This window comes from Actinosynnema sp. ALI-1.44, from assembly GCF_001984155.1.
Lineage (GTDB): Bacteria > Actinomycetota > Actinomycetes > Mycobacteriales > Pseudonocardiaceae > Kibdelosporangium.
In genome coordinates this window covers 55,404-111,993 of sequence record NZ_MTQO01000035.1, presented here as the reverse complement: position 1 = coordinate 111,993, position 56,590 = coordinate 55,404, and the positions used below count along the sequence as shown (strand labels likewise).

Annotated in this window: 55 protein-coding genes, 1 pseudogene and 2 riboswitches (2 of these 58 only partly in view); of the genes and pseudogenes, 34 read left to right on the top strand and 22 right to left on the bottom strand. The window is 68.7% G+C overall.

All coding sequences use genetic code 11. The features are described 5' to 3' along the window. On the top strand, positions 1-18 hold the end of the coding sequence (locus tag ALI144C_RS08970; RefSeq protein WP_076986551.1) for a sugar phosphate isomerase/epimerase family protein. Its footprint begins 831 nt before the window's first position; only the last 18 of its 849 coding nucleotides appear in the window; its start codon lies off the left edge, out of view; the stop codon is at positions 16-18. A gap of 60 nt (positions 19-78) precedes the next feature. On the opposite strand, the gene ALI144C_RS08965 is transcribed toward ALI144C_RS08970, so the two are convergent. Continuing rightward, positions 79-579 (bottom strand): carboxymuconolactone decarboxylase family protein, encoded by a 501-nt coding sequence (locus ALI144C_RS08965; protein WP_076986550.1) that lies wholly within the window; start codon positions 577-579, stop codon positions 79-81. Between the two features lie 122 nt (positions 580-701). Between ALI144C_RS08965 and sigJ the strand changes: the two genes are divergently transcribed. Next, positions 702-1,553, top strand: a complete 852-nt coding sequence (sigJ, locus tag ALI144C_RS08960; protein WP_076986549.1) for an RNA polymerase sigma factor SigJ — start codon at positions 702-704, stop codon at positions 1,551-1,553. Here the strand turns inward: sigJ and ALI144C_RS08955 are convergent. Both ALI144C_RS08955 and ALI144C_RS08950 read right to left on the bottom strand, forming a co-directional pair. Further along, positions 1,534-1,980 (bottom strand): SRPBCC family protein, encoded by a 447-nt coding sequence (locus ALI144C_RS08955; RefSeq protein WP_143230520.1) that lies wholly within the window; start codon positions 1,978-1,980, stop codon positions 1,534-1,536. The genes sigJ and ALI144C_RS08955 overlap by 20 nt on opposite strands. A 59-nt stretch (positions 1,981-2,039) precedes the next feature. Continuing rightward, the gene (locus ALI144C_RS08950) at positions 2,040-5,756 is read right to left on the bottom strand and encodes a patatin-like protein (protein WP_076986547.1); all 3,717 of its coding nucleotides are present in this window, start codon (positions 5,754-5,756) and stop codon (positions 2,040-2,042) included. A 134-nt stretch (positions 5,757-5,890) separates the two neighbouring features. Here ALI144C_RS08950 and pip point away from each other — a divergent pair, with 134 nt between their 5' ends. Next, positions 5,891-6,838, top strand: coding sequence for a prolyl aminopeptidase (gene pip, locus ALI144C_RS08945; RefSeq protein ID WP_083752874.1), 948 nt, complete (start codon positions 5,891-5,893; stop codon positions 6,836-6,838). A gap of 4 nt (positions 6,839-6,842) precedes the next feature. On the opposite strand, the gene ALI144C_RS55375 is transcribed toward pip, so the two are convergent. Beyond that, positions 6,843-7,010, bottom strand: coding sequence for a hypothetical protein (locus ALI144C_RS55375; RefSeq protein WP_168211209.1), 168 nt, complete (start codon positions 7,008-7,010; stop codon positions 6,843-6,845). A gap of 199 nt (positions 7,011-7,209) precedes the next feature. Between ALI144C_RS55375 and ALI144C_RS08940 the strand changes: the two genes are divergently transcribed. Together ALI144C_RS08940 and ALI144C_RS08935 are read left to right on the top strand one after the other, a co-directional pair. Then, positions 7,210-8,034 (top strand): crotonase/enoyl-CoA hydratase family protein, encoded by an 825-nt coding sequence (locus ALI144C_RS08940; protein WP_076986546.1) that lies wholly within the window; start codon positions 7,210-7,212, stop codon positions 8,032-8,034. Between the two features lie 8 nt (positions 8,035-8,042). Next, positions 8,043-9,722 carry an AMP-binding protein gene (locus ALI144C_RS08935; protein ID WP_237774054.1) on the top strand — a complete coding sequence of 560 codons (1,680 nt, stop codon included), beginning with the start codon at positions 8,043-8,045 and terminating at the stop codon, positions 9,720-9,722. On the opposite strand, the gene ALI144C_RS08930 is transcribed toward ALI144C_RS08935, so the two are convergent. Next, positions 9,712-10,302 (bottom strand): DsbA family oxidoreductase, encoded by a 591-nt coding sequence (locus tag ALI144C_RS08930; RefSeq protein ID WP_076986544.1) that lies wholly within the window; start codon positions 10,300-10,302, stop codon positions 9,712-9,714. The two genes, ALI144C_RS08935 and ALI144C_RS08930, sit on opposite strands and share 11 nt — an antisense overlap. Positions 10,303-10,506: 204 nt before the next feature. Here ALI144C_RS08930 and ALI144C_RS08925 point away from each other — a divergent pair, with 204 nt between their 5' ends. The 9 genes from ALI144C_RS08925 to gcvP all read left to right on the top strand — a co-directional run bounded on the left by ALI144C_RS08925 (position 10,507) and on the right by gcvP (position 19,772). Beyond that, positions 10,507-12,294: an MFS transporter gene (locus ALI144C_RS08925; RefSeq protein WP_076986543.1), complete on the top strand. Its 1,788-nt coding sequence runs from the start codon at positions 10,507-10,509 to the stop codon at positions 12,292-12,294. 174 nt (positions 12,295-12,468) lie between these two features. Beyond that, a complete protein-coding gene (locus ALI144C_RS08920; RefSeq protein WP_237774053.1) occupies positions 12,469-12,702 on the top strand; it encodes a hypothetical protein in 234 nt (77 codons plus the stop codon). A 112-nt stretch (positions 12,703-12,814) separates the two neighbouring features. Then, positions 12,815-13,390, top strand: coding sequence for a CDP-alcohol phosphatidyltransferase family protein (locus ALI144C_RS08915; RefSeq protein ID WP_076986541.1), 576 nt, complete (start codon positions 12,815-12,817; stop codon positions 13,388-13,390). A gap of 66 nt (positions 13,391-13,456) precedes the next feature. Next, positions 13,457-13,840, top strand: a complete 384-nt coding sequence (gene gcvH / locus ALI144C_RS08910) for a glycine cleavage system protein GcvH (protein ID WP_076986540.1) — start codon at positions 13,457-13,459, stop codon at positions 13,838-13,840. 122 nt (positions 13,841-13,962) lie between these two features. After that, positions 13,963-14,412, top strand: coding sequence for a glycogen accumulation regulator GarA (gene garA / locus ALI144C_RS08905; RefSeq protein WP_076986539.1), 450 nt, complete (start codon positions 13,963-13,965; stop codon positions 14,410-14,412). Between the two features lie 32 nt (positions 14,413-14,444). After that, positions 14,445-15,107: a transcriptional regulator FtsR gene (ftsR, locus tag ALI144C_RS08900; RefSeq protein WP_076986663.1), complete on the top strand. Its 663-nt coding sequence runs from the start codon at positions 14,445-14,447 to the stop codon at positions 15,105-15,107. A 167-nt stretch (positions 15,108-15,274) separates the two neighbouring features. Beyond that, complete coding sequence (locus tag ALI144C_RS08895; protein ID WP_037260078.1) at positions 15,275-15,748, top strand: bifunctional nuclease family protein; 474 nt, start codon at positions 15,275-15,277, stop codon at positions 15,746-15,748. 267 nt (positions 15,749-16,015) lie between these two features. Beyond that, positions 16,016-16,588, top strand: coding sequence for a MerR family transcriptional regulator (locus ALI144C_RS08890; protein ID WP_076986538.1), 573 nt, complete (start codon positions 16,016-16,018; stop codon positions 16,586-16,588). Between the two features lie 64 nt (positions 16,589-16,652). Further along, positions 16,653-16,751, top strand: a riboswitch (glycine riboswitch). Next, a riboswitch (glycine riboswitch) is annotated at positions 16,752-16,856 on the top strand. It begins immediately after the preceding riboswitch. A gap of 42 nt (positions 16,857-16,898) precedes the next feature. Continuing rightward, positions 16,899-19,772 (top strand): aminomethyl-transferring glycine dehydrogenase, encoded by a 2,874-nt coding sequence (gcvP, locus tag ALI144C_RS08885; protein ID WP_076986537.1) that lies wholly within the window; start codon positions 16,899-16,901, stop codon positions 19,770-19,772. A gap of 135 nt (positions 19,773-19,907) precedes the next feature. On the opposite strand, the pseudogene ALI144C_RS58980 reads toward gcvP, so the two are convergent. After that, positions 19,908-20,090: pseudogene (locus ALI144C_RS58980) on the bottom strand (adenylyltransferase/cytidyltransferase family protein); the annotation flags it as partial. A 24-nt stretch (positions 20,091-20,114) separates the two neighbouring features. After that, a complete protein-coding gene (locus ALI144C_RS08875) occupies positions 20,115-20,735 on the bottom strand; it encodes a hypothetical protein (RefSeq protein WP_076986536.1) in 621 nt (206 codons plus the stop codon). A gap of 30 nt (positions 20,736-20,765) precedes the next feature. On the opposite strand from ALI144C_RS08875, the gene ALI144C_RS08870 reads away from it, so the two are divergent. Further along, entirely contained in the window at positions 20,766-21,395 is a 630-nt protein-coding gene (locus ALI144C_RS08870) for a TetR/AcrR family transcriptional regulator (RefSeq protein WP_076986535.1), read from the top strand. On the opposite strand, the gene ALI144C_RS08865 is transcribed toward ALI144C_RS08870, so the two are convergent. After that, the gene (locus ALI144C_RS08865; RefSeq protein ID WP_202818894.1) at positions 21,366-21,572 is read right to left on the bottom strand and encodes a hypothetical protein; all 207 of its coding nucleotides are present in this window, start codon (positions 21,570-21,572) and stop codon (positions 21,366-21,368) included. The genes ALI144C_RS08870 and ALI144C_RS08865 overlap by 30 nt on opposite strands. 167 nt (positions 21,573-21,739) lie before the next feature. Then, positions 21,740-22,651 carry a LysR family transcriptional regulator gene (locus ALI144C_RS08860; RefSeq protein ID WP_076986534.1) on the bottom strand — a complete coding sequence of 304 codons (912 nt, stop codon included), beginning with the start codon at positions 22,649-22,651 and terminating at the stop codon, positions 21,740-21,742. Positions 22,652-22,701: 50 nt separating this feature from the next. Between ALI144C_RS08860 and ALI144C_RS08855 the strand changes: the two genes are divergently transcribed. The 7 genes from ALI144C_RS08855 to ALI144C_RS08825 all read left to right on the top strand — a co-directional run bounded on the left by ALI144C_RS08855 (position 22,702) and on the right by ALI144C_RS08825 (position 29,748). After that, the gene (locus tag ALI144C_RS08855) at positions 22,702-23,634 is read left to right on the top strand and encodes a Gfo/Idh/MocA family protein (RefSeq protein WP_202818893.1); all 933 of its coding nucleotides are present in this window, start codon (positions 22,702-22,704) and stop codon (positions 23,632-23,634) included. Between the two features lie 56 nt (positions 23,635-23,690). Beyond that, positions 23,691-24,710, top strand: coding sequence for a GlxA family transcriptional regulator (locus ALI144C_RS08850; protein WP_237774052.1), 1,020 nt, complete (start codon positions 23,691-23,693; stop codon positions 24,708-24,710). Positions 24,711-24,774: 64 nt separating this feature from the next. Beyond that, a complete protein-coding gene (locus tag ALI144C_RS08845) occupies positions 24,775-25,926 on the top strand; it encodes an epoxide hydrolase family protein (protein WP_076986532.1) in 1,152 nt (383 codons plus the stop codon). A gap of 5 nt (positions 25,927-25,931) precedes the next feature. Further along, positions 25,932-26,891 carry an alpha/beta fold hydrolase gene (locus tag ALI144C_RS08840; protein ID WP_076986660.1) on the top strand — a complete coding sequence of 320 codons (960 nt, stop codon included), beginning with the start codon at positions 25,932-25,934 and terminating at the stop codon, positions 26,889-26,891. Positions 26,892-26,896: 5 nt separating this feature from the next. Next, positions 26,897-27,388, top strand: a complete 492-nt coding sequence (locus ALI144C_RS08835; protein ID WP_076986531.1) for a hypothetical protein — start codon at positions 26,897-26,899, stop codon at positions 27,386-27,388. A 52-nt stretch (positions 27,389-27,440) separates the two neighbouring features. Continuing rightward, positions 27,441-28,265 carry an aldo/keto reductase gene (locus ALI144C_RS08830; RefSeq protein ID WP_076986659.1) on the top strand — a complete coding sequence of 275 codons (825 nt, stop codon included), beginning with the start codon at positions 27,441-27,443 and terminating at the stop codon, positions 28,263-28,265. Positions 28,266-28,776: 511 nt separating this feature from the next. Next, positions 28,777-29,748 (top strand): ABC transporter substrate-binding protein, encoded by a 972-nt coding sequence (locus ALI144C_RS08825; protein ID WP_076986530.1) that lies wholly within the window; start codon positions 28,777-28,779, stop codon positions 29,746-29,748. A 5-nt stretch (positions 29,749-29,753) separates the two neighbouring features. Here ALI144C_RS08825 and ALI144C_RS08820 read toward each other — a convergent pair whose 3' ends face one another. Next, the gene (locus ALI144C_RS08820; protein ID WP_076986658.1) at positions 29,754-31,256 is read right to left on the bottom strand and encodes a peptide deformylase; all 1,503 of its coding nucleotides are present in this window, start codon (positions 31,254-31,256) and stop codon (positions 29,754-29,756) included. A 198-nt stretch (positions 31,257-31,454) separates the two neighbouring features. On the opposite strand from ALI144C_RS08820, the gene ALI144C_RS08815 reads away from it, so the two are divergent. Then, the gene (locus tag ALI144C_RS08815) at positions 31,455-31,691 is read left to right on the top strand and encodes a hypothetical protein (RefSeq protein WP_054292938.1); all 237 of its coding nucleotides are present in this window, start codon (positions 31,455-31,457) and stop codon (positions 31,689-31,691) included. Between the two features lie 161 nt (positions 31,692-31,852). Here ALI144C_RS08815 and ALI144C_RS08810 read toward each other — a convergent pair whose 3' ends face one another. Both ALI144C_RS08810 and ALI144C_RS08805 read right to left on the bottom strand, forming a co-directional pair. After that, positions 31,853-32,419 carry a GyrI-like domain-containing protein gene (locus ALI144C_RS08810; RefSeq protein WP_076986529.1) on the bottom strand — a complete coding sequence of 189 codons (567 nt, stop codon included), beginning with the start codon at positions 32,417-32,419 and terminating at the stop codon, positions 31,853-31,855. After that, on the bottom strand, positions 32,412-33,170 hold the full coding sequence (locus ALI144C_RS08805; protein ID WP_076986528.1) for a MerR family transcriptional regulator: 759 nt from the start codon (positions 33,168-33,170) through the stop codon (positions 32,412-32,414). Before ALI144C_RS08805 ends, ALI144C_RS08810 begins: the two co-directional genes overlap by 8 nt. A 58-nt stretch (positions 33,171-33,228) precedes the next feature. Here ALI144C_RS08805 and ALI144C_RS08800 point away from each other — a divergent pair, with 58 nt between their 5' ends. Further along, positions 33,229-33,993, top strand: coding sequence for an SGNH/GDSL hydrolase family protein (locus ALI144C_RS08800; RefSeq protein ID WP_076986527.1), 765 nt, complete (start codon positions 33,229-33,231; stop codon positions 33,991-33,993). Between the two features lies 1 nt (position 33,994). Here the strand turns inward: ALI144C_RS08800 and ALI144C_RS08795 are convergent, their stop codons facing one another. Then, positions 33,995-35,770 (bottom strand): substrate-binding domain-containing protein, encoded by a 1,776-nt coding sequence (locus ALI144C_RS08795; RefSeq protein ID WP_076986526.1) that lies wholly within the window; start codon positions 35,768-35,770, stop codon positions 33,995-33,997. 124 nt (positions 35,771-35,894) lie between these two features. Beyond that, positions 35,895-36,131, bottom strand: coding sequence for a hypothetical protein (locus tag ALI144C_RS08790; protein ID WP_076986525.1), 237 nt, complete (start codon positions 36,129-36,131; stop codon positions 35,895-35,897). Positions 36,132-36,422: 291 nt separating this feature from the next. Here ALI144C_RS08790 and ALI144C_RS08785 point away from each other — a divergent pair, with 291 nt between their 5' ends. Then, the gene (locus tag ALI144C_RS08785; RefSeq protein WP_143230516.1) at positions 36,423-36,848 is read left to right on the top strand and encodes a hypothetical protein; all 426 of its coding nucleotides are present in this window, start codon (positions 36,423-36,425) and stop codon (positions 36,846-36,848) included. Here the strand turns inward: ALI144C_RS08785 and ALI144C_RS08780 are convergent. From ALI144C_RS08780 to ALI144C_RS08760, 5 genes are all read right to left on the bottom strand, one after another. Beyond that, a complete protein-coding gene (locus ALI144C_RS08780) occupies positions 36,845-37,714 on the bottom strand; it encodes a 3-methyladenine DNA glycosylase (protein ID WP_076986523.1) in 870 nt (289 codons plus the stop codon). The two genes, ALI144C_RS08785 and ALI144C_RS08780, sit on opposite strands and share 4 nt — an antisense overlap. Beyond that, a complete protein-coding gene (locus ALI144C_RS08775) occupies positions 37,714-38,754 on the bottom strand; it encodes a hemolysin family protein (protein ID WP_076986522.1) in 1,041 nt (346 codons plus the stop codon). The genes ALI144C_RS08780 and ALI144C_RS08775 overlap by 1 nt, the downstream gene beginning before the upstream one ends. Then, complete coding sequence (locus ALI144C_RS08770; protein ID WP_076986521.1) at positions 38,751-40,094, bottom strand: hemolysin family protein; 1,344 nt, start codon at positions 40,092-40,094, stop codon at positions 38,751-38,753. The genes ALI144C_RS08775 and ALI144C_RS08770 overlap by 4 nt, the downstream gene beginning before the upstream one ends. 141 nt (positions 40,095-40,235) lie before the next feature. Then, positions 40,236-40,799, bottom strand: coding sequence for a TIGR03086 family metal-binding protein (locus tag ALI144C_RS08765; protein WP_076986520.1), 564 nt, complete (start codon positions 40,797-40,799; stop codon positions 40,236-40,238). A gap of 51 nt (positions 40,800-40,850) precedes the next feature. Continuing rightward, on the bottom strand, positions 40,851-41,228 hold the full coding sequence (locus tag ALI144C_RS08760) for a cupin domain-containing protein (RefSeq protein ID WP_076986519.1): 378 nt from the start codon (positions 41,226-41,228) through the stop codon (positions 40,851-40,853). 243 nt (positions 41,229-41,471) lie between these two features. On the opposite strand from ALI144C_RS08760, the gene ALI144C_RS08755 reads away from it, so the two are divergent. The 5 genes from ALI144C_RS08755 to ALI144C_RS08735 all read left to right on the top strand — a co-directional run bounded on the left by ALI144C_RS08755 (position 41,472) and on the right by ALI144C_RS08735 (position 50,358). Further along, positions 41,472-41,951, top strand: a complete 480-nt coding sequence (locus tag ALI144C_RS08755; RefSeq protein ID WP_237774051.1) for a MarR family winged helix-turn-helix transcriptional regulator — start codon at positions 41,472-41,474, stop codon at positions 41,949-41,951. A gap of 71 nt (positions 41,952-42,022) precedes the next feature. Beyond that, positions 42,023-42,559 carry a DUF1707 SHOCT-like domain-containing protein gene (locus ALI144C_RS08750; RefSeq protein ID WP_076986518.1) on the top strand — a complete coding sequence of 179 codons (537 nt, stop codon included), beginning with the start codon at positions 42,023-42,025 and terminating at the stop codon, positions 42,557-42,559. 75 nt (positions 42,560-42,634) lie between these two features. Then, positions 42,635-44,848 carry a molybdopterin-dependent oxidoreductase gene (locus ALI144C_RS08745; protein WP_076986517.1) on the top strand — a complete coding sequence of 738 codons (2,214 nt, stop codon included), beginning with the start codon at positions 42,635-42,637 and terminating at the stop codon, positions 44,846-44,848. An 18-nt stretch (positions 44,849-44,866) separates the two neighbouring features. Further along, positions 44,867-47,608, top strand: a complete 2,742-nt coding sequence (locus ALI144C_RS08740; RefSeq protein WP_076986516.1) for an AAA family ATPase — start codon at positions 44,867-44,869, stop codon at positions 47,606-47,608. An 11-nt stretch (positions 47,609-47,619) separates the two neighbouring features. After that, entirely contained in the window at positions 47,620-50,358 is a 2,739-nt protein-coding gene (locus tag ALI144C_RS08735) for an ATP-binding protein (RefSeq protein ID WP_076986515.1), read from the top strand. A gap of 16 nt (positions 50,359-50,374) precedes the next feature. Here ALI144C_RS08735 and ALI144C_RS08730 read toward each other — a convergent pair whose 3' ends face one another. The 3 genes from ALI144C_RS08730 to ALI144C_RS08720 form a co-directional block, all read right to left on the bottom strand. Further along, the gene (locus ALI144C_RS08730; protein ID WP_237774050.1) at positions 50,375-51,331 is read right to left on the bottom strand and encodes a cyclase family protein; all 957 of its coding nucleotides are present in this window, start codon (positions 51,329-51,331) and stop codon (positions 50,375-50,377) included. Between the two features lie 157 nt (positions 51,332-51,488). After that, positions 51,489-52,241 (bottom strand): SDR family NAD(P)-dependent oxidoreductase, encoded by a 753-nt coding sequence (locus ALI144C_RS08725; protein WP_076986513.1) that lies wholly within the window; start codon positions 52,239-52,241, stop codon positions 51,489-51,491. Between the two features lie 52 nt (positions 52,242-52,293). Further along, positions 52,294-53,184: an RNA polymerase subunit sigma-70 gene (locus ALI144C_RS08720; protein ID WP_076986512.1), complete on the bottom strand. Its 891-nt coding sequence runs from the start codon at positions 53,182-53,184 to the stop codon at positions 52,294-52,296. Positions 53,185-53,208: 24 nt separating this feature from the next. Here ALI144C_RS08720 and ALI144C_RS08715 point away from each other — a divergent pair, with 24 nt between their 5' ends. From ALI144C_RS08715 to ALI144C_RS08700, 4 genes are all read left to right on the top strand, one after another. Continuing rightward, complete coding sequence (locus ALI144C_RS08715) at positions 53,209-53,661, top strand: SMI1/KNR4 family protein (RefSeq protein WP_076986511.1); 453 nt, start codon at positions 53,209-53,211, stop codon at positions 53,659-53,661. 131 nt (positions 53,662-53,792) lie between these two features. After that, positions 53,793-54,170 (top strand): hypothetical protein, encoded by a 378-nt coding sequence (locus ALI144C_RS08710; RefSeq protein WP_076986510.1) that lies wholly within the window; start codon positions 53,793-53,795, stop codon positions 54,168-54,170. Between the two features lie 8 nt (positions 54,171-54,178). After that, the gene (locus ALI144C_RS08705; protein WP_143230515.1) at positions 54,179-55,240 is read left to right on the top strand and encodes a hypothetical protein; all 1,062 of its coding nucleotides are present in this window, start codon (positions 54,179-54,181) and stop codon (positions 55,238-55,240) included. Positions 55,241-55,467: 227 nt separating this feature from the next. After that, positions 55,468-56,590, top strand: the 5' portion of a protein-coding gene (locus tag ALI144C_RS08700; protein ID WP_083752857.1) for an amidohydrolase family protein. Its footprint extends 374 nt past the window's final position; the window shows 1,123 of its 1,497 coding nt (coding positions 1-1,123); its start codon is at positions 55,468-55,470; its stop codon lies off the right edge, out of view.

Sequence of the window (56,590 nt, the reverse complement as noted above, 5' to 3'; positions counted from 1 at the left end):
GCCAACCTCAGGTTCTGACGCGTTCGACGAGAGGAAGCCGCCTTGGGCATCCCCGCACCCAAGGCGGCTTCCCGCTTGTCAGGAGCTGTAGTTCTGCCCCAGCGGCTTGCCGGGGATGGGCCGGGCGATCAGGCCGATCGGGATGAAGAAGCAGATCTGCGAGATCGCCATGGTCAGCGCCCAGAGCTCCTTGTCGTCGTAGTGCGCCGAAGCCTTGGCGTACACCTCGTCGGGTACCCGCTCGCCGAGGGGGTTCCCGACGAGGACGGCCTCGACGAGCTCCAGCGCGGCCCGCTCCGGCTCGGTGAAGTAGGGCGAGTCCCGCCATGACACCACCGTGGCGATGCGTTCCTCCGACTCCCCAGCGGTGCGCATGAGCTTGGTCTGGAACATGACGTGGTACGTGCTGCCGACGATCTGCCCGGCCCGCAACTGCACGAGCGTGATGGTGCTCGCCGGGATCACTCCGTTGCGGACGGTCTTGTTGATCGCCGCCGCCGTCGCGGTCAAGTCCGGGTAGAACTGGGCGGGGTCGGGCAGCCTCGACTGGACGGTGTCCTGCTCGGTTGTCGCGGTCATGTGATTGTCTCCTCCATGTCGGATGTGCTTGCGGTAGTCCGACGACGCGGCCCCGTGAAATGTGAGGCTCACATTTCGGGGCGCTGTCTCGTCATAGGGAGGTGACTGGCTTGGAAGAGATCATGAGCGAGCGGCGACAGCTGATCAACCTCTCCTACCGGCTCCTCGGTTCCCTCACCGACGCGGAGGACGTCGTGCAGGAGACCTACGCCCGCTGGTACGCCATGCCGCCGGACGAGCAGCGAACGATCGACACGCCCGGTGCCTGGCTGACCACGGTCGCCAGCCGCATCTGCCTCGACCAGCTCCGCTCGGCCCGCGCCCGGCGGGAGCGTTACGTGGGCGAGTGGCTGCCGGAACCGCTGCCGGAGCACACGGACACGCCCGACGACCCAGCCGACCGCGTCACACTCGACGAGTCCATCACCATGGCGTTCCTGGTGGTGCTCGACTCGATGACGCCGGCCGAGCGCGTCGCGTTCGTCCTGCACGACGTCTTCCGGTACCCGTTCGCCGAAGTGGCCGAGATCGTGGGCCGCGCACCGACAGCCTGCCGGCAGCTGGCCTCCTCGGCCCGTCGCCGTGTCCGTGCCGCCCAGAGCGCCCCGACTCCCTCAGCCGAGCACGCGGAGGTCGTGCGCGCCTTCAAGCTGGCATGGGAAGCCAAGGACATCGAGGCCCTCGTCGGCCTGCTCGACCCGAACGCCACGGCGATCGGCGACGGCGGCGGCCTGGTCTCGGCCGCGCCGCACCCGATCGAGGGCAGCGAGCGGATCGCGCAGGGCCTCATCGACATCGCCAACGGCGTGCCGGACCTGAAGGTGCTGGAACGCCTGGTCAACGGTCAGCCGGGCCTGATCGGCCAGTGGAACGGCGAGACCGTCTTGGTGGCGGCGTTCGACATCGTCGACGGCCGCATCCGGCACATCTGGGGCGTGCGCAACCCCGAGAAACTCAGGCCTTGGACCAGGTAGCGGCGTGCGAAGCGAGGCCGTCCACCATCTGCTGCATGACGCGGCCCATGACGCCGCGCATCACCAAGCCCATTCCCCAGCGGGTCCCGTAGGTGCCGTGCCAGCGGATGATCGTGCCGCCGTCGGCGGTCGGGGTGAGCTCGATGGTCGCGTCGTAGTCGCGGATGGCCTTGTTGAACGCGTCCTCGTACGTCATCCGCTTCTCCTCGACGAGCCCGGTCAACCGCTCGCCGGTCACGGTTTTCCCGGTGCGGAACGCACGGACCGCGCCGACGGGGTCCCGGCCGTTCGGGTCGAGCCCGCTGGAGCGTTCGACGACGAGTTCGTCCACGGCGGACCAGACGGGCCACGTCCGCGCGTCGAGGAGCAGGCGCCAGACCACCGCCGGGGACGCCGTCGAGGTCGCGGTCACATCGTAGTTCTGCACCATCCGAAACTACGGGCGGTCACGGCCACAGCGACATGCGCGGGATTGCCGGGGATCGATCAGTTCTTGCTTTCCGCCGTCCTCAGCTTCCGCTGGATCCGGGTGGCGAGGCGGTTGCCAGCCGGGGTCAGCAGGAACGTGTCGTCGGTGTCCGGTTTGCGGGCCAGGCCACGGCAGATCACGCCGTGCGCCTCGATGCGGGAGCAGAGGCGATCGGTGATCTCCCGGATCGACGTCTCGGTGTAGAGCGTGGGCAGTGCCTCGTCGTAGAGCTTCTTGTACAAGGCCGCGCGGGCCCGCCACGGCACGTACCACGGCACGACGAGCAACAGCAGCGTGGCGAACGTGATCGCCGTGGCCATTCCCGCTCTCGCCCACCACGGCGCCGCCGACCACCAGGGCGCGGCGAACGGAGTTCCCGGCGCGGTGAAGGACAAGGCGATGGCGAACAGCACGTACATGGCCCCGTACACCACGGCCCACCCCGCCGCCGCTGCCGACGGGTCACGGGTGGCGGGGTCCGTCCAGCCCTTCTCCGGGTGCCGGTGCCACAACCGCAGACCACGCCCGCCGAAGTAGCTCAACACCGCCGCCACCGCCACCATCGCTGCCGTCACGATCAGCACGAGCGCCGCGTTCTCGTCCAGGACACCGAAGATCCCGCTGAGCCAGATCAACGCGCCGACGCCGACCACACCCAGTGCCACCAGCGGCCCCACCCAGCCGCCGGACTTCAGCCACACCGGGAAGCCCGTGATCAGCTTGCCCGCGCTGCCCATCGGCGTCAGGCTCGTGCCCGGCAGGCTGCCGAGCAACAACAACGCCGCGACGACAGCGACGAAACCGATCAACCCCGTGAGCCCGTGGCGTGTCTGCGCCGACTGCGTTTCCGACAGGCCGTACGCCACCAGGGGAACGACGGGGGAGAGCAGGACAAGACCGTGCAACAGACTGCTGGTGCGCACAGCGCTGTACCCGAACGCCGCCAGGATCGCCCCGCCGCCGAAGGACGCCGCCGGTGCCTCCGCCCATTCCGGCAGCGCGCCGAACATCGCCAGCACCAGCAGCAGGCCACCCGCGGCAAGGCCGAACTGGCCGAGGAACCTGGCCAGCTTGCCGCCCTTGGTCAGCCCGAAGATCGCCCAGTACGGCAACAGCACCAGCCCGCGCAGCGAGCGCGTCACCGGACGGGCGGCCTTCACCCCGAGCTGCGGGCTGTCGGCGAGCGTCACGGCGGTCGCCGCCGCGGTGGCCACCGTACGGATCATCTGGTCGCTGGCGGCCTCGTCGCCCAGTGGCTCACGGCCGATTCCGGCGCGGTCGAACGCGTCAAGCGCCCGGATCCCCATGTCGACCGCGTCCGGGGTCAACGGCTGTCCCGCCGGCCGCCGTTCGAGCTCGTCGAGCAAACCCGCGTACTGCTTGACGAACCGCTCGCCGTGCGAGCGGACGTTCGCGCCGTCGACGCCGTCCGCGGCGATCGCCCGCCGCAGCTCCGGCAGTTCCTCGATGATGATCTGGATGTGCAACGCCCACGCCACGAGGTCGGCGAGCGACGTACACGTGGCGGGCAGGGCGGACCCCGCTTCGGCGTTCAGCGCGTGCGCGAGCTCGGCGACAGCTTCGTCACGGCACTGCTGGATCCGTTGGTCCGTCGGTGTTCCCCCGAACAGGCGCTTGACCAGGTCGTCGACGATCGTGGCCGCGTCCGCCGAGCCCAGTTGGCCGGACAGGTCCGCCGCCCGCCGGATCCGCGCGGGGTCCAGCATCACCCGGCAGAGCATGCTCGCCGCGTCCATCCGGCCCCAGATCCAGTCGTTCGCGCGCCACGACCGTTTCAGGAACCCGGAGAACCGCGACAACGAGTAGCCACCGGCCTTGTCGTCGGGCGTCAGGCTCAGCCGGGCGAACGAGTTCGCCGTCTGCAGGCTGATCTGCGCCAGTTCGACCTGCTGCTCCTCCGGCGCGTCGGAGTCGTCGGCCAGGCAGGTGGTCGCGATCTCCAAGGCGAGCAACCGCGACAACCACCGGTAGCCCGGCGGCAGTGACGCGTCCTGGTCGTCGTCCGACAACCGCGCGAAGTCCCGCCACGCCACCAGATCGGGGTCACGCACGACCAGCGTGTCGTCCGAGGCGAGGATCTGGACACCGGTGCCGAACGCCTCCGCGACGCGCAGCACCAACTGCCGGACCGCCGTGCCTTCCTCGCCGGTCATCCGCGTGTTGTACGCGACGAGCCGGTTCGCCCAGCACTCGCCGTCCGGTGACTCGACCGGCTCGTCCTCCCACGCCTTGTGCATCGCCACGCGCATCCGCCGCAGCTTCGCGCGGGTGGCGTGCACGGTGGCCCGTGCCGCGTGGATCTCGCCGATCGCGGAGTCCTTCGGCATCACCCAGACCAGGCGCTTGAGCATGTCCAAAGCGGACGCCGCGATCCGCTCGCCGGTCGTGATGTCCCACGGCCACCCCGATTCGCCGAGCTCCCTGATGCTCACCGGCGGCTCGGCCGACGGCACGTACGGCAGCGAGCCGTTGTCCTTCAACCACTTGCGGTGCGCGACCTCGACCGCGTCCTTGATCCGCTCGAACGACCACGCCTCGCCGCTCGGGTCACCAGTACTGGCACGGGCGACCATCTGGCGCTCGGCCAGCTTCCACGCCGCCCGCCGCAGCCGGATGTCGCGGTAGTGCGGGTGCAGCGTGCTGACGAGCGAGTACAGCTGCCCGGCGACCGGTCCATCTGATGTGGACAGACGGGTCAGCAGTGCGTTCCGGCCGCCGCGCCTGGCGCCCGCGCCGCGGTTGTACTTCTCGATCTCGTCGACGAACGTCCGGTTGCTCTGGCTGGACTGCGCCCGCATGATCGACCGGACCGCGCCGACCACGCTGGGCTGCTCGGACCGGGCCTGCGGCGGCTTCTCCGGCCCGGCCGCGGCCGCGTGCGGGAACACCAGCAGCATCACCCGCCGGGTCGGTCCCTCCGCGGGCATCTGGTCGATGGCCTCCAGCGCCTCACGGGTCGGCGTGTTCACCAACGCGCCGCCGTCGACCACGTACTGCGAACGGTCCCACGACGCGACGTCGCGCATCGGTGAGCCCTCGTCCAGCGGGATGTAGGACGGCTCGAACGCGACCGGGAACGACGCCGACGAGCGCGCCGCCAGCGCGAGCTGGTGCGTCAGGTCGCCGGGCAGGCGGCCGTCGTCGGAGAAGTGGTCCAGTTCGTCGTCGCGCCGGAACCGGAAGCTGCCCTGGTGGATGGTCTGGGTGAGGCGTTGGCCGAGCGCGTCCGTCGTGGTCTTCGTGACGCCCTGCAACAGGGTCGTGGTGATCCGCAGGTCCATCGGCCGGGCCTGGACGTCACGCGGCTCGTAGCGCGTGGTCAGCCTGCGCATCGCGTCATCGAGGCGGGGCAGGAAGAACTCGTCGCCCTTGAGCAGCGACACCGGTGAACCCTTGAACGGCGTGCGCAGCAACAGGTCCATCCGCCCCTGCTCAGCCCACAGCTCCCGCAGGCTGTTGAGGTCCGCGCCCGGGTTGACCTGCGCGAGCGCCAGGGCGGCACCGTTGATGCCGCCCGCGGACGTCCCGCTGATCACGTCGGCCCGCGCGGTGGCGCCGACCAGTCTCAGCAGGTCCGCGTAGCCGCCCGCGGTGCGCGTGAGCCGGTCCAGTTCCAGCACCACGCCGCCCATCCAGACCGCGAGGCTGACACCGCCGTTGAGCACGACGGCGAACCGGACTTCCTCCCACGTCGGGTCCTGATCTTCGGTCATGGCGGCGACTCCCCATCGGCGACATCCGACCATCGGCCAGTCGGCGCAGGCGGTTACGCCTTGTCACCCATTCGTGATGCGCCGTGGCGGGAAACGACCCTATCGAACTGCCCGACTACGCGATCATGCCCGGTATGACGAGCGCATCGAGTGAGCCACACGAGTCGGGCATGGTGGAGGTCGGCGACGGTCATTCGCTGTACTGGGAGGTGTCGGGCAACCCCGACGGCAAGCCGGCTGTCGCGCTGCACGGCGGTCCCGGGTCGGGGAGCTCGCCGAGAACACGCGGCCTGTTCGACCCCGACCGCTACCGCGTGGTCCAGTTCGACCAGCGCAACGCCGGGCGGAGCACACCTTCCGCGACCGACCCGGTCGTCGACCTGTCGGCGAACACCACCCAGCACCTCATCGCGGACATCGAGGCGTTGCGGGTCCACCTGGGAATCGAGCGTTGGTTGGTGTGGGGTGGCTCGTGGGGCGTCACTCTCGCTCTCGCCTACGCGCAGGCATACCCGCAGCGGGTGACCGAACTGGTACTCGCGGCCGTGACCAGCGGCGACCGTAGCGAGACCGACTGGATCACCCGGGACATGGGCCGTGTTTTCCCGCGCGAATGGGAAAAGTTCCGCGACGGCGTCCCCGCCGCCGAACGCGACGGCGACCTGTCGGCCGCCTACAGCCGCCTGCTCCACGATCCCGACCCCGAGGTCCGTGCGAAGGCCGCGCACATGTGGTGCGAGTGGGAGGACACGCACATGTCGCTGGCCCCCGACGCCGAACCTTCCCTGTCGGTCGCCGACCCGGCGTTCCAGCTGGCTTTCGCCCGCCTCGTGACCCACTATTGGTCCAACGGCTGCTTCCTGGAAGACGGACAGCTGCTGCGTGACGTCGAGCGGCTGCACGGGATTCCCGCCGTGTTGATCCACGGGCGCTACGACGTCAGCGGTCCACTCGGCACAGCCTGGGCGTTGCACCGGGCCTGGCCGGGGAGCGAGCTCGTGGTGCTCGAGGACACCGGTCACAGGGGCGGCAGCATGAGCTCGGCGATCGTGGCCGCCACCGACCGCTTCGCCCGCGAGTGACCGGTCACTCGGCTCTGTGGCGGTGCGGGGCCTGCGCGGCTGGCGCGCCCTGGGCCGCTGCCGCGGGTTCGGTCTCCTCGGGCTGGGTGGCCCGCAGCTCGTCCATCCGGCTGGTGAACTCGCGCAATAGCTCGTCGAAGATCGGCGTGGACATCGGACGCGGTGGGGTCATGTCGTGCCGCTCCTCTCGTCTGGACGTACGCGGGTAGTGGTGAACTCACGGTCTCACGCAGTGATCGGACACGACTGGGCGATCCGGGCATGTCGGTGACATGTACCCAAAGTGGTGATTTCCGGATCCGGTGCGTGGGGAATCACCACTCCGAATGGGGTATTCGCGGTGTTACCGGTCGGTAGGCAATGATGGGGGCATGGCTGACAACCTCGTATCGCTCCAGGTGAAGCAGTCCGGACACGTCACCGAGGTGACGATGCTCGGACCGGGCAAGGGCAACGCGATGGGCCCGGACTTCTGGCGTGAGCTGCCGATCGTGTTCCGCGAGCTGGACGCGGACCCCGAGGTTCGCGCGGTCGTGCTCACCGGCAGCGGCAAGCACTTCTCCTACGGCCTCGACCTGCCCGCGATGATGGGCGACTGGGGCGAGATGCTCGGCGGCACCGCACTCGCCGGACCGCGCACGGCGTTCCTCGACAAGGTCCGGACCATGCAGGACTCGGTCACGGCGGTCGCGGACTGCCGCAAGCCGGTGATCGCCGCGGTGTCCGGCTGGTGCATCGGCGGCGGCGTCGACCTGATCTCGGCCGCCGACATCCGGCTGGCCTCGGCGGACGCGAAGTTCAGCGTGCGCGAGGTGAAGGTCGCCATCGTGGCGGACATCGGCAGCCTGCAGCGGCTCAGCGGCATCATCGGCGAGGGCCACCTGCGCGAGCTGGCGTACACCGGCAAGGACGTCGACGCGGCCCGTGCCGAGAAGATCGGCCTGGTCAACGACGTGTACGCCGACCAGGACGCGCTGCTGGCCGCCGCGCGCGAGCTGGCCGCCGGGATCGCGAAGAACCCGCCTCTGGTCGTGCAGGGCACCAAGGACGTGCTCGACCACCACAGGGCGCCCCGCGTCGCCGACGGGCTGCGGTACGTCTCGACGTGGAACGCGGCGTTCCTGCCGAGCAAGGACCTGGGTGAGGCCGTGCAGGCGTTCGTCGAACGTCGCGATCCGGAGTTCTCCGGTGAATAATCGCCGCCGTGACCTTCTCGACTGCGCGTGACTTCCTGCTGGCCCACCGGGACGACTACGGCACCGCGTACCGGGAGTTCCGATGGCCCGAGCCCGAGTGGTTCAACTGGGCACTGGACTGGTTCGACGCGCTGCCCGCCGACCAGCTGGGCCTGTGGATCGTCGAGGAGGACGGCTCGGAGCGGAAGTGGACGTTCGGCGAGCTGTCGGCCCGGTCCACCCTGATCGCCAACTGGCTGCGGTCGGTCGGCGTGCGGCGCGGCGACCGGCTGATCCTGATGCTGGGCAACCAGGGTGAGCTGTGGGAGACGATCCTCGCTGCGATGAAGCTGGGCGCGGTGATCATCCCGGCGTCCACTCTGCTCGGCGCGGAGGACCTGCGCGACAGGGTGGAACGCGGCCAGGTCAAGCACGTGGTGGCCCGCTCGGACGACGCGGACAAGTTCGACAAGGTGCCTGGTGACTACACGCGCATCGCGGTAGGCGAGCCGGTCGACGGCTGGCTGCCGTACGCCTCGGCACAAGGCGCGGACACGTTCGAACCCGACAGCCCGACGGCGGCGTCGGACACGTTGTTGCTGTACTTCACCTCCGGCACGACCGCGAAACCGAAGCTGGTGCGGCACACGCACGCCAGCTACCCGATCGGTCACCTGTCCACGATGTACTGGATCGGCCTCGAACCCGGCGACGTGCACATGAACATCTCGTCGCCGGGATGGGCGAAACACGCGTGGAGCAACGTGTTCGCACCGTGGAACGCGGGTGCGTGCGTGTTCATCTACAACTACACGCGCTTCGACGCGACCGCCTTGATGGCACAGATGGACCGCTGTGGCGTGACGTCCTTCTGCGCGCCGCCGACGGTCTGGCGAATGCTGATCCAGGCCGACCTGACGCAACTGCGCACCCCGCCGACGAAGGTGGTCGGCGCGGGCGAGCCGCTCAACCCGGAGGTGATCGAGCAGGTCAGGCGGGCGTGGGGGGTGACGATCCGGGACGGCTTCGGCCAGACCGAGACCAGCGTCCAGGTGGCCAACACCCCGGGGCAGGAGGTCAAACCGGGCGCGATGGGCCGGGCACTGCCCGGGTTCGAGGTCGCCCTCGTCGACCCGGTGTCGGGAGAGGAAGCCGACGAGGGCGAGATCTGCCTGAAGCTCGACCCCCGCCCGGTGGGCCTGATGACGGGCTACGCCGACGACGAGGAACGCACGGCGGAAGTCATGCGTGACGGCTACTACCACACAGGAGACGTAGGAGCCCGCGACGCGGACGGCTACATCACCTACGTCGGCCGTGCGGACGACGTGTTCAAAGCGTCGGACTACAAGATCTCCCCGTTCGAGCTGGAGAGCGTCCTGATCGAGCACCCAGCGGTCGCCGAGGCGGCGGTGGTGCCGTCACCGGATCCGTTGCGGCTGGCGGTACCGAAGGCGTACGTGGTGCTGGCGGCGGGGTTCTCGCCGTCAGCGGAGACCGCCCGCGACATCCTGGCGTTCGCCCGCGAACACCTGGCGCCGTACAAGCGGATCCGTCGCCTGGAGTTCGCCGACCTGCCCAAGACGATCTCCGGCAAGATCCGCCGGGTGGAACTGCGCGGCAGGGAGAACGACCTGCACGGTGACAACTCCGGGGACCCCGTGGCGGAGGTCCCCGGCGAGTTCACCGACGAGGACCTCAAAGGCTGAGCAGCAGCCGCCGCAGCTCATCGACGGGCAGAACCCCGGAGAACGGCGTGCCGTCGCCGACAACCAGCGACGGCACGCCGTTCACCCCCAGTTCGACGGCCCGCTGCTGATCGGCTTCAACCGCGCGGGCGTAAGCATCCCCGTTGAGCACGTCGTGCACTTCGTCTTCGGGCAGACCCGCGAGCCGCACAAGCGTGTCCCGGTCGGCGATGTTCTCGCCGTCGGTGTGGAAACCACGCAGCAGCCGTTCCCACGTCTGGTCCTGGAGGCCGTGCTCTGCGGCAAGGTGCAGCACGCGGTGTGCGTCGAAGGTGTTGACCGGACGCGCGGTGTGCAGGTTGAGTTCGAGGCCGTCGCCCGCCCCGACCGCCTTGATCTGCGCGACCCGTTGCGCCGCCCGGTCAGCCCACCACTGGGCCATCAGCACGTCCGCCGTGTCACCGGGGACCGTCGACGCCCCGGGATCGAGCTGGAAGCTGCGCCACACCACCTCGGCGTGGTCGCCGATGGCCGCACTGAGACGACGTTTGCCGATGTAGCACCAAGGACAGATAACGTCCGCGAAGATCTCGACCCGCATGGCGAAAGCCTGCAACCTCAACCAGACCTGAGGTCAACAAGCCCACCGAGACCCAGGATCCCGAGCACGCGCCGAACCCGGCGATCACTGACTCCTACCTCACACCGCTACATAGTTGCTGAATGCAACCATATTGGTTAGCGTTACTAAGTAAGCGAACGTGCGGTGAGGGAGGAAGCTGTGGCCAGGCGGGGTGCCGGGCAGATGTCGTTGAGTGAGCTGGGGCCGCGCTACAAGTGGATCGCGCTGTCCAACACCACTCTCGGCCTGCTCATCGCGACGATCAACTCGTCGATCGTGCTGATCGCGTTGCCGGACATCTTCAAGGGCATCGGGATCAACCCGTTGGACGCGGGCAACACCAGTTATCTGCTCTGGTTGATGATGGGCTTCCTGGTGGTGACGGCTGTCCTCGTGGTCACCTTCGGGCGCCTGGGGGACATGTACGGCCGGGCCAGGATGTACAACCTCGGCTTCCTCATCTTCACGATCTCGTCGATCATGCTCGCCGTCACGTGGATGAGCGGTGACGCCGCCGCGCTGTGGCTCATCGCGTGGCGGATCGTGCAGGGCATCGGCGGCGCGTTCCTGATGGCCAACTCCAGCGCCATCCTCACCGACGCCTTCCCGGCCAACCAGCGCGGTCTCGCGCTCGGCATCAACGGCATCGCGGCCATCGCGGGCAGCTTCCTCGGCCTGATCATCGGCGGTGTCCTCGCGCCGATCCACTGGCACTGGGTCTTCCTCGTCTCCGTCCCGTTCGGCCTGGTCGGCACGGTGTGGGCGTACCTCAAGCTGCACGACACCGGCGTGCGCCAGGCGGCCAAGATGGACTGGGGCGGCAACATCACCTTCGCCGTCGGCCTCATCGCCGTCCTCGTCGCGATCACGTACGGCATCCAGCCCTACGGCGGTCACTCCATGGGGTGGACGAACCCGTGGGTGCTCGGCGCGCTCATCGGCGGTGTGCTCGTGTTGGCGTGGTTCGTCGCCATCGAGCGCAGGTCGGCGAATCCGCTGTTCAACCTCGGGCTCTTCCGGATCAAGACCTTCACGTGGGGCAACATCGCCAACCTGATGGCCTCGCTCGGCCGCGGCGGCCTGCAGTTCATCCTGATCATCTGGCTGCAGGGGATCTGGCTGCCGCAGCACGGCTACTCGTTCGAGCAGACCCCGCTCTGGGCAGGCATCTACATGGTGCCGATGACCATCGGCTTCCTCGTCGCCGCGCCGCTTTCGGGCGTTCTGTCCGACCGGATCGGCGCTCGCGGCCTCGCCACGGGTGGGATGATCATCACAGCGGCCACGTTCTTCGCGCTCACCGTCCTGCCGGTCGACTTCGACTACACCGTCTTCGCCGCGATCCTGGTCGTCAACGGCATCGGAATGGGCATGTTCTCGTCACCCAACCGGGCCGCCGTGATGAGCAGCCTGCCGGGCAACGCGCGTGGCGTCGGCGCCGGGATGACCGCCACGTTCCAGAACGCCGCCATGGTCCTGTCGATCGGCATCTTCTTCAGCCTGATCATCGCCGGTCTGTCCACGAGCCTGCCCGGCGCGCTGACCACGGGCCTGACCGCGCACGGCGTGCCCGCGTCCGAAGCGGGCCAGATCGCGCAGTTGCCCGCCGTCGCCGTGCTGTTCGCCGCGTTCCTCGGCTACAACCCCGTCCAGCAGCTGCTCGGGCCCACGCTCGGCCAGCTACCCGCCGACCAGGCGGGGTTCCTGACCGGCCGGAGCTTCTTCCCGAGCCTGATCACCGATCCGTTCGCCGACGGCCTGCACGTCGCCTTCTGGTTCGCCATCGTCGCCTGCCTGGTCGCCGCCGTCGCGTCGTGGCTCGCGGGCAGCGGCACCGGGCACGCACCGGAGAGCGTCGGCGAGGAGCTCGCGGCCACCGCGTCGGAAGCCGGAACGATCCCCGCTGACCTGGTGGATGTCAGCCGGGCTGATGACGGGGCGACCGCTGGGCGCTCGGTGACCGGCGGCTGACGACTCCCGTCCGATCGTGCCGGATAACGATCTTCGACCGATCGGCGCCCTGGACGCGCCGATCGGCGCCATACACGCGTGAAATGTCAAGGGCAACGTAATCCGTGACGCATCATCGTTATGTGGCTAACGGAGCGGCTCCGTCAGCCGACACCCCATATGGAGGTGGGGGACATGACTGACACTGGTGTGGCGGAACCCGAAATCGAATCCAAGCCCAAGGCCAAGGCCAAGCACAGGTTGCCGACGGTGCCGTGCAGCGTCGTATGGAGCCGGGGCCACGCGTACGTCCTCGAGACCGGCCTTTCCCGGGCTCGCTGGGTCGGCTGCGACGACCGCGGCCGCCCGATGGAGCTCACCAACGCCGAGATCGAGCGCAGGGGCTGGACCCTGACCCGCGCCAGCTGAGCCGCACACTAGAGTTTCCCCTGGTCAATCCTCGTGAGTGAAAGCCGGTGAGCACCGGCGTAACCACTCACGAGGGCTGACCAGGGGTTTTTCGTGTTCGGAGGGTGGCAGGGTGGCTGAGGGCGGCAATCAGGTGTGGACGGTGCCGAACGCGCTGAGCGTGCTGCGGCTGGCCGGGGTGCCCCTTTTCCTCTGGCTGCTGCTCGGGCCGCAGGAGGACGGCTGGGCGATCGTCGTGTTCGTCGTCAGCGGGATCACCGACTGGCTGGACGGCAAGGTGGCCCGCTGGCTCGACCAGATGAGCAAGTTCGGCGCCATGCTCGACCCGCTCGCCGACCGGCTGTACACGCTCGCCGCGATGATCGCGTTCGTCGTGCGCGACATCGTGCCGCTGTGGGTCGTGATCGTTCTCGTCGCCCGTGACCTGGCCGTACTGGTCTGCCTGCCGCTGCTGCGCCGCGCCGGTTACGGCCCGCCTGAGGTGCTCTACCTCGGCAAGGGCGCCACGTTCGTGCTGCTGTACGCCTTCCCGTTCCTGCTCTTCGCCCAGATCGACACACCACTCGCCGACGTGGCCAGGCCGATCGCCTACGCGTTCACCGCGTGGGGTGTCGTGCTGTATGTCTGGTCGGGGCTGATCTACATCTTGCAGGCGGTCACCGCGATCCGGCGACCGCGGCCACTCTGAGTGGTCGTGACCACTAAGCTCTGCGCGAACCAGCGCAGTCGGTGATCGGAAAGAGGAGACGGGGACGTGAGCACGCCGGAAAACTTGAAGTACACGCCTGACCACGAGTGGATCGCGGTGAACGGCGACACCGCGCGGGTCGGCATCACCGACTTCGCCCAGGAGCAGTTGGGAGACGTGGTCTTCGTGCAGCTGCCGGAGGTCGGCGGCACGGTGTCGGCCAAGGACTCGATCGGCGAGGTGGAGTCGACCAAGAGCGTGTCGGAGATCTACGCGCCGCTCGGCGGCGAGGTGATCGCCGTCAACGAGGAGCTCAACGACACCCCCGAGCTGATCAACTCGGACGCGTTCGGCGAGGGCTGGATGTTCGAGCTGAAGATCACCAACGAGGCCGAGCTCGGCGAGTTGCTCGACGCGGACGCCTACCGCGCACTCACCGGTCAGGCATGAGAAGGATCTTGGGCTGGTTCCGCAGGCGCCGTGGTGCGTCAGGGGGACCAGCCGATTCGCCATCCGACCCGCACGGTACGTTTGGCGGAACAAGCGAATCCAGTAGCAGGAGGAGAGCTCAGGTGAGCACGAACGACGGACCCGGCGTTCCGCCGGAGCAGTCTCCGGAGCGGACCTCCGTCTTCCGGGCCGACTTCCTCGCCGACGCCGAGGCGCAGCACGCGCCGCAGCCCGACCCCCAGGTGGCCGGCATCGACGCGCTGCCCGCGGGTTCGGCTCTGCTCGTCGTCAAGCGCGGTCCGAACGCGGGATCGCGGTTCCTGCTTGACCGCGACACCACGAGCGCGGGCAGGCACCCGGACAGCGACATCTTCCTCGACGATGTCACGGTTTCCCGGCGGCACGCGGAGTTCCGGCGGGAGGGCGGGGACTTCGTGGTGATCGACGTCGGCAGCCTGAACGGCACGTACGTCAACCGCGAACCGGTGGACCAGGCCGTCCTCGCCGGCGGCGACGAGGTGCAGATCGGCAAGTTCCGCCTGGTGTTCCTCACCGGTCCAGGGGGCCAGTGACGGCGTCGGCCGGACGGCCGCTGCCTGACGGGATGAGCATCGGCACGGTGCTGGGTCAGCTGCGTGCCGAGTTCCCGGACGTGACGGTTTCCAAGATCCGGTTCCTGGAGTCGGAAGGTCTGGTGCTGCCGGGCCGGACACCGTCCGGCTACCGGCAGTTCACCGCGGCGGACGTGGAACGACTGAGGTACGTGCTGCGCGCGCAACGCGACCAGTACCTGCCGCTGAAGGTCATCAAGCAACAGCTCGCCGCCGCGGACCGGGGTGAAAGCCCCGGTCCGCGTGGTGTGTCCGGTCACCGGCCCCAGCCCGCCGACGACGGGCCGCGCTCGCTGACCAGGGACGAGTTGCTGGCGGCGACCGGTCTCACTCCGGCGACGCTCACCGAGCTGGAAGAGTTCGGGCTGGTCAAACCGGGTGACGACGGGACGTACGACCCGGTGGACGCCGAACTGGGCATGGTGGTCAGGGCGATGGCGAGGTTCGGCATCGAGCCGCGGCACCTGCGGGCGTACCGCGCGGCGGCCGACCGGGAAGTCGGCCTTCTTGAGCAGATCGTGACACCGTTGTACCGGCAACGCGACACGCGCGCCCGGGACCGGGCTGACCAGGCGTTGCGCGAGCTGGCGTCGCTTTCTGTTGCGCTGCACACACTTTTGGTGAAGATGGGGTTGCGGCGGGTGACAGGCGGCTAGAACAGGCCATCATACGAGGTGGACGCGGTCACATCGTGATCGATATGCAAGCCTGGGAAGTCGAGCGTGGGGCCCGGATGGCGGGTAGCGTCATTGTTGACGATGCGCGATCCTCTTGGCAGCAGGGGGTCGTCGCGGTTGAGCGTTGCTGAGGGAGGCGATGGCCGATGAGCGAGATGCGCGTCGTTGGCGTGCGGGTCGAATTGCCCGCCAACCAGCCGATCTTGTTGCTCCGCGAAACCGAGGGCGAACGCTACCTGCCGATCTGGATCGGCTCGGTCGAGGCCACTGCGATAGCACTCGAGCAACAGGGCGTGCGGCCCGCGCGGCCGCTGACCCACGACCTGCTCAAGGACGTGATCGCGGCGCTCGGCCGTGAGCTGGAGCAGGTGCGGATCACCGACCTGCGGGAAGGCACGTTCTTCGCCGAGCTCGTCTTCGACGGCGACATCAGGGTGTCGGCCAGGCCGAGCGACTCGGTCGCGCTGGCCCTGCGGATCGGTGTCCCGATCCACGCGGAGGACTCGGTGCTCGCCGAGGCAGGCCTGATCATCCCGGACGAGCAGGAAGACGAAGTGGAGAAGTTCCGCGAGTTCCTGGATTCGGTCTCGCCGGAGGATTTTAGGGGTGCGGACACCTGAGCCGAGGCCGCGCAAGCGGCCATTCGGGTGTCCGCGTACCCGCTGCGCTGCCCATTCACCAGCCGGATCAAACCTTCGAGTGGTGTGAACCACTTCTCTCGATTGTCGCCGCACCGCGCGTCGCGTTGACCGGGATGCTCAGCCGTCCTACCGTCGGATGCGAGCCCATGACGACGGCGTGACCACCACAGGCGCCGCCGTCGAACGCTCATGACCGGCGTTTCCTGTTCCTGGGGGCGGGCGCCGGGGACGATGGGAGGCAGTGTGATGGAGCAACGGCCTGACAGTCCGCTCGTCGGCGTGGACGCCGGTGAACAGGGCGAACTGTTCCCGGACGCTTCACTGCCCGACGAGCTGGTCGGCTACCGCGGTCCGGCCGCCTGTGAGATCGCGGGGATAACGTACCGGCAACTGGACTACTGGGCGCGCACCGGGTTGGTCGCCCCGTCCATCCGGACAGCGCACGGATCGGGCAGCCAGCGGCTGTACTCGTTCAAGGACATCCTGGTGTTGAAGGTGGTCAAGCGGCTGCTGGACACCGGAGTCTCGCTGCAGAACATCCGGGTGGCCGTCGACCACCTGCGCCGCAGGGGCGTGCGCGACCTGGCGAAAATCACCCTGTTCAGCGACGGTACGACGGTCTACGAGTGCTCGTCGCCGGAGGAAGTCGTCGACCTGCTGCAGGGCGGCCAGGGCGTGTTCGGCATCGCGGTCAGCGGCGCCATGCGGGAGATCAGCGGAACCATCCACGAGTTCCCGGCCGAGCGGGCCGACGGAGCCGAGTTGATCCAGCATGACGACGAGTTGTCCGCAAGGCGACGCGCACGCAACGTCGGGTGACAAGATTCAAGTAAGAGTGGATCGGGCGATGATCTGCCACAAGGTATCCTTGGCAAGCAGTCGCCGACGTCGTGCGGGAGAGACCGGGTTGCGCTAGGGGCCCGGCACCGAAGGAGCAATTCCTCCCCGGAACCTCTCAGGTACCCAGGACCGCACGAAGAAGACGCCTCTGGAAAGTGGGCCGCACGGCCCCGCCGACGGTGAAAGCCCGCACTAGCCGCGGGTGAAGCTCTCAGGCGCCCATCCGGGTATGGACAGAGGGGGAGGGCTTGCCGGAGCACGCCCGACTCCCCATGCCGGAGGCACCACGATGACCCAGGACCGTATCTCACTGGCAGACCTCGAGCACGGGACTCCGTTCGCCGACCGGCACATCGGTCCCCGGCCCGGCGAGCTCGCCCGGATCCTCGAGCTGGTCGGTGTCGGCTCGCTCGACAAGCTGGCCGAGCGCGCGGTGCCGGACTCCATCCGCGAGGACGACCTGGTGATGGACCTGCCGCCCGCCGCGACCGAGGCGGAGGCCCTGGCCGAGCTGCGGGCGCTGGCCGCGCGCAACCGCCCGATCACGCAGATGATCGGCCTCGGCTACTACGGCACGCTCACGCCGCCGGTGATCCTGCGCAACGTGCTGGAGAGCCCGGCCTGGTACACCGCGTACACGCCGTACCAGCCGGAGATCTCGCAGGGCAGGCTCGAGGCGCTGCTGAACTTCCAGACCATGGTCGCCGACCTGACCGGGGTGCCGGTGGCCAACGCGTCGATGCTGGACGAGGGCACGGCCGCGGCCGAGGCGATGACGCTGGTGCGGCGCGGCGGCAAGGCGAAGTCGGCCCGCTTCCTGGTCGACGCCGACACGTTCCCGCAGACCATCGCCGTGATCGAGACCCGCGCCGAGCCGCTCGGCATCGAGGTCGAGGTGGCGGATCTGACCAGGGGACTGCCCGACGGCGAGTTCTTCGGCGTGCTGCTGTCGTACCCGGGCGGCAGCGGTGTCGTACGGGACCACTCGGCGCTGATCGAGGAGGCGCACGGGCGGGGTGCCCAGGTCGTCGTGGCGGCGGACCTGCTGTCGTTGACGCTGCTGCGCCCACCGGGTGAGATCGGCGTGGACGTGGTGGTCGGCACGACCCAGCGCTTCGGTGTGCCGATGGGCTTCGGTGGCCCGCACGCCGGGTACATGGCCGTCCGCAAGGGCCTTGAGCGCCAACTGCCGGGCCGTCTGGTCGGTGTGAGCGTCGACGCCGACGGCTCGATGGCCTACCGCTTGGCGTTGCAGACCCGTGAGCAGCACATCCGCCGCGAGAAGGCGACCAGCAACATCTGCACCGCGCAGGTGCTGCTCGCGGTCGTCGCCTCGATGTACGCCGTCTACCACGGCCCGGCGGGCCTGAAGTCGATCGCGCTGCGGGCGCACCGGATGGCGACTGTGCTGGCCGCCGGGCTGCGTGCCGGTGGTGTCGACGTGGTGCACTCGGAGTTCTTCGACACGATCCGGGTCCGCGTGCCCGGTCGTGCTTCCGACATCGTGCGCTCCGCCCGTGAGCGTGACGTCAACCTGTGGCTGGTCGACGCCGACCACGTGGCGATCTCGTGCGACGAGACCACCACGCGTGCGCACCTCGCCGCTGTCTGGGATGCCTTCGGTGTCGCCGGTGACGCCGACGCGCTCGACGCGTCCACTTCGGACGTCATCCCGGCCGGGCTGCTGCGGACTTCGGAGTACCTGACGCACCCGGTCTTCCACACGCACCGCTCGGAGACGGCGCTGCTGCGCTACCTGCGTGGCCTGTCGGACAAGGACATCGCGCTCGACCGCAGCATGATCCCGCTGGGGTCGTGCACGATGAAGCTGAACGCGACAGCGGAGATGGAGCCGATCACCTGGCCGGAGTTCGCCACGCTGCACCCGTTCGCGCCCGCGGAGGACGCGGCCGGGCTGCTGGAGATCATCGCCGACCTGGAGAACTGGCTGGCCCAGATCACCGGCTACCACGCGGTGTCGTTGCAGCCCAACGCGGGCAGCCAGGGCGAGTTCGCCGGTCTGCTGGCGATCCGCGCGTACCACCGCGACCGCGGCGAGACCGGTCGTGACGTCTGCCTGATCCCGGCGAGCGCGCACGGCACCAACGCGGCGTCCGCGGTGATGGCGGGCATGCGGGTCGCGGTGGTGAAGTGCGACGAGAACGGCAACATCGACATGGACCACCTGCGTTCGTCGGTGCAGGAGCACAAGGACGACCTGGCCGCGATCATGATCACGTACCCGTCGACCCACGGCGTGTACGAGGACACCGTGCGCGAGGTCTGCGCACTGGTGCACGACGCGGGCGGCCAGGTGTACGTGGACGGCGCGAACCTGAACGCGCTGATCGGCCTGGCGCAGTACGGCAGGTTCGGCTCGGACGTGTCGCACCTGAACCTGCACAAGACGTTCTGCATCCCGCACGGCGGCGGAGGCCCGGGCGTCGGCCCGATCGGTGTGCGCGAGCACCTGGCCCCGTTCCTGCCCAACCACCCCCTGCAGCCGCAGGCGGGCCCGAAGACCGGCGTCGGCCCGATCAGCGCGGCACCATGGGGCAGTGCGTCGATCCTGCCGATCTCGTGGGCCTACGTCCGCATGATGGGCGCGGACGGCCTGCGCAACGCGACCCTGACAGCAGTGGCGGCAGCGAACTACGTGGCCAGGCGGCTGGACGAGCACTACCCGGTGCTGTACACGGGCGAGGGCGGTTTCGTCGCCCACGAATGCATCCTGGACCTGCGCACGGTGACCAGGGAAACCGGCGTGACCGTGGACGACGTGGCCAAGCGCCTGGCCGACTACGGCCTGCACGCGCCGACGATGTCGTTCCCGGTGGCGGGCACATTGATGGTCGAGCCGACCGAGAGCGAGGACCTGGCGGAGCTGGACCGCTTCTGCGAGGCCATGATCGCGATCAAGAAGGAGATCGACAAGGTCGCCGCGGGCGAGTGGCCAGCCGACGACAACCCGCTGTGCAACGCCCCGCACACGGCAGCGTCGATCGCGGGGGAGTGGAACCATCCCTACAGCCGCGAGGTGGCGGCATTCCCGGTGGCGTCGGACCGCCCGAAGGCCTGGCCACCCGTCCGCAGGATCGACGGAGCGAAGGGCGACCGGAACCTGGTCTGCTCCTGCCCGCCGTTGGACGCGTACACCAGCTGAGCGACGAAAGCCCCGGCCACGGCCGGGGCTTTCTTTCAGGCCGTCAGGGCTGGGTCGTCGCCGCGATGAGGGTCGAGGAGATGTGCGCCTGACCCGCACCAGTAACCGGCCTGCGCTGGAACCCACCGTGACGTTGGCCAGGTCGCGGGTCATGTCGGACAGCAGGGTCAGTCGTTCGGCGAGAGGGAGCCTGCCGGTCTTCGCCGGGTTGGTCATGACGCACATGACGACTTCGTCGAATATGTCCGCGACCCGGCGCGCCACGTCGAGGTGTCCCTGTGTGGCCGGGTCGAAGGAGCCGGGGAACACGGCGCGCATGCTTCGCATGTCAACGATCGGCTGTCAACGATCGGCACGGATCAGGACGACGCCGTACGCGCCGATCCAGACGACCCACAGCAGCCAGCCGAACAGTCCGGGCAGGGCCAGTGACAGGGTTGCGGACGTGAACATCAACGCCGCCGAGACCAGGCCCAGTCCGGCGTGCCACGGCCGGATCAGGCCCGCGCGCAGGCCGCCGAGGGACAACCCGAGCATCGCGATGGCCAGGAATGTGCCGTTGAGGGTGAACACGGTCTCGTGCAGCGCCCAGAGGCCCTCGGTGGGCGGTGCGGACGCCAGCGCGAGCCGCAGCGCGATGACGACGGTGAAGGCACCGTTCTGCAGCAGCAGGCCGCTGAGGCCGACCAGTGCCCATCCTCGGGCCAGTTCCGACCGCCAGAGGGTGACGACCGCGCCCGCGGCGAAGATTGTGGCCAGCGTCCACGTGAGCGGGCCGAGAGCGGTCGCGATGTCGAGTGCCGTGCTGCCGCCTGCGAAGAACGCGGCGGCGTCGCGGAAAGCTGTGCCCGGCGTCGGTAATCCCGCTGGTACCGCGATCGCGTTGGCCAGCGCTATCAGGATCGCGAACCCCAACCCGGCGGCGCCGCTGATCGGGGTGAACGATTTGAGTTTAACCATCATATAATCAATATAGCGAGTGGAAGGTGATTGATGGAGACCTCACGGCGGAAGTACGACTCCCTCAAGCGGTCGGCCCAGGCTCTGCAGACGCGTGCGGAGATCGCGCAGGCGGCGAGGCGGTTGTTCGTGGAGCAGGGCTGGGTGGCCACGACAGTGCGGGATGTCGCGCAGGCGGCGGGTGTGTCCGTGCCGACCGTGTATTCGGTCTACGGCAACAAGGCCGGGCTCGCGCTGGCTGTCGCGGACGCGGCGGACCTGACCGCGGACGGGATGCGGATGGTCGAGGAGCTGGAGGCCGGGGCTGATCCTGTACAGCAGCTCGCGGCGATGATCGGCTACGACAGGCGGCTCTACGAGCGCTCCGGGGACGTGATCGTGTTGATGCGAGAGGCCGGTCGCGTGGAGCCTGAGCTGGCGAACGTGTACCGCGAGGGGCGTCGCCGAGGTGACGAGACGCGGATCCAGGTGTTCTCGTCGTGGCCGGATCTGCGGCTGGAGGTGCCGGAGGCGGTCGACGTGTACGCGGCGCTCTGCAACATCGACGTGTACCTGACGCTGGTCGACGAGCGCGGCTGGTCGCCGGACCGGATCGAGCGTTGGTGGAACGAAGTGCTGGCCGGGCAGTTGCTGTCAGTCCGTGACGACGACGCGTTCCTGTAGAGCCTCGACCACGCCCAGCGCGGCGATCAGCACGAGCGTGACGCCGTTGGCGACGATCACCGGCAGGTCAGTGCCGAGCAGGCCGTAGACCAGCCCCGCGCCGACGCCCGCGCACATCATCAGGATCCAGGCCCATGACAGGTCGCGTGCGCTGCCCGTGCGAATGGTCCGCAGCACCTGCGGCAGGAAGGCGAGTGTGGTCGGTGCGCCCGCTTCCCTTGCACAGCCAGCCGAGGCGCTCGACGAACTCTGCGAGCTAATGAACGCCCCACACCAGGCCGGACGTGCTGGGCCGTCGGTGTCGCCGTGCCCTCGACCGTCCGCGCGGACTGGTCCGCGCGCTGTCACTCCGACAGCAAGCCCAGTACCAGTTCGATGACCGGCGACGCTTGTGCGCCTTGCGGGACGGCCGCGAAGATCCGCCGTCTCGGAGCCGGGGCGGCCACCGGCCGGATCGCCACGCCGCCCGGCAGCGACCGCTGGGCCAGACGAGGGATCAGCGCGACGCCGTGTCCATGGGCCACCAGTTGCGCCACGGCCTGCCAGTCGTTGGTCCTGTGCACGACATCGGGCGCGAAACCCGCTGCGGCGCAAGCGGTTGCCGTGATCGCGCCGCAGCATCCCGTGCCGTCGCCCGCGATCCAGGGCTCCTCGGCCAACGCGGTCAGCTCGACCTGCTGCGCGGCGGCCAACGGGTGCTCGCGGGGCAGTGCCACGTCCAACTCGTCCGCGCCGAGGTCGACCTGGTGGTAGCGCGGGTCGTTCACGGCGGGTGATCCGACGAAGCTCACCGCGAGGCCGATGGTCAGTTTGCCCGCGTCCAGCAGGTCGAACAGGTCCGGTGGCTCGGCCTCGACGACTCGGATGGTCAATGTCGGCGCGGTGTCCCTGGCCCGGTCGAGCAGGTGCGGGATCAGTCCGGTGATCGCCGTGGGGAACGCGCCGACCGTGACGGTGCCGTGGGTGATCTCATCCCACGAGTCGAGGTCGTGCCGGGCGCGTTCGATGTGTGCGAAGACCGCGTCGGCGTGTGCCAGCAACGTCCGGGCCCGGGGCGTCAGCACGACACCGCGACCCTCGGGCCGGGTGACGGGGAAACCGAGATGCTTCGACAAGCCCGCGAGCTGCTGGGACACCGCCGACGGCGTCAGGTGCAACGCCTCCGCGGTGGCCGTGACGCTGCCGCGCTCCCGGAACTCCCGCAGCACACGCAGGCGCCGCAGATCATCCATGAAGTCCAGGCTTAACGGTTTCATTCACTTATCGTAGATAGAACTAATGCGTGGGGATGCGCCAGGATGTGCGCATGAGTGAGATAAGGCTGGGCATTGTCGGACTCGGCGTGATGGGCAGGCGAACTCTCGGCGTCGCCGTCGACCACCCCGACTTCACCGTGGTCAGGGCCAGTGACGTCACCCCCGCCGACCCCGGGGTTCCGTTCACCACCGACCCCCAGGAGGTGGTCACCGCCGACGACGTGGACGCGGTCTACATCGCCACCCCGCCCGCCTCCCACTCCGACCTCGCGGTGACCGCGCTGCGCGCGGGCAAGGCCGTCTTCTGTGAGAAGCCGCTGGCGGTCAGCCTGGCCGACGCCCAGCGGATGCTCGACGCCGCAACGGAAACCGGGCTCGCGAACGCCGTCAACTTCGCACTGTCCGACCGCGACGCCGTGGTGCACGTGGCCGGTGCCGACCTCGGCACGGTCCGTGGCGTGGACATCCGGGTGCAGTTCCTGCGCTGGCCAAGGGACTTCCAGGCGACCGCGACCTGGCTGGCCCGCCGCGAGCAGGGCGGGTTCGTCCGGGAAGTGCTGTCCCACTTCGTATACCTGACCGACCGGATCGTCGGTCCGCTGGCCGCGGTCGAGACCAGTGTGGACTACTCCGACGGCCCGGACGGCACCGGCAGCGAGGTCGCCGCGCGCGGTCTGCTGCGCGCCGGTGACGTGCCGGTGCACGTGTCCGGGATGTCCGACCTGGCCGGGCCCGAGCGCTACGAGTGGACCATCTGGGGCACTCGCAGGTCGTACATGCTGCGTGACTGGGCGCAGTTGTACGTCTCCGAAGGCGGCCCGTGGCAGCCGGTCGAACTGTCGGGCAAGCACGGCACGGAACACAGCAGGCTCACGCTGTTCGCCGAGGCCATCCGTGGTGGGAAACCCGCTGATCTGGCCGATTTCGCCGCCGGGTACCGCGTCCAGCACGCCATCGAGGCGTTCCACGGCCTTCAGTCCTGACTGAAATAGCTGGTCAAGGCGGGTGCAAGGGGTCGACGGGGATCTAGGATCCGCCAATGACCCTGATGCTGGAATCGGCTGGGAGCCAGCCGGCGACCGCCGAGTCACGCCCGGTGCGCAGCCTGGTCGTGGTGGTGTTCAACGGTGTCTCGTTGGGCATCATGTCGTTCGCGTTCGGCGTTTTCGACATGGCGGCCAACTTCGGTGAACTGCGGGACGTCGACATCCGGATGGTCGGCGGCGAACCGGGCTCCACACTGCGCGGCGGTGGGCTGGACTGCCCGGTGCCCTACGACCTCGCCGCCATCCGGGAGGCGGACCTGGTGATCGTGCCGAACTGGCGGTCGCCCATGGAACGTCCACCAGAGCCGTTGCTCGACGCGATGCGAGCCGCGCACAGCAGGGGCGCGCGGCTCGCGGGGCTGTGCAGCGGTGCGTTCGTCGTTGCCGCGACGGGACTTCTGGACGGCCGTCCGGCCACGACGCACTGGGGCATGGCAGATCTGATGTCCGACATGTACCCGACGATCCGGGTCGACTCCGGTGCGCTCTACATCGACGACGGCGACGTGCTCACCGCGGGCGGCGGCGCGTCCGGAATGGACCTCGGCCTGCACCTGATCCGCACGCTGTGCGGCGCGGACGTGGCCAACCGGCTGGCCAAGAGCATGGTGCTGCCGCCGCACCGGCCCGGTGGGCAGGCGCAGTTCATCGAGTCGCCCATGCCCGACCTGCACGACGAGGACCCGGTCACCGAGTCGATGGCGTGGGCACTGACCAAACTGGACACCAACCTGCCCGTCGACGCGCTGGCCAAGCGCGCGCACATGAGCAGGCGCAACTACGACCGCAGGTTCCGCGACATCACCGGCAGCGCACCGGCGACCTGGCTGACGCACCAGCGCGTGATCCGGTCGCAGCAACTGCTGGAGTCCACGTCCCTGCCGGTCGACCAGATCGCCAAGTACTGCGGGTTCTCGTCCGCTGCCGCGCTGCGGCCGCATTTCCGGCGGCTGGTCGGGGTGACGCCGCAGGCGTACCGGGAGACGTTCGGGATGGCCGAGAGCGTGTCCTGAAACCGACGCCCGTTGGCGTGATCGCGTATCACGCCGACGGCGGCCACTGGGTCAAGCTATTGCCATGAGCAGCGAAAACACCGAGATCAGGCCCTTCACGATCGACATCCCGCAGTCCGAACTGGACTACCTGCGCGACCGGCTGGCCCGCACCCGCTGGACCGGCCCGCAGGTCGGCGGCTGGGAGCGCGGCGTCCCGACGGACGTGCTCAAGGACCTGGCCGGTTACTGGGCGGACGGGTACGACTGGCGCGCCAACGAGGCGCGGATGAACGAGTTCCCCCAGTTCGTCACCGAGATCGACGGCACGGACGTGCACTTCCTGCACGTCCGCTCGCCGGAGCCGGACGCGTTCCCGCTGATCCTGACGCACGGCTGGCCGGGCACGTTCGTGGAGTACCTCGACGTCATCGGCCCGCTGACCGACCCCAGGGCGTACGGCGGCGACCCGAAGGACGCGTTCCACCTGGTCATCCCGTCCATGCCGGGATTCGCGTTCTCCGGCCCCGCCAAGGACGAGGGCTGGGGCATCCCCCGCATCGCCAGGGCGTGGGTGCAGCTGATGGACAGGCTTGGCTACGAGCGCTACGGCGCCGCGGGCAATGACGCGGGCTCGATGATCTCGCCGGTTCTCGGTGCGATCGCGCCGGACCGGGTTTCCGCGGTGCACGTGACCCAGGTGTTCTCGTTCCCCAGCGGCGACCCCACCGAGTTCGACGGCTTCGGCGAGCAGGAGTACGGCAGGCTCGGGTTCCTGCAGCGGTTCATGGACGAGCACTCCGGGTTCAACAAGCTCCAGTCCACTCGCCCGGAGACCCTCGCGCACTCGCTCGCCGACTCGCCCGTCGGCCAGCTGGCCTGGGTGCTCGACCTGCTGCGCGGTTTCGGCGAGCACCCGTCCGAAATGGACAAGGCGCTGGACGCGGACTTCGTGCTCACCATCGCGTCGCTGTACTGGCTGACCAACACCGGCGGTTCCTCCGCGCAGCAGTACTACGAGAACGCCCACCTGCCGCAGGAGCCCGCCGAGCGCGGCACCGTGCCGACCGGTGTGGCCGTGTTCGCCCACGACTTCCAGGCGATCCGCCCGCTGGCCGAACGGGACCACAACATCGTGCACTGGAGCGAGTTCGACCGCGGCGGCCACTACTCCGGCACCGACGCCCCCGACCTGCTCGCCGCCGACCTCCGTACCTTCTTCCGCGACTACAGGTGATCTCCTTGTCTCTCAACCGACGCAACCTCTTCTCCATCGGCGCGGCGGGCGCGGTGCTCGCCGCGACGGGCCAGCCCGCCCTGGCCGGGCAGGACGCTCCGTCCGACGAAGCGCTGACGAGGTCGTTACCCGGCTTCAGCCACGGTTACGCGAGACTCAACGGCATCCGGATGCACTACGTGACCGGCGGCCGGGGAAGGCCGCTGGTGCTCGTGCCGGGCTGGCCGCAGACCTGGTGGGAGTTCCACAAGATCATGCCCGCGCTCGCGACCCGCTACCGTGTGATCGCGGTGGACATGCGCGGCCAGGGCGGCACGGACAAACCGGCGGGCGGCTACGACAAGAAGACGATGGCCCGCGACATCCACGAACTGGTCCGGCACCTGGGGTACGAGCAGGTGGACATCGTCGGCCACGACATCGGCGCGATGGTCGCGTTCAGCTTCGCCGCCAACCACGCGGCGGCGACCCGGTCGGTGAGCCTGCTCGACGTCGGTCACCCGGACGAGAGCCTGTTCCACATCCCGCTGCTGGCGCCGCCCGGCGTGCCCGTGCACGTGTGGTGGTTCGCGTTCAACCAGGTGCGCAGCCTGCCGGAGCAGTTGCTCACCGGCCGCTTCCGGTACATGGTGGACTGGTTGTTCGACAACCTGCTGTTCGACAAGGCCTCAGTCAGCGGACGGGACCGCGCGGTCTACGCGGCGGCGTGGGACAAGCCGGACGCCGTCCGCGCGGGCAACGCCTGGTACCAGGCGTTCTACCAGGACATCGAGGACCAGAAAGCGTACGGCAAGATCACCGCGCCGATGCTCGGGCTGGCCGCGGGCTACAACGACACCCTGGATCAGTCGTTGCCCGGTAAGGGAACCGACGTCCGGCTCGGCCGGATCCAGAACACCGGGCACTTCCTGCCCGAGGAACAGCCGGAGGCGGTGCTCAGGGCGTTGACCGACTTCCTACGCTGAGGCCCGTGCGCCCGCTGCTGCTGCTCGACGTCGACGGCCCGCTGAACCCGTTCGCCGCCAAGGCGGAAGGGAAACCAGCGGGTTTCGTCGAGCACAAGTTCCGGCTGTCCGGGTGGAGCAGGCGAAGGCCGCTGCGGATGTGGCTCAACCCGGCACACGGCCCCGCCCTGCTGGCCGCGGCGGGGGAGGCCGAGCTGGTCTGGGCGACCACCTGGGAGCACAAGGCGAACACAATGATCGGCCCGGCGATCGGCCTGCCCGTGCTGCCGGTGATCGAGTTCGGGCAAACCGGGATGGAATGGAAATTCCCGGCAGTGGCCCGCTACGCCGGGGACCGCCCGCTCATCTGGCTGGACGACGACTTCGACATGTACACCGGTGCCCGCGACGAGTTCCTGCGCACGCGTGCCGGGCTGGTGACCGAACTGATCAGGGTGGACCCGCGTACGGGCGTCACGCAGGCGGAACTGGCGGCGGTGCGGGAGCGCCTGAGCTGAGCCATTACCATCGCCCTCGTCGTGGCGGCGATGTCGGGAAGGCTGTGCGTTGATACACGAGGTACCTGTCGTTGAGCTGAACAACGGCGTGTCCATCCCGCAGGTGGGGTTCGGGGTCGGTCTGGTGCACGACAGTGACGTGGCCGAAGTGATCCAGGCAGCCATCGACGCGGGTTACCGCAGCTTCGACACTGCCTCGATCTACGGCAACGAGGAAGGCGTCGGCAAGGCCGTCGCCCGCTGCGGTGTGCCGCGTGACGAGCTGTTCGTGGCCACCAAGCTGTGGAAGGACGCTCAGGGCTATGACGCCGCGCTGCGCGCGTTCGACGTGAGCCTCGCGCGCCTGGGCCTCGACTACATCGACCTGTTCCTCATCCACTGGCCCGCGCCCGCCCGCGGCGACTTCGTGCAGACGTGGAAGGCGTTCGAGAAGCTCGCGACCGACGGCCGGGTCAGGGCGATCGGCGTGTCGAACTTCCAGATCTCGCACCTGCGCAGGCTCAGCGAGCTGACCAGCACGGTGCCCGCGCTCAACCAGATCGAGCTGCACCCGAACCTGGTGCAGGACAACCTGCGCGCTTACCACAGCGAGCACGGCATCGTGACCCAGGCGTGGAGCCCGCTGGCCAGCGGCAGGCTGGTGCGCGACGAGGGCATCGGCCTGATGGCCGAGAAGTACGGCAAGACCCCGGCACAGGTGATCCTGCGCTGGCACCTGGAACTGGGCAACGTGGTGATCCCCAAGTCGGTCACCCCGGCGCGGATCCGCGAGAACATCGACATCTTCGACTTCGAACTGGCCGAGGACGACGTGCTCACGCTGTCGGAGATGCACAACGACACCAGGGTCGGCCCGCACCCCGACCACTTCTCGTGACGCCATTCGGGCCATCGGGCAGCCTGGGGTAATCCGCGCATCACAAACGGCCGTCTCCGGACGATGATGTCCCTGTGAAGCCACGCGTGTCGGACACAGGAGACGCCACAGCGCGCGACGGCTACGCCAACACCGGCGTACACATCGGCGACGTGAACCTCCGGACCGGCGTGCCGGTCCGCACGAGGTACCGCCACCAGGTCAGCCGGATCGCTCCTGACGTGCTGCGCGACCGTGAGCCCGAGTTGGCCGAGCTGGCCGAGTTCTGCGTGTCACCGGACACCGCGGGCTGTTATCGCTGGTGGCGTGCGCCGGCGTGGTGGCGGCGATGGTCGGCGAGGTCATGGCCATCGAGCGGCTCGACGGTCCCTGAGTGGTCCGAGCGATCCAGTTGGAAAATTGCTTCCGCTACACAATTAAGCGAAAGTGTGATACTCGGCCGAACGGCCGCACGCCGGAAACGCCCTCGCTACTGTCGGCAGCCTCCGTCATTCCACTGGAGGAAAATTTCATGCCATCAAGGCGGTGTGTAGCAGCGGTTCTGGGCGCCGTGGTGCTGGCCGGGACCACCGGGTGCGGGCTGCTCGGGGACTCGGAGCGGCGGGGACCGGCAGGCGGACCGCTCGAACGCGCGGTGATCAACGTCGGCACCCTCGGCCTGGTCGATTCCGCGCCACTGCACCTGGCCGTCGACAACGGCTACTTCCAGGCCGAAGGGCTCGAGGTGCGGCTGACGACGGGCGCGAAGGGCTCGGCCAACGTCGACAACGTCGTCGGCGGGACACTCGACTTCGGACTGACCAGCTACCCGCCCGCGTTCATGCCGCAGGCCAAGGGCGTCGCGGAGATCAGGATCGTCGCCGACGCGGTGCAGACGACCGAGGACCTCATCCTGTGCGTGGTGCCCAAGAACAGCACCGTCCGCAAACCCGCCGACCTCGCCGGGAAGAAGATCGCGGTGTCGTCCAAACGCGGCATCTCCGAGCTGACGCTCAACTCCCAGTTCACGATGATGTCGGTGGACCCCCTCAAGATCCAGTACGTCTCGATGGAGATCGCCGCCATGCCGTCGGCGATGGAACGCGGTGACGTCGCGGCCGCCGTGATCGCCGAGCCGCACCTGACCGCGGCGACCAAGGCCGGGATGGTCAAGCTGATGGACCCGTTCTCCGGTCCCACCGCCAACTTCCCGTGGTCCGGCTGGATCGCCCGCAAGGACTTCACCGACGGCAACCCGAACGTCGTCGCCGCGTTCAAGCGCGCGCTCAGCAAGGGCGTCGCGGACACCGCCAACCGCGACAAGGTCGGCGAGGTGCTGACCAAACACCTGAGGATCGACGCCGCCACCTACCAGCTGATGACCATGCCGGTCTTCCCGACCACCGTCGATCCCGTTCGGCTGCAACGGGTCGCCGACCTGATGTTCGACCAGGGCGAGATGGACAAGCACCTCGACGTGCGCACGATGATGCTGACCGGGTAATCGGCTCAGTACTGCCAGTTCAGGCCGCTGCCGCCGTACTGCTCGATCGGGATCGCCTCCGTGCCGGGCGGCAGCCGGTCGGTGTAGAGCGTGCCGTGCAGGTGGTCGATCTCGTGCGCGACGAGCCTGGCCACCCCGCGTTCGAAGATCGTGATCTTGCGGGCCCCGTTGAGGTCCTGGTGTTCGACGTGCAGCACCATCGGCCGCGGCACGAGGCCGCGCACGTCGAAGAAGGACAGGCATCCCTCGTACTGTTCGTCGTGGCGCCCGCCGTTCTCGATGATCCTCGCGTTCAGCAACATGATCACGTCGTCGGTGCCGGGCGGGAAGACGATCGCGGCCGCCCGGTCGATGCCGATCTGGTTGGCGGCCAAGCCGATTCCCTTGCCGAACGTGTGCGCCGCCGACACCCGTTTGGCGGCTGACACGAGTTCCGCGATCACCCGCCTGGCGTCCTCGGCCTCGTCCGGCAACTGGAACGGCTTCGCCGCCCGGTGCAGGATCGGGTCGTCGGACTGCACCACGCCGAGCGAACGCATGACCTGGCTCGGTTTCTCGGCCGGTTCCGCCGGTTGGGTCGACGGTTTGCGGCGGAAGTGCCACTCGAGGCGGTAGCGGGCGTGCAACGGTGGTTCCTCCGTCGTCCACGCGAAAACGCGCCGGTTGCCCGATCGCTGCTCGTCGATCGCCGTGCGGAACGGCATGGACTCGGCCGTCATCGACGTGTGCAGGCCCCACACAGCCGGATCGAGGTGTTCGGGGAAGTCGAGCCGGACCGACAACAACGATGTGGGCAGCCGTACCGCGCGCTGGAACCAGTTGCCCCACTTGTCATCGCGGACGGTGTAGGTGTACTCGATCCACGTGCTCTGCCCCGGGTAGAGCGGGAAGTGGCCGCTGTCGTTGGCGAACTGCAGCCAGACCTCCTTGAACGCGTCCCTGTCGTGCTGGGCCACCCACCGCATCGGTTCGGAGCGGTCCGCACCGCACCACGCCTGCAGGTCCAGTTCCTCCCACGTCAACGGCCGGTCGCGGTAGAGCTGGTTGGACAGGTCCGGATCGCCGGGAAACCGGTCGACCGAGATCCGGATCATGTATCGGGTGATCGGATCACTGCCGTGGTTGACCAGCCGCCTGCGCATGATCGCGCGGTAAGTCCGTCCGTCGTAACGGAGTTCCGCGTCGTCATGTTCTACGAAAATGCTGCGCGTCGACGGTTCCGGAGTCCGCTCGATTGGCGTAGACCGCACCACGACCGGGCGAAGCGCCTCGTACTCACGCCACGCACGCCGTAACGCACCACCGGCGTTGAGCGCGTCGTCGGCCGCCTTGGCGAACTCCCGTGAGGGGCGTTCGTGGCCGCTTTCGACTTTCGAGACGTACGAACGGCTGTAGCCCATGGCCACAGCCACAGCGGTACGGGACATCCCGCGCACCTCACGCCATCGGCGCAGTTCACCGACGAAGACGTCTTGGTGCGCAGGCGAGTCCTCGTCCTGGGTCGCCATGTTGCCTCCCGCACCGGCTGACCGTGAGTACGCGTGAGCGCGCCGTGAGTAGCCCTCAGTCTTCCATGACATACCCCGTCGCTGGTGTCCTCGTGTTTCAGATGTAGCACAGAAGGGGCTGAAACCGTGCAGAACACGTCGACAACGGTGACAACGGGGACCACCAGTCCCGCCAAGTCGCCCGGCAGGGGACTTGTCATGAGCAAGCGCGCCCGCAGCGCTCGGCGCCTAGCCAGCCTGTTGACCACGAAGTCCGGTACCTACGTCCGGGTGTACTACGACCGGCAGATCCGCCGGTACCGGGTGGTGTGGACCAACGGACCGGACGCGGCCCAGATGTTCACGTTCGCGGTTCAGGCAGCCGGGGAAGTGCCTGAACTGGACGTGGCGACCCTGTTGTGGGATCGAGGCACGACGAACAACAACCACAAGTGAACAGACCCGTCGACCGGACGGCGTATCGCGGCTGGACGCCTGTGTCCAAGAAGCTGATGCCGCACCCCTCCCGACGCGCCGCCCGGTAGGCGTGCCGTCCCGGTGACCAGCCGACAGCCCCCGTGCTGGTCACCGGGACGGTGTCCACACCCTCGAATGGTTCAGACCGGATAGCGGATCAACGTCCGCATCCGCTCGGGGTGGTCGGTCCGGGGCCTGGTCAGGTAGATCTCGTGGTGCCTGCCCGTGAGTTCCCGCCCCTCCCGCCGCACGAAGTCCATCAGCCTGGCTATCGTCGCCGGTTCCTCGCTGTACGGGCCTTTGTGCAGGACCTGGGCACATGTGCCCTCCGTGAGCCGCTCGTACCGCACGCCGCCGACAGGCTTGCGGCGGGCGGCTTTCGCGGTTGCCTCGGCGACCAGGTCCGGGGTCGCCTCGGCCGGTTGCAGGATCATCATCGTCCAGCACCACGCGGCCCGGTCGCCGGTGGCGAAGACTGCCGGATCGGGTGACCACCATTGACCTTGCAGGGGCAGCACGGAGTACGTCATGGAAGGTTTCAACGCGGCCCGCACCGCGTACGCGACCGCGTAGAGCCCGGACACCGCGTTGCTGTATTCGGGTGAATCCGGTGCGCCCTTGCCGTCCACCATGAGATATGGCAGAGGGGGCATGTCGATCAGCGCGGGCTCGGTCGTGCCGGCGAACAGGTGCTTGTACTCATTCACGGGACTGCTCCAAAGGGATGACGATTCGGGTGACGAGTTGTTCGGGCGCCGAAGTGGCGGGCCCGGCGAGGTACGCCTCACGGCCGAGCCCGGTCGGCCGGTGGCCGCGTTCGTAGATCCACGCGAACAAGCCCTGGTACGCCAGCGTGAGATCCTCGTACGGCCCGACGTGCGTGGTCATCGCGACCAGTCCCGCGGGCAGGGTCTCGACATCGGTGCCGGGTGCGTCGGTTTCCACGCCCGCCGCCACCGCGATCCGCGTCGCGTCCAGGTCGAGCGGGAACAATCCCCACAACGGCCCGGACACGGGCGCGACGGACTGGACGCACTGGCCGATCGCCGGTCCGATTTCGTCTGGCGCGCAAGTGGTTCTGGCGACGACCAGTCGTCGCGCCGGTTCACGGGCGAGCGTGACCTCCTGGCGCAGCAAACCGTCCTGCAGCAGCCGGGACAGTGCGCGCGCGGTGCGCCTGCGGTGCTCGATCTCGGCCTCGACGCGGCTCAGGTGCGTGCCGAGCACCCGCTCGTCCTCCAGCGCCACCGCGATCTCCGCCAGCGGCACGTCCAGTTTGCGCAGCAACGCGATCGCCAGCGCCCGGCGCGCCTGCGCGGGGGAGTAGTAGCGGTAGCCGGTGGTGGCGTCGACCTCGGCGGGCACGAGCAGCCCGAGTTGGTCGTAGTGCCGCAGCTGTTTGGTGCTCAGCCGGCACATCCTGGCGAACTCGCCGATCGGCAGCAGGTGTTCGGTCACACACGCATCCTGATCCTTGCCACAGTGGGAAGGTCAAATCGGCGGTTAATCTGGACGGGTGAACGAGTACAGGTTCGTCGCCGTGGGGGACAGCTTCACCGAGGGCGTCGGTGACCCAGGTCCAGACGGGAACCCGCGCGGCTGGGCCGACCGCCTCGCCGAGCTGCTGGTCGCCCGGCGCGGGCCGGTGAGCTACGCGAACCTGGCTGTCGGCGGCCTGACCACGCGCCAGGTCGTCGAGTCCCAACTGGAGCCCGCGGTGGCGCTGGAACCGGAACTCGTCACGGCGGTGGCCGGGATGAACGACCTGATCCGGCCGAAACTCGACTTCCGCGTGTTCGTCGACGACCAGGACAAGCTGATCGGCACCCTGGTCGCCACCGGCGCGAAGGTGATCACCGCCACGCTGCCGACGCCCGCACAAGGCGTGCCGCTGCCGACACCGTTGCGCCGCACGCTGATCAAGCGCCTCAACCTGTCGAACGCGTTCGTCCGCCGGATCGCGGCGCGGCACGGCGCGTTGTGCCTGGACCTCGCGATGATGATGCCGCCGGGAATCGGCGGGTGGAGCGAGGACCGCCTGCACCCCGGCCCGGACGGGCACCGCGCGGCGGCTCAGGCGTGCCTCGAGCTGCTCGACGGCCGACCGCCGCGCAAGCTGTCGGTGGCCGAGATCGCACCGGACTACCCCGCCGACCCGAGCCTGACCGACCAGTACCGGTGGGCGCGGCAGTTCCTCGTGCCGTGGGTGAAACGCCGGATGCGCGGCGAGTCACGCGGCGCGGTCGCCAAGGTCACCGCCTACCTGAGACTCGGCGGGTGATTCAGCCCTCGGTGGACAGCAGTTGCCCCAGCGCGCCGTCGACACCGCGGGCGTCGGAGAGCACGGACACCGAGCCGCCCGTCGAACGGGCCAGTTCGGTCAGTTCGGGCCGGTTGAGGTCCGATCCGATGGACAGGAAGCTGATCGGCAGCCTGCCGCGGGCGATGTTCCTGTCCCGCAGGCGTTCCCGCAGCTGCGAGTACGTCGTGCCCCCGTCGTTGGGGCCGTCGGTGATGACGACGATCCGGTTGCGTTTGCCTTCGGCGTACGAGTTCACGGCCGCGCTGTGGGCCGCGTCGAGACTCGAGTAGAGGTGCGTTCCGGTCGCCGGGGTGAGTGCGTCGATCCCGGTGTGCAGTGCCGGTCGGTTGGCCGCGACCGGGCTGGTCGGCACGAGTTGCCGGTACGGCCGCTCGGCGTCGAGCCTGCGGGAGAACTCCCAGACGCCCAGCGAGCCGCTGGCCATCCGGTCGGTCATGCCGTGCAGGGCCTGTTTGATCCAGGTGATGCGGGACTTGCCGTCGCCGCCGTCCGCGAGCATCGACCGGGAGACGTCCACCAGTACCGTGATCACCTGGCCACCGTCGGCCGCGTTCGCCCACGTCGCCGAGATCTGTTGCGTGGTCGTGGCGTCGGCGGGCACGAGGCTCGTCGTCGCGCTGTCCCAACGGATCCCGGGCGCGTCGTGCGGGTACTCCGCGCCACCGGCGGCCCGCAGGCCGATCCGGTTGAACAGTTGCTGCTGCGGCGTTTCCCGCAGGAAGTCGCTGAACTTCAACGCCGCCCGCACCTGGTCGTGGTCGCCGGACAGCGCCACGAACGGGAAGTCCGCCGCGGGACTGGGACCGCGCGCGGCGACCTCGTAGAGCGGCTTGCCCACGACGGGTTTGCCGTCGAGGCCGAGGTTGCGCCGGTAGAGGTCCACCTCGGTGACCGGCACCGCGCTGAACGGCGCGCCTTTGACCTTGCCCGCCTTGCCCAGTTCGATCAACGTGTCGACGGTCGTGATCGGCACGTTCGCCGGTCGGGCGGCGGCCAGTAGCGCCAGGTTCTGCTGGACCGCGGGCAACGTCAGGGTGTCGACGGTCACCGGTCCGGCTCGCTGCGGGCTGACCCCGGCGATCGCGCACTGCAGGGCGAGCACGCTGGCGGTGTTCGACGTCGGATCGGGCATGGCGAGGCTGAACCTGCCCCAGTCCGGCTTGCCGTACCGGGTCCACCCGTCCGGCGCGGTGGTCAACGCGGCCAGGTCACCGAACGTGAAGGAGTCGTTGGTCTCCAACGGCTTCACCGCTTCGTAGGGCACGGCGAGCACGACCGGGCTCGTCGCGACGGACTCCGGTGACGAGGTGACCAGCGTGCTTTCGGCGGCGGCCAGCCGGTTGACCCAGTAGGTCGATTCCGGCAGCCACGCGTGCGGCTTGCCGCCCATGCTCTGCTCGATCCACTCGCCGGACAGACCGGCGAACACCTGGCTCGGCTCGCGCACCGCGACCTCGACCAGCACGCAGTGGTCGTTGACCACGGTCTTCTGGGAGTTCCAGCGTTTCGCAGCCTCTTCGACAGCACCGGCGGCGCTGGGCGTGACAGCGACCCTGAGCACGGCGTCACCGGCGGGGCACGCCTTGGACTGCGGGGTGGCGCGGTTCTCGACCTGCTGCTCGACCCACGTCCAGCCGAGCCACGCGAGCGCGAACAGGATGACGACACCGAGTACGGCGAGTGGCCATTTCGCGACGCCGCGCCGGACGCTCTCCAGCGCGCGGTGTCGACCCATCACACTCCGCCTTCGTGTCTGTCCGTAACCGGCAGGCCTTGGTCAAGCGAAATTAACGCTAACAGGCGGAGGCTAAGGGTCAAGTTGTGTCACTCTAGGTACGCGTTATGTAACTGAAATTGATTCAATCGTTATGCGGGATCGACCGGCGGATGGATGTGCTCGACGTAGAGCGGTGTGGCGGCGACCACAGGCGGTAATAGCTGTGGCCGCTGGGGAAGACGGCGTCCTTCCAGAGAGAACCGACACCCAGCGGTGTCTTGACCTCGGCGTCGGCGTCTCTGAGCCGACCACGGCCGCCCGGCAGGGACGGCATGATCTGCCTGAGTTTCGCCTCGGACACGTAGACGAGTTCGCGCACGAAGCCATGATGGCGAGTGCGTACCGCCCTGCTGACGCCGGACGCGGCCGAATGATCGAGTCGTGAACCAGTTGTACAGTTTCGTGTTGGTGTACAGGCGGCTGCGGCCACTTATGTTCGTGGCGTGCGGGTCGGTCAGTCGAAAAGGGGGCATACGGTTGCGGCGGACAACGCTCGAAGCGCTGGGTTTTCTGGTCAGCGGAGATCGGCCACGTCGTGCGGGTCAGGGTGTGTCACCGGAACCCGGTTACTTCCGTTATCGAACAGGCCACGAACTCACCGAGTTCTTCCATGACCTCGGCACGCGTCACCGGCATGACAAGACGACGCGCCCCAAGTGGGTCACGATGGTTCTGGACATCCTGGTGGCCGAATCCCCGCCTGACCCGTCGGGACGTGCTGTACATCGGCATTCAGGTCAAGCGCAACAAAATCGACGCCTCGGCGGAGTCGCGCGGGAGTGATGTCAATGTCGGTATTGTTTTCAATCAGATACTGATGATGCTTGACAACGGTGTGCTGGATCAAGGTTTGAACAGCAAGGTGTTCGTCGACCACGTGCTCATCGTCTCCGGCGGGGAGATCACCAAATCGGCGCAAAACTGGCTCAACGAGAAACTTGTCGGCACCGGGCGACGTCAGATAATGTACATGGGGCGCGAAAAAATTGTCACCCTGTGGCTCGAAAACAACTTGCCCGTCCCGCGAACGTCCTAGTCCCCATCCAGCAGCTGGGAGCACAGGTCGATCAGCCTGGCACGGAGTGGCGCGGCCCGCTCGGCGAACTCCGCCTGCATCCGCGCGTACGTCGCCCGACCGGCAGGCGTCTCGATCGGCACGGGGGCGTAGCCGAGTTCACGCAGGTCGTACGGGCTGGCGCGCATGTCGAGTTCACGCACGTCGGACGCCAGTTCGAAGCAGTCGGCGACCAGTTCGCTCGGGGTGAACGGCGCCAACTTGTACGACCACTTGAACAAATCCATGTTCGCGTGGAGACAGCCGGGCTGTTCCATGGCGATCTGCAGCGCCCGGGTGGGCTGGAGAGTGTTCAACGGGCGAGCCGGGGGAGTGAAGAACCGGAACGCGTCGAAGTGCCCGCACTTGATCGGCAGCGATTCCACCACCGCGTCCGTCCCCGCCGGGCCCAGCCGCAGCGGCCACGACTCGTGCCGGACGTCGTCGGACCGGTAGACCATCGCCCACTCGTGCAGGCCGAAGCAGCCGAGCCGGGGCGCACGGGACTGCGTGGCCGTGAGCAGGTCACGGATGAACGCCACCGACGTACGGCGTTGCTCGGTCAGCACGTCACGCGAGAGCGTGACGCCCGACGGCGTGGCGACGTACCCGGTCCACGACAGGTGCTCGCTGGCGTCCCCGGCCAGTGCCACGCCTGGGCCGGGATGCCACCGCAACAGCCTGGTCGGACGGTAGGAGTAGTAGCTGAAAAGAAAGTCCAAGACCGGGTGTGCCTCTCCACGCGCCTTGCGGTCCTGGTGCGGCTCGACCCACTTGCGCATGCGCACGGCGTACGCGTCCCGCCGGTCCTGCCACTCCTGCTCAGCCAACACCTTCACAGCAGTCATTATTCGCCGATGTGCGTACTGTCCCGGACAGTGCCGACGTACTCCTCGACCAGGTCTTCCAGCGCGACCACACCCAGCACGGTCCCGTCGGGCGCGACGGCCTTGGCCAGGTGGCTCTGCACACGCCGCAACGCGGCCAGCGCCTCGTCCAGCCTGGCGTCCGCCGGGAGCTGCGGCAGGCCACGCACCCGCGCCCACGGCAACGGCGTGTCCGAGTCGCCTGCCAGGTCGAGCACGTCCTTGACGTGCACGAACCCGTTCAGCCTGCCGTCGGCCAGCCGGACGGGGAACCGGGAGAAGCCGGTGGCGGCCACCGCCGCCTCGATGTCGCCGATCTTCGGCGGGTACGGCACGGTCGTGACGTCGTCGAGGGGCACGAGCACGTCGGCCACGGTCCGCTCGGCCGACGACAGGGTCTGGGTCAGCCTGCGGTGCTCCAGGTCGTCCAGCAGGCCCTCCCGCCGCGAGTCGGCGATCAGGCTGGCCAGTTCCTCCGGCGTGTACGAGGTCTCCAGCTCGTCCTTCGGCTCCACCTTCAGCAGCCGCAGGATGCCGTTGGCCATCCAGTTCAGCAGGCTGATCACCGGACGCACCAGCCGCACCCAGGCGACCAGGAACGGCGTCAGCCACACCGCGGTCCGCTCGGGCGCCGCGATCGCGATGTTCTTGGTGACCATCTCGCCGAGCAGCACGTGCAGGATCGACACGATCAGCAACGCGATGGCGAACGAGACGCCGTGCACCACCGGCGCGGGCACGCCGAGCGGCTCGAGCACCATCTCCAGGTAGTGCGCCACGGCCGGTTCGCCCAGCGCACCGAGGGCGATCGTGCACAGCGTGATGCCGAACTGCGCGCCCGCCATCATCAGTGACGTCTTCTCGGCCGCCCGCATGACGGTCCGCGCGCGGTCCACGCCACGGTCGGCCATCGCTTCCAGCCGGTCACGCCGGGCGCTGACCAGCGCGAACTCCGCACCGACGAAGAACGCGTTCAGACCCAGCAGCAGGATCGAGATCAGGATCGCGGAGATACCGGTCATCGCGCACCCGCCTCGGCCGGGGCGTCCTGGCTGGCCAGCCGGGTCACGCGCAGTTCGGCGACCCGGTGGCGGTCCATCCGCATCACCGTGATCCGCCAGCCGTCCACCACGACCTCGTCGTTGACCTCGGGGATCCGGCCCAGCTGGGACAGCACGAGCCCGGCGAGCGTCTCGTACTCGCCCTCCGGCATCCGGAACCCGGTCGCCTCGGCCAGTTCGTCGTCCCGCAGCAGGCCGGAGACCATCCAGCTGCCCCGGCCGAGCGGGCGCACCGGGCTGACCTCGCCGCGGTCGTGCTCGTCGCGGACGTCGCCGACGATCTCCTCGATCAGGTCCTCCAGCGTCACGATGCCCGCCGTGCCGCCGTACTCGTCGACGACCAGCGCCACCTGAAGGCCGGAGCCGCGCAGGCGGTCGAGCAGCGTGTCACCGTCGAGGCTCTCGGGCACCGTGGGCACCAGCCGGGCGAGCTTGGCCATCTCGGTCGCCGCCCGCAGCTCGTGCGGCACGCCGAAGACCTGTTTGACGTGCACGACACCGATCACCTCATCGAGGTCACCCTTGTGCACGGGAAACCGCGAGAACCCGGTGGCCCGCGCGATCTCGATCAGATCGGGCACCGTCGCGTCCGCTTTGAGGGCGTGCACGCGCACGCGTGGCGTCATCAGCTCACCGGCCGTGCGGTCGCCGAAACGCAGCGAACGGTCCAGCAGCTTGGCCGTGCCCTGGTCGAGCGTGCCGTGTTCGGCACTGGAGCGCACGAGCGACCCCAGCTCCTGCGGGGACCGCGCCGAGGCCAGCTCGTCGGCCGGTTCCACGCCCAGCCTGCGCACCAGCCAGTTGGCCGTGGTGTTGAGGCCGTTGATGAACCAGCTCAGCGACCTGGCGAAGCCCATCTGGAAGCCCGCGACGGTCCGCGCGGTGGCCAGCGGCTTGGAGATCGCCACGTTCTTGGGCACCAGCTCGCCGAACAGCATCGAGATGAAGTTGGCCAGCAGCAGCGCGATCGCCAGCGCGAAACCGTGCGCCGCGCCGTCGGGCAGGCCGATCGCGCGCATCAGCGGCACGAGGCCGTCGGCGATGATCGGCTCGGCGAGATAACCGGTGGTCAGCGTGGTGATCGTGATGCCGACCTGCGCACCGGACAGCTGGAACGACAGCGTGCGGTGGGCTTTCTGGACGTTGCGGGACTTGCGGTCCTCCGCACGCCGGGCGTGGTTCTCGACCTGGCTGCGCTCGAGCGCGGTCAGCGAGAACTCGGCCGCGACGAAGACGGCCGTTCCGAGCGTGAGGAGAACGACGGCGAGAATGCCGAGAACATCGAACAGCGGTCCGGTCACCGTGCAACTCCGGTGTCCGGGCGAATAGGGCAGCCGGGTGAATCGCCCGGCTGGCTACTGCCACCGGGCGACTTGGCGTCGCGCACCTTGCTTACTCACTCCTCGCGGGGTCCACAGAAGACCCACCAAGTGTAGCGAGCGTCAGGGGTGTCGTCCGACCAAGCCGAGCAGCCGGGCGGGCGCGCCCGCGTCGACCGAGACCGGTACCGGCGGCGCGAAGATCCCGGTGCCCTGCCAGCGCCACACCTGCGGGGAGAACACCGCGAGCAGGGCCTCGGCCAGTTCGTCGTGCAGTGGCGAGGTCTCACCGATGCCCTCGGCCAGGTCCCAGCCGTGCACGGCCAGGTCGAGGGTCATCTGCCAGCCGAACTCCGCGGCGGGCACGAGGCCGTAGCTGAGGTGCACCTCACGGTCCAGCGCGCCGGGGCGCAGCCAGGCTTCGCGGGCGTCGGCCGACGCCCGCGTCCACGCACCGACCGGGTCGTCGCCGAGCACGTCGCCGTCGAACCGTTCGCCGACCTCGTCGATGCCCGCGCCGTCGAGCAGCGGCGGTACCCACAGCTGCTCGGCGACCAGGTGTCCGAGCAGGTCACGCACGGTCCAGCCCGGGCACGGCGTCGCGCGGGCCCAGTCGTCCGGGCCGATCGCCTTGACCAGCCAGTCGAACCCGCTCAACGCACTCCCGTGAGCGTCCAGCAGTTCCATGTGATCCAGTGGACCACTGGTTGGGCATCTGTGCAGCCGGGGCGGCGTGCGCTACAGGGTCCACGGGGGAGGGAAGGCCTCGCCGTCGACGAAGGCGTGCATACCGACCGTAGTCGCCACGGTGAGTGACGCCGGGTCGTCGGCCGAGGCGTTGCTCAGGGTGAAATCGGTCTTCGGCGGGACGATGAACGCGTCACCGGGACCGGCCTCGAACCGCTCGTCGCCGATCACGGCGACCATGCGGCCGGTGCTGACGACGAAGACCACTTCGCGGTCGTGTTGGTGCGTGACGCTGGCGGCGCCGGGGGTGGCCCGAATGCTCCAGACGGCGAGTTCGCTGCTGCCGCGGGACGGCGCCGCCACGGGGTGGACTTCGTAGCCGTCGATGTCGAACCGTTGGGCTGTGGCACGGGTGGTGAGGGGTGTCACGGCAGTTCCGCCTCTCCGAGATTTCGACGCTTGGTCACCTTGGGCTGGCACCGTTCAGTTCGGTGCGTACCGACGGCTGATTTGCGCCACGTTCCCCTGAGGTGCGGTTGGGTGCCACGTGGCCTGCGTTGGGCCTTGGGGTTGACCCAAAGGGTGTCATGGCTCCTCGTCGATGTGGTCAACGTGGTTGACTGAATTCTAGGCCTGGTTGACTCACTAGGCAACCAGGTTGACTATGTGCTGGTGGCCGATCAAGGAGAAGTGCGCAAACCCGGCGAAGTCGCCCTGTTGTTCGCGATGGTCTACCGAGCGATGACCGACCATATGCACGACCTGCTGGCCGAGCACGGCCGTGAACCGCTGAGGCCCGCGCACGGCTATGTTTTCCGCTACCTGCACCGCACGGGACCGGTGACGATCGTCGAACTGGCCGCCCAGTTGGACGTCACCAAACAGGCGGCGTCGAAGACAGTGGCCGAGTTGGTGGAGTGGGGCTACATCGAGCGGTGTCCGCACCCGACCGACGGTCGCGCCCAGATCCTCGCGTTGACCAAGCGCGGCAAGGAGTACATGCGGCTCGCGGACCGCTTGTGGGGGCAGGTGGAGGATCACTGGGCCGGGCTGGTCGGTGACGACAGGCTTGCCGCTGTGCGTGACGACCTGAAGGCCTATCTGGACTCGCGGTACGGCGACGAACGGATGAAGCTGCGCCCGGTGTGGTGATGTCTGGACGGGGCGCGGCAGGTGTGCGAGAATCTCTCCAACTAAGATAATCAGTGCGTGAGGGGTTTGGTATGGCCGGGGACCTGGCGATTCGCCTGTCGGATGAGGAACGGATGGACGCCATCCGCGTACTGGACGCCGCCGTCGGCGACGGCCGGATCACCTGGGACGAGCACACCGAGCGGACCGAGCTGGTCTGGGCGGCCAAGACGAGGGGAGACGTCCGGCCCCAGCTGGCCGACCTCGGCCCGGTCGCGGCGCAGACCGCGCCTCCGCAGCGCGTGGTCGCCACGATCAGCAAGGTCGTCAGGGCGCCGGAGGCGACGCGGGAAGTCCGCGCCAAGGCGACCTTCGGCGCGGTCGTGCTCAACCTGGCGGGCATGCGGCCGGGCGAGCAGATCCGGATCACCGCGGACGCGTTCTGCGGCAAGGTCATGGTGTTCGTCCCGGACAACGCCACGGTGATCGACGAGGGCACCGCCGTGATGGGCAAGCGCAGCGTCTTCTGCGCCTCGGACGCCGCCGCCGGCGGCCCGGTCGTGCGCATCGGCGGCCGCGTGACCATGGGCAACATCAAGGTCTTCGCCGGCGAGACCCGCTACTGGTGATTACCTGAGACATAATGGCTTTCTGTCACACGGGCGGGGTAGGTTGCTGGCAGCCCGTGTGACAAGGAGCTGCGCATGTCCACCACCACGCACTTCCGCACATGCCCGCTGTGCGAGGCCACCTGCGGCCTGAAGATCACCTTCGACGGTGACCGGATCACCGACGTCCGCGGCGACAAGGACGACGTGTTCAGCCTCGGCTTCATCTGCCCGAAGGGCGCGAAGCTCGGTGACCTCGACCAGGACCCGGACCGGCTGGGCGCGCCACTGGTCAAGCGGGACGGGCAGTTCGTCGAGGTGTCGTGGACCGAGGCGTTCGAAGAGGTCGAACGCGGCCTCACGGCGGTCCGCGCGGCCCACGGCAACGAGTCCGTCGCGCTGTACATGGGCAATCCGAGCGTGCACACGATGGCTGGACCGGTGTTCAACAGTGTGCTGGCCAAGGCGCTTGGCACACGCAACGTCTACACCGCGAGCACCAGCGACCAGATGCCGAAGCACGTGGCCTGCGGCTACTTGTTCGGCGACCCGTACTCGATCCCGGTGCCGGACGTCGACCGAACCGACTACCTGCTGATGCTCGGCGCGAACCCGTTGGAGTCCAACGGGAGCCTGTGCACCGCGCCGGACTTCCCCGGCAGGCTCCGGAAGCTGCGGGCCCGCGGCGGCAGGTTCGTCGTGGTCGACCCGCGCCGGACGCGGACCGCGGACCTGGCCGACGAGCACCTGTTCATCAGGCCCGGCGCGGACGCGGTGTTCCTGTTCGCCTTGGTGCACACGCTCTTCGAGGAGGACCTCGTCGCCGAGGTGCCCGACCTGGTGGCTGGTGTGCAGGAGGTGCGGGTGCTGGCGTCGAAGTTCCCGCCCGAGGCGGTCGCGGCCGTCTGTGGCATCGACGCGGACACCATCCGGCGCATCGCCAGGGATCTCGCCGCCGCGCCGACGGCCGTGGTCTACGCCCGCATCGGCACCACCACCGCCGAATTCGGCACGCTGTCGAGTTGGTTGGTCGACGTGCTCAACGTGCTGACCGGCAACCTCGACCGGCCCGGTGGCGCGATGTTCCCGATGTCCGCGGCACGGGCGACGTACGTCAGGCGCAGGCCGTTCCGCACCGGCCGGTGGGCCAGCCGTGTCCGCGGCCTGCCCGAGGCACTGGGCGAACTGCCCACCGCGACCCTGCCCGACGAGATCGAGACCCCGGGAGACGGCCAGGTCCGCGCGTTGGTCACCGTCGCGGGCAACCCCGCGTCCTCCGCGCCGAACGCGGCCCGGTTCTCGGCCGCGTTGGCGGACTTGGAGTTCATGGTCTGCGTCGACCCGTACCTCAACGAGACCACACGGCACGCCACCGTGATCCTGCCGCCGCCGCGGGTGACCCAGTCGCCGCACTTCGACTTCGGCTTCACCCAGTTCGGCGTGCGCGACTTCGCCAACTACTCGCCGCCCGGGCTGCCGCTGCCGGACGGCCGCCCGAGCGAGGCGGAGATCCTCGCCAGGCTCGCGCTCATCGCCGCGGGCCAGGGCGCGTCGGCCGACCCGCGTGGCCTGGAGGAGATGATGCTCGGCGGTCTGCTCGACAAAGCCGTCCGGGTCGAGGGATCCCCGGTGTACGGGCGTGATCCGGCGCAACTGCGGCCGATGATCGACGGTGACGGCCCGCTGGAGCGTTTCCTCGACCTGTCACTGCGGCTCGGCCCGTACGGCGAAGGATTCGGCGCCGACGAGTCCGGCCTGCGCCTGACGACCCTGCTGGCCAACCCGCACGGCGTCGACCTCGGCGCGTTGCGGCCACGACTGGCCGAAGTACTGTCCACCGAGGACGGGAAGGTCCGGCTGTGCCCGCCGGAGTTCGCGGCCGACGTGCCCAGGTTGCTGGCGTGGCTGGCCGACCGTCCGCAGGGGATGGTCCTGATCGGACGCAGGCACCTGCGGTCCAACAACAGCTGGATGCACAACGTGCCCGCGCTTGTCACCGGCTCCAACACCTGCACGCTGCACATCAACCCGCAGGACGCCGAGAGGCTCGCGGTCGGCACGGGCCAGCGGGTGCTGGTGATGTCGCGGACCGGGTCGGTCGAAGTCGCGGTCGAACCGACCGACAAGATCATGCCGGGGGTGGTGAGCCTGCCGCACGGCTGGGGGCACGACCAGCCCGGTGTGCGCATGTCGGTGGCGGGCAACACCAACGGCGTCAACGTCAACACCGTCACCGACGAATCCGTGCTCGACGTCCTGTCGGGCACGGCCGTGTTCAACGGCGTCCCGGTCGAACTGAAGGCGGTCTGACCTTTACGCTGGGATGTCGTGAGGGCGCACTTCGTCGGCAGACACCGCGAGCTCGACGAGCTCACCGGCTGCCTGCGGGCGGCCATGGCCGGTTCGGGCCAGGTGGTGCTGGTCTCGGGTGAGCCGGGGATCGGCAAGACCAGGTTGGCGCACGAGCTCGCGGCGCTGGCCGAGGCCGACGGCGTGCACGTCTGCTGGGGTCGCGCGGTGCAGGACGACGGCAGCCCGCCGTACTGGCCGTTCCGGCAGGTCATCCGGAGCCTGGCGCGCAGGTACGCCCCGGGTGCCTTGGCGGACGAGCTCGCGTTGGTGGTGCCGGAGTTCGGCGACGGCCCGGCCACCTCGCCGGGGGAGCGGTTCCGAGTTTTCGACGCTGTCACCGAGTACCTGACCGGTGTCGGCAAGCTGCTGATCGTCCTGGACGACCTGCAGTGGGCCGACCCGCCGACCATGCGGCTGCTCGTCCACCTGGCGATGGCGGCGCACAGCATGCCCGTGACGATCCTGGTGACCTACCGGGACACCGATGTGGACGCGGCGCTGTCGGCCACGCTGGTGGCGTTGGCCCGTGAGGACTCGGTGACCCGGATCCGGCTCACGGGTTTGTCCGAGACCGAGGTGGCGGATCACCTGGCGGGTCTGACCGGCGCGGCCGTCGACACGGCGACCGCCGCCGTCGTCAGCCACCGGACGGGCGGCAACCCGTTCTTCGTCGCCGAGCTCAGCCGGATCATCGACCAGCGAGCCGCGCACCTGCCGGACGCTGTCCTCGACGCCGTACGGGTGCGAATGGACGGACTGTCGCCGGACTGCCGGGAGATGCTGGTCGCCGCCTCGGTTCTCGGTACCCAGGTGGATCCGGCGGTCGTGGCCGCGGTGCTGGGCAGCCCGTTGGCGGACGTCCTCGCCGGGGTGGACGAGGCCGTGCGTTCCGGTGTGCTGTCCGCTTCGGACGGTTGGCGGTTCACGCACGACCTGGTCCGTGAGGCGGCCCGGCTGTTGATACCGACCGTGCGCCGGTTGGCGCTGCACGCGCGGGCCGCGGCCGTGATCGAGGACCGCCCTGACGCCTCGCAGCGGGTCGCGGAGATCGCGCACCACTGGCTGGAGGCGTTGCCTACGGGCGACCCGGCGAAAGCGACCGAATGGGCCCGGCGCGCGGGCGACATCGCCATGGCACAACTCGCGTGGGAGACCGCAGGCGATCTCTACACGCGTGCGCTCAACGCCGGGCCGCTTGGCGACGCCGAACGTGCGACCCTGTTGACCCGTCAAGGAGTCGCGCAGCTGCGGCAGATGGATATCATCAGCGGCGAGGCGACGTTGCGACGGGCCGCGACCGCGGCGAGAGCGTCCGGGGACGCCACCGCGATCGCCGAAGTGGCGCTGGCGCTGGGAACCGTCAGCAGCTCCGACTGGGCGACCATGGGCAAATCCTTGTGCGACGAGGCGTTGGCCGGGCTGCCCGGCGGCCCGCTGCGGGCCCGGCTGCTCGCCCAGCAGGCGTCGGAGCTTGCCTTCCTCGGGTCGCCCGGCCTGGAGGCGATTTCCGCCGAGGCGTTGGCGATCGCCGAGCAGACAGGGGATCCGCGCGCGTTGCGGGCCGCGCTGCGGGCCCGTCAGCTCGCGATGGCCGGGCCGGAGGGTGTGCTGGAACGGCTGGCCCTCAGCGAACGGATGCTCGCCATCGGCGAGACCGACAACGACCCGGAAGCCGTCGCGTGGGGCCGGTTGTGGCGGTTCGACGCGTTCTGCCAGCTCGGCAGGCTCGACGACGCTGAGCGGGAACTGCCGATGATCCACGCCGCGGTGCTGCGGATGCGGACCAAGATCGCCCGATGGCACCACCTGCGCGCCGAGATCGTGATCGAGCACGCCCGTGGCCGCTTCGACAAGGCGCGTGAGCTGGCGTGGTCCGCGATCGACCTGGTGGAGGACACCGGCGGGCCGGTGGTGATGGCGATCTCGGTGGCCACCGCTGCCCTCGTCACCGGGATGACGGGTCACGAGGGCCCGATCCTCGACCGGTACCCCGGGCACCTCGGCCACGGCGGCGAACGGCTCGCCGCGATGACCGGCGCCTGGCATGTCTACTGTGGACGGCGCGAGGACGCGAGGCGGTTCTACCGGCCCGAGGACATCGACGAACCGATCGGCCGGGTGCAGTGGCCGCAGGTGATGGGTGGTCTGGTGGTGCTCGCGGCCGAGTTCGGCGACAAGAAGACCTCCGCCGAGCTGTACCGCAGGCTGCTGCCGTTCGAGGACCTGATGATGTGCGGCGGTGCGGGCGTGGTCACCATCTCCGGCTCGGTCGCCGGTTTCCTCGGTGTCGCGGCCGCCGCGTGCGACCGGCTGGACGACGCCGTGCGGCACTTGCGGCGTGCCATCGAGAACAACGAGCGCGCCGGAACACCGCCGTACGTCGCCAAGGCCACGCTCGACCTGGCCCGGGTACTCGCCCGACGGGGGCGTCCGGGCGACGCGGACGAATCGGCGGCGCTGGCCGTGTCGGCACGGTCGACGGCCCGGAAACTGGGCATGCGGCAGCTGGCGTCCGAAGCCGAATCCCTGACCGGGCCGAGTGAGCTGTCCCCGCGGGAGACCGAGATCGCCCGTTTGGTCGCGCAAGGACTGACCAACAAGCAGATCGCGGCTGCCGTGCACATCTCTGTGCGCACGGTGGAAACGCACGTCCAGAAGGTCCTCGGCAAGCTCGGCCTGTCCAGCCGCGCGGAGATCCACGGCCGCATCGGCCGATAGGCTTTGTCGTCATGCGGGCGCGATTCGTGGGACGGCGGCGTGAGCTCGACGAGCTCACCGCCCGGCTGCGCACCGCGATGCACGGCTCCGGCCAGGTGGTGCTGCTCTCGGGTGAGCCGGGGATCGGCAAGACCAGACTGGCGCACAAGCTGACCGCGCTCGCCGAGGACGACGGTGTGCACGTGTGCTGGGGCCGCGCGGTGCAGGACGACGGCAGCCCGTCCTACTGGCCGTTCCGGCAGGTGCTCAAACTCCTGGCCAGGCGATATGCGCCCGGTGCGCTGGCGGACGAACTCGCGCTGGTCGCGCCGGAGTTCGGGGACGGCCCGGCGACCTCGCCCGAAGAGCGCTTCCGGGTTTTCGAGGCGGTCACCGAGTACCTGACCGGTCTCGGCAAGGTGCTGATGGTGCTGGACGACCTGCAGTGGGCCGATCCACCGACCATGCAGTTGCTCGTCCACCTGGCGATGGCGATCGGCACGGCGCCGGTGATGATCGTGGTCACCTACCGGGACACCGAGGTACGCCCGGCGCTGTCGACCGCCTTGGCGTCGCTGGTCCGCGAGGACACCGTCGCCCGGATCCGGCTGGGCGGCCTGACCGAGGCCGAGGTCGCCGACCAGCTCGCGGGGCTGACCGAGACACCGGTCGACGCGGATGTCGTGACCGCCGTCAGCACGCGGACCGGCGGCAACCCGTTCTTCGTCGCCGAACTCGGCCGGATCCTCGACCACCAGGGCGCCCGGCTACCGGACGCGGTCCTCGACGCGGTCCGTGTGCGCATGGACAGCCTGTCGCCGGAATGCCGTGGGATGCTGGCCGCCGCGTCGGTCCTGGGCACCGAGGTGGACGCGTCGATCGTGGCCGAGGTGCTCGACAGCCCGCTGGAAGCGGTCTTGTCCGCGGCGGACGAGGCGGTCCGGTCCGGTGTGCTGTCCGGTTCGGAGGGGTGGCGGTTCACGCACGACCTGATCCGGGAGGCGGCGAGGTTGCTGATGCCGACCGCGCGCCGCCTGGCGTTGCACGCGCGGGCGGCGACCGTGATCGAACAGCGCGCCGACGCGTCGCAGCGGGTCGCGGAGATCGCGCACCACTGGCTGGAGGCGTTGCCCGCGGGGAACGCGGTGAAAGCCGCCGTGTGGGCCCGTCGCGCGGCCGACATCGCCATGGCGCAGCTCGCGTGGGAGAACGCCGCGGATCTGTACGCCCGCGCGTTGCGCGCCGCGCCACCCGGAGCCGTCGACCGGGCCAGACTGCTGACCTGCCAAGGGATCGCACAGCTGCGGCAGATGGACATCGTCAGCGGTGAGGAGACGTTGCGGCAGGCCGCCGCGGCGGCGAGAGCGTCCGGCGACCGCGACGTGATCGCCGAGGTGTCGCTGGCGATGGAGACGGTGAGCAGTTCCGACTGGGCGACATTGGGCAAGTCGCTGTGCGACGAGGCGCTGGCGGGCCTGCCCGACGGTCCGTTGCGTGCCCGCTTGCTCGCTCAGCGAGCCGCGGAACTGGCTTTCCACGGCTCACCGGACCTGGACGGCGTCTCCGCGGAGGCGCTGGCGATCGCCGACCGCACCCAGGATCCGCGTGCCGTCCGCGCCGCGCTCAGGGCTCGTCAGCTCGCGATGGCGGGACCGGAGGGCGTACGGGAACGGCTGGCGCTGGGCGACCGGATGCTGGCGATCGGTGTGGCGGACAACGACCCGGAAGCCGTGATGTGGGGCCGGTTGTGGCGGTTCGACGCGTTCTGCCAGCTCGGCAGGCTCGACGAAGCCGAACACGAACTCCTCCCGATCAACGACGCCGTGATCCGGGTGCGGACCAAGATCGCCAAATGGCACTCCCTGCGCAGCGAGATCGCGATCGAGCACGTGCGCGGCCGGTTCGCCAGGGCACGGGAACTGGCCACCCAGGCGATCGACCTGGTCAAGGACACCGGCGGCCCGGTGGTGATGGCGATCTCGGTGTCGACGTCGGCACTGGTGCACGGGATGACCGGCGACGAAGGCCCGATCCTGGAGCGGTACGAGGAGTACCTCTGCCACCCGCCGGAGATGATCTTGGCGATGGTGGGGGCATGGCACGCCCAGTGCGGCCGGCCAGAGACAGCCAGGAGGTGTTTCGTACCAGGACAGGTCCACGAACTCATCGGGGGGATGCGGCGCCTGTCCGTCCTCTGTGGACTGGTGGTGCTCGCGGCGGAGTTCGGAGACAGGGAAACCGCCGCCGTGGCGTACCGGAGGCTGCTGCCGTTCGAGCACCTGATCCAGTGCGGAGGCGCGGGAGTAGTCACCATCGAAGGCTCGGTGGCGGGCTCGCTGGGCATCGCAGCCGCGGTGTGCGACAGGCTGGACGACGCAGTACGCCACCTACGACAAGCCATCGAGCACAACGACCGCGCGGGCCTGCCCCCGTACACGGCAGCGGCACGCCTCGAACTGGCCCGGGTGCTGGCCCGCCGTGACAGACGGGGCGACGCGGAAGAGTCGGTCGCACAAGCACTGTCAGCACGTGCGACGGCGGAAGAACTGGGGATGCGAAGGCTGGCCACGGCAGCCGAAACCCTGACCGGAGCAAAGAACCTCTCCCCACGGGAAGGCGAGATAGCCCGCCTGGTGGCACAGGGGCTGACGAACAGGCAGATAGCGGCAGCAGTGCACATCTCCGTGCGCACGGTGGAAACACACGTCCAGAAGATCCTGGGAAAGCTGGGCGTGGCGAGCAGGGCGGAAATCAGAGCCCGCCTGCTCTGAAAGAGCGGTTGAGCGGTCAGAACGTGGCGATCGGGTTGACCGGGCTGCCGGACGTACCGGCGAAGCGGACCGGCGCGACCGTGAGGTGGAAGTCCCACTGGCCGAGCTCGGCAGCCGTCGTCGCGCACGCCTCCAGGTCGCAGTTGTCGAGCAGCCACAGACCCATCGCGACGAGACCCACGGCGTGAACCGGCATCAACACGTCGTCGTACCCCGACGGCTGAACGTCCTGCGGGGTGTCGGCGGCGATCAGCGAGACCTGCCGCTCATGGAGCCACGGCAGGCAGGACGCGTGCCAGCCGGCCTGCGTGGCGCCGCCGGTGGCGCCGGCTTCGTGCCGGACGCGGCCGTAGCCGGTCCGCAGCAGTACCGCGTCGCCGGGGCGCACCCGCACACCCTGACGACGCTCGGCCTCCTCGAGATCGTCGGGGAACACGCCCTGCCCCGGTTCCAGCCACGGCACGTCGCGGACCCTCGCGATGTCCAGCAGGACCCCACGCGTGATGATCCCGTTCGCCGCCGCCGTGACGGCCGCCCACGCCGATCCCGTTGCGGCGTCGACCAACGTGTGCGACCGCCCGTTGTACATCGTGCCGTCCCAGTAGATGTGGCACGGCGAGTCGACGTGGGTGAGGGTGTTGCCGTGGAACGTGATGCCGAGCCGCTCGAGCGAGAAACCCCAGCGCCGGTCGTTGCGGAACGTGGCGATCGGCATGTTCTCGGCGCCCGGCATGTCGGCGGCGCACGGGCACGTCGTCGTCGACCGCTCCATGTCCTCCGGTACGGCGATTTCCCATGCGCACGACACGCTCCTGCCGTGACGTACGGCCCGCGCCGCCGCCAGCCGGACCTCGTCGGTGATGTGGTTGAGAGTGCCGAGTTCGTCGTCGTCGCCCCACCGGCCCCAGTTCGACAGCGTGTCGAAGTACCCGAGCACTTCGTCCTGCGTCGGCATCGGTCGCTCCGCGCTCATCCCGGCAACAGTACGCGTCGCCGGTCAGCCGTGCCGGGTCGGCCGACAGATCAGCACCTGCGTGTCCCGGTCGAAGGCTGGGCTCAAGCGGCCATGCCCCACCTTCCCGCACGAATTCGGCGCGCGTCATGGCCGTTGTGCCCTCCCTCCCCGGCTGTCAGTCGATCGCTGTTCCGCAGGTCATGTTGATCTCCGTGCCGGTGATCGTGCGGGCCCAGTCCGATGCCGCGAACGCCGCCACGTTGCCCACGTCGCTCGGGCTCGCCGGGAAGCCGGTGAGAGTCTGGCCGATGACGCTGTCGAGGATCATGTCCCTGTTCGCGTAGTCCACCGGGATCGACTCGACCAGGCCGCTGGTGCGCAACGTCACCACTCGGATCCCGTACCTGCCGAGTTCGACCGACAGCTGGCGGCGCATGGACTCGACCGCGTCGAACGTGACCTGGATGCCGCCGAAGTTGTAGTCGTGCATCGACGGGTTCCGTTCGACCGAGCCGCCGAGAGCCAGGATCACGCCGGACCTCTGCTTGATCATGTGCCGCGCGGCCGCGCGTGACGTGAGGAACTTCGAGCTCACCGCGGTGATCACCGGCCGGATGTAGTCGTCCAGCGCCATCTCGAGCATGGGGGTGCCCTGGATGTCCGTGTCGGCGATGACGTTCATCGTGATGTCGATGCTGCCCGCCAGGTCGGCCACGGCGTCCGCGTGCTCGGTGACCTGCTGCTCGTCCGTCGCGTCCACGGGGGCCACTTCGACCTGCCCGCCGATCCGCGCCTTGGCGTCCTCCAGCGTGGCCATGGTGCGGCACGCCAGGAAGACCCGTGCCCCTTCCCGGACGAAAGCGCTGGCCACCGCTTTGCCGACGGTTCCGGCGCCGTAGATGATCGCGTTCTTGCCCTCGAGCAACATGGTGTGCCTCCCTGGTTGGTCCTGCCCCTACAACCCGGGTCGCACGCCGAACTCATCGCCCGGCCGCGGGAATTTTCTCCGGCAGTCCGTGCGCGGGGAAGTCGGCTTGCAGGAACGACATCACCTCGGCGATCCGGGTGCCGTCGAAGCGCAGCAGATCCAGGCCGGTGGGCAGGTAGCAGTCGTCCTTGCGGGAGTACGTGCCGAACGCCAACTGGCCGTTGGCCACCACGGGCACGAACTTCCAGCGGTAGCGCATCGGGGCCGCCACCAGGAAGCCGAGGATGGCCGCACGCCCCTGGTACCACTGCGGCAGCGGCGGCATGGCGTACTTCGCGTCCTCGGTCAGCATCGCCACGATCCCGTCGACATCGCCGAGCTCCCACGCCTTCGCGTACTGGTCAGCCGCTTTACGCAGCTCAGGACCCGGCTCGACGTAAGCACGCGGCGTGGCGACCTTGCGGGCACGCTGCAAGGCGCTGTTCACCGCGGCGACCGTCGTGCCCAGCTGCTCGGCGACCTCCTGCGCCGTGAACCCCAGGACTTCCCGCAGCACCAGCACGGCCCGTTGCGTCGCGGAGAGGTGTTGCAGCGCCGCGACGAACGCGAGCTCGATGCCTTCACGCGCCAGGTAACCGGCCTCGGGGTCGTCCGGGTACGGCTCCAGCCAGACCGGGTCGTCGGCGGTCGTGAGGTCCGTCGGCAGCTCGCGTTTCGCCCGGTTCTCCAGCAGCGTCAGGCAGCGGTTCGTGGCGATCTTGTACAGCCACGGCCGGATCGTGTCGCCTTCGAACCGGTCGATCGCCCGCCACGCGCGAACCAGCGTCTCCTGCAACGCGTCCTCGGCGTCGTGCACCGACCCGAGCATCCGGTAGCAGTGGGCCCGCAGCTCGCCCCGCAGCGGATCGACCAGCTGCTCGAAGTCACCCTCGCGAAGTCGCACCAGGTCAGGCTATACAGTGCCGCCATGCAGGCGTGGCAGAACTGGCTGGCGGTCCTCGAGTCCCGCGGCTTCGCGCCCCGCGCGATGACGCGGCCACCCGCGTCCGAACAGGACCTCGAAGCGCTGAGCGCGAAAACCGGGGTGCCCGGGGACCTGCTCGACCTCTACCGGATCAGCGACGGCCAGCTGCCGCCGTGGCGCACGGACGAACCCGGTGCGACGGAACTGTTCCCCTGCGCCCGTTTCGTGCCCGTCGCCGAAGCGCTCGAGCTGTGGCAGGAATGGCAGGAGCCGCGTGTTCCGTTCACAGTGGACGCCGACGGCGGCAGTCTCGCCATTGCCGCCACCGGCGAGATCGTGGACATGGAAACAGGCCACGTGCACGCGGGCGGTCTGGTCGCGTACCTGGAGAAACTGGCGAGTTCCCGGTTGGCGACCACCGATGACGACGGGGTTCTGACCTGGGACGTCGTTTAGGTAAAGGACAGACTGATGTCGGCTTGGGAAAGATCATGATGCGGTTACCCATTAGTGACACACGGCTGCCCATGCCGGGTTAGAGTGTTCGCGCTGGAACATGCGACACAACCCCGGGGGGAGACTGGTGAATGTCCGCATCAGATGTCGACGTCGACTCCGACGAGCTGGACAAACGGGTCACAGAATGGCTCGAAGAAAAGATCATTGTGGCTTTCGCCGCTCAGCGAACTGCCTATGAAAGCGCTGAGGCGACCATCAAGGCGCGCAACGAGTACTGGTACGGCGGGAAAGGTGCTACGGGGAGGTTGCAGAATGTCAGCGACATCTTCCTGCAGAACCTCACCACCAGGCTGTGCGAGCTTGCCGATACGCAAGTCGCGTTGACCACCTCGCTGCAACAGTACGCGGCGTCACTGCACGGCCTTGCCGACGCGTATCGCCAAACAGACAACTTGATCGCTGACCGGTTCACCAACATCAACCGCGGTTTCGACGAAGGGGTGTGACGCTGACCATGGTTTCTCCGCCCGGCCGTGATCCTGACGTCAGTCACTGGTCGGTCGTCCCGCCTGTCGACGACCACATGAAGGACGCCGTTGGTGACCTCGCTGCCTGGGTCGACTACCTGCTGACCCCGGACAGTCACGACGGTCCGCGGATCCACGCCTGTCAGCACCCTGGCTGTGACTACGTCTTCCGATGGCACAAACGCGACCCGACGATCGAGAACAACCCGAGCGGCCCGTTGTACACGCACACCGTTGGAGCGAACCACCTCGAAGGTTTCCAGGCCGAATCTGTGCTGCGCGGTCTGGACCCGCACCACTTCTTCTATGCCGCGAGCGCGTTGTCCGGCATGTGGCAGGAGGCACCTGGCGGGATAGCCGCGGTCTACGAACTGCTGTGCGTGAAGTTCTTGTTGAACGGGGCGACCAAGGACAAGGAACAGGACACCTACTTCCTCCAGGAGGTACCGGTGCCTGAAGGTAGAGAAACGATTCGCGATGATCTTGCCTTCATGCGTAAGCCGTGGTTGCGTCCACATGAGGAAAAGGCTTACGTCTATGAAAAGGACATCGTCGATTTCGCGATCGGGCACGAGGCCTGCATGTACGTGCTCGCCGAGGCGCTCGCGAAGTACCGGGCGATCTTCCTTGAGGCACGCAACCACGTCCGCGACCTCATGAATGAGCTCACCGAACGGTTCGACCAGATGCTCAAGGAATCGACAGCGCCCACGCCGGTTTCCATCAACTGGTACGGCCTGGTGTTCACGGGCATCGTCAACGCCGTCATCACCGTGGCCACCGGAGGGCAGAACGCTGTGCTCGCTGGAGCCATCGCGTTGGCCGCCGACGCGGTGACCAAGGTCGATGGTGCCACGGAGATCGAAGGTTCGGACTGGGCAGAACTCTCGAAGTCGTTCTTCGACAAGATGGACAGCATCGGCGACGACGTCTTCATGGCGGTGGGCGACTTGAACAACAAACTCGCCGCACAACTGGACAAGATCAAGGCGGATTGGGGCGCGCAACCACCGGCCGTGCCCGCTGAGCTGTTGCAGTTCGCCAAGTAACTGCGGGACTGCGACTGCTGGCGTCTTGGAAGGTTCATCGGGGTTCTCGACGGACCAGCTTCCCGCTGGACGCACGCGCCCAAAGCCCAGAAGGACTGCACGACCGGTGGAGCACCATCGGCCGTGACGCTGGTGCCAACGTCGGTAGGCGTACCCAAAGGGCCGACCTGGTAGGCCATCCGGGCAAGGCATCGGCGGCGGTGGTCAGGATCGGCCATGATGGCTGTGTGGCATTGATCGAGACTGTTCTGCATGGCGGCCGGGTGATCGACCCGGAAAGCGGATTCGACCAGATCGCCGATGTCGGCATCACCGGTGACCGGGTCGTCGCGGTGTCCACGGTGCCGTTGCGTGCGGCGAGACGCATCGACGTGTCAGGTCTGGTGGTGTGTCCCGGTTTCATCGACCTGCACAGCCACGGCCAGGCGATTCCCGAGCAACGGCTGCAGGCGTTGGACGGCGTGACTACGGCGTTGGAACTCGAAGCGGGTACGACGACGGTCGCCGCCGCGTACGCCTACGCGGCGTCCGAAGGCAGGCCGTTGAACTACGGCTACGCCACATCCTGGGCGCTGGCCAGGATGATCGAGCTGATCGGCGTGAAACCGGATCCGTCCGTGCACGCGATCCTGCGCAACCTCGGCAACCCCGGGTGGCAGGCGCCCGCGTCCAAGGCCCAGCGGGCGCGGATCTACCAGCGGCTCTACCAGGACCTGGCCGACGGCGCCCTGGGGATCGGGATCCTGGTCGGGTACGCGCCGCTGGTCGACCCGGACGAGTTCACGCTGATCGCCGGGCTCGCGGCACAGGCGGGCGTCCCCACGTACACCCACGCGCGGGCGTTGATCGACGCCAACCCGAACGTGCCGGTCGACGGCGCCAAGGAGATCATCCGCGCGGCCGGGCAGACCGGCGCGCACATGCACTACTGCCACGTCAACAGCACGTCGGCGCGGCGGATCGACACCGTGCGGGCCCTGCTGGACAAGGCGATCGCCGAGGGCTCGCCGGTGTCGGTCGAGGCGTACCCCTACGGCGCCGCGTCCACCGCGATCGGTGCGGCCTTCCTCGCCCCGGAGGCGTTGAAGCTGGCCGACCTCAAGCCGAGTGACATCGTGGTCGTGGCGACCGGTGAACGGGTCAAGGACGAGCAACGCCTGCTGGAGTTGCGGGCATCGGACCCGGGCGCGTTGGTGATCGTGCACTTCCTCGACGAGACCGATCCTGCCGACCGCAAGCACCTCGACCGTGCGCTGCTGTACCCCGGTGGGGCGATCGCCAGCGACGCGATGCCGATGACCTGGCCGGGTCCGCCGCCGCCCCCGATGACCTGGCCGTTGCCGCCTGGGA

Coding starts and splice junctions, on each gene's coding strand:
- ALI144C_RS08870 (WP_076986535.1), top strand. CDS start 20,766: ATGGAGACCTCACGGCGGAAGTACGACTCCCTCAAGCGGTCGGCCCAG.
- ALI144C_RS08920 (WP_237774053.1), top strand. CDS start 12,469: ATGACTGACACTGGTGTGGCGGAACCCGAAATCGAATCCAAGCCCAAG.
- ALI144C_RS08815 (WP_054292938.1), top strand. CDS start 31,455: ATGAGCAAGCGCGCCCGCAGCGCTCGGCGCCTAGCCAGCCTGTTGACC.
- ALI144C_RS08710 (WP_076986510.1), top strand. CDS start 53,793: ATGTCCGCATCAGATGTCGACGTCGACTCCGACGAGCTGGACAAACGG.
- ALI144C_RS08785 (WP_143230516.1), top strand. CDS start 36,423: ATGACCTCGGCACGCGTCACCGGCATGACAAGACGACGCGCCCCAAGT.
- pip (WP_083752874.1), top strand. CDS start 5,891: ATGACGAGCGCATCGAGTGAGCCACACGAGTCGGGCATGGTGGAGGTC.
- ALI144C_RS08775 (WP_076986522.1), bottom strand. CDS start 38,754: ATGACCGGTATCTCCGCGATCCTGATCTCGATCCTGCTGCTGGGTCTG.
- ALI144C_RS08730 (WP_237774050.1), bottom strand. CDS start 51,331: ATGAGCGCGGAGCGACCGATGCCGACGCAGGACGAAGTGCTCGGGTAC.
- ALI144C_RS08925 (WP_076986543.1), top strand. CDS start 10,507: ATGTCGTTGAGTGAGCTGGGGCCGCGCTACAAGTGGATCGCGCTGTCC.
- ALI144C_RS08850 (WP_237774052.1), top strand. CDS start 23,691: ATGACCCTGATGCTGGAATCGGCTGGGAGCCAGCCGGCGACCGCCGAG.
- ALI144C_RS08750 (WP_076986518.1), top strand. CDS start 42,023: ATGGCCGGGGACCTGGCGATTCGCCTGTCGGATGAGGAACGGATGGAC.
- ALI144C_RS08855 (WP_202818893.1), top strand. CDS start 22,702: ATGAGTGAGATAAGGCTGGGCATTGTCGGACTCGGCGTGATGGGCAGG.
- ALI144C_RS08895 (WP_037260078.1), top strand. CDS start 15,275: ATGAGCGAGATGCGCGTCGTTGGCGTGCGGGTCGAATTGCCCGCCAAC.
- ALI144C_RS08930 (WP_076986544.1), bottom strand. CDS start 10,302: ATGCGGGTCGAGATCTTCGCGGACGTTATCTGTCCTTGGTGCTACATC.
- ALI144C_RS08860 (WP_076986534.1), bottom strand. CDS start 22,651: ATGAAACCGTTAAGCCTGGACTTCATGGATGATCTGCGGCGCCTGCGT.
- ALI144C_RS08950 (WP_076986547.1), bottom strand. CDS start 5,756: ATGACCGAAGATCAGGACCCGACGTGGGAGGAAGTCCGGTTCGCCGTC.
- ftsR (WP_076986663.1), top strand. CDS start 14,445: ATGAGCATCGGCACGGTGCTGGGTCAGCTGCGTGCCGAGTTCCCGGAC.
- ALI144C_RS08780 (WP_076986523.1), bottom strand. CDS start 37,714: ATGACTGCTGTGAAGGTGTTGGCTGAGCAGGAGTGGCAGGACCGGCGG.
- ALI144C_RS08965 (WP_076986550.1), bottom strand. CDS start 579: ATGACCGCGACAACCGAGCAGGACACCGTCCAGTCGAGGCTGCCCGAC.
- ALI144C_RS08795 (WP_076986526.1), bottom strand. CDS start 35,770: ATGGGTCGACACCGCGCGCTGGAGAGCGTCCGGCGCGGCGTCGCGAAA.
- ALI144C_RS08890 (WP_076986538.1), top strand. CDS start 16,016: ATGGAGCAACGGCCTGACAGTCCGCTCGTCGGCGTGGACGCCGGTGAA.
- ALI144C_RS08940 (WP_076986546.1), top strand. CDS start 7,210: ATGGCTGACAACCTCGTATCGCTCCAGGTGAAGCAGTCCGGACACGTC.
- ALI144C_RS08845 (WP_076986532.1), top strand. CDS start 24,775: ATGAGCAGCGAAAACACCGAGATCAGGCCCTTCACGATCGACATCCCG.
- ALI144C_RS08735 (WP_076986515.1), top strand. CDS start 47,620: ATGCGGGCGCGATTCGTGGGACGGCGGCGTGAGCTCGACGAGCTCACC.
- ALI144C_RS55375 (WP_168211209.1), bottom strand. CDS start 7,010: ATGACCCCACCGCGTCCGATGTCCACGCCGATCTTCGACGAGCTATTG.
- ALI144C_RS08715 (WP_076986511.1), top strand. CDS start 53,209: ATGCAGGCGTGGCAGAACTGGCTGGCGGTCCTCGAGTCCCGCGGCTTC.
- ALI144C_RS08725 (WP_076986513.1), bottom strand. CDS start 52,241: ATGTTGCTCGAGGGCAAGAACGCGATCATCTACGGCGCCGGAACCGTC.
- ALI144C_RS08825 (WP_076986530.1), top strand. CDS start 28,777: ATGCCATCAAGGCGGTGTGTAGCAGCGGTTCTGGGCGCCGTGGTGCTG.
- ALI144C_RS08875 (WP_076986536.1), bottom strand. CDS start 20,735: ATGATGGTTAAACTCAAATCGTTCACCCCGATCAGCGGCGCCGCCGGG.
- ALI144C_RS08820 (WP_076986658.1), bottom strand. CDS start 31,256: ATGGCGACCCAGGACGAGGACTCGCCTGCGCACCAAGACGTCTTCGTC.
- sigJ (WP_076986549.1), top strand. CDS start 702: ATGAGCGAGCGGCGACAGCTGATCAACCTCTCCTACCGGCTCCTCGGT.
- ALI144C_RS08765 (WP_076986520.1), bottom strand. CDS start 40,799: ATGGAACTGCTGGACGCTCACGGGAGTGCGTTGAGCGGGTTCGACTGG.
- ALI144C_RS08705 (WP_143230515.1), top strand. CDS start 54,179: ATGGTTTCTCCGCCCGGCCGTGATCCTGACGTCAGTCACTGGTCGGTC.
- ALI144C_RS08745 (WP_076986517.1), top strand. CDS start 42,635: ATGTCCACCACCACGCACTTCCGCACATGCCCGCTGTGCGAGGCCACC.
- gcvP (WP_076986537.1), top strand. CDS start 16,899: ATGACCCAGGACCGTATCTCACTGGCAGACCTCGAGCACGGGACTCCG.